At 42.2% G+C, this 57671-nt stretch carries 46 protein-coding genes and 1 pseudogene (2 of these 47 cut by a window edge); 29 read left to right on the top strand and 18 right to left on the bottom strand.

Annotation, left to right across the window (positions count from 1 at the left end; translation table 11 throughout):
* Together RMZ42_RS19360 and RMZ42_RS19355 are read left to right on the top strand one after the other, a co-directional pair.
* Positions 1–2300: the 3' portion of an efflux RND transporter permease subunit gene (locus RMZ42_RS19360; RefSeq protein ID WP_322672917.1), read on the top strand. It extends 844 nt beyond the left edge of the window; the window shows 2300 of its 3144 coding nt (coding positions 845–3144); its start codon lies off the left edge, out of view; its stop codon occupies positions 2298–2300.
* Positions 2301–2907: 607 nt separating this feature from the next.
* Positions 2908–4281 (top strand): alpha-amylase family glycosyl hydrolase, encoded by a 1374-nt coding sequence (locus tag RMZ42_RS19355; protein WP_322672916.1) that lies wholly within the window; start codon positions 2908–2910, stop codon positions 4279–4281.
* Positions 4282–4411: 130 nt separating this feature from the next.
* Here RMZ42_RS19355 and hisD read toward each other — a convergent pair whose 3' ends face one another.
* A complete protein-coding gene (gene hisD / locus RMZ42_RS19350) occupies positions 4412–5692 on the bottom strand; it encodes a histidinol dehydrogenase (protein ID WP_322672915.1) in 1281 nt (426 codons plus the stop codon).
* Between the two features lie 140 nt (positions 5693–5832).
* On the opposite strand from hisD, the gene RMZ42_RS19345 reads away from it, so the two are divergent.
* Together RMZ42_RS19345 and RMZ42_RS19340 are read left to right on the top strand one after the other, a co-directional pair.
* A complete protein-coding gene (locus tag RMZ42_RS19345) occupies positions 5833–6645 on the top strand; it encodes a tryptophan-rich sensory protein (protein ID WP_322672914.1) in 813 nt (270 codons plus the stop codon).
* A gap of 163 nt (positions 6646–6808) precedes the next feature.
* The gene (locus RMZ42_RS19340; protein ID WP_322672913.1) at positions 6809–7504 is read left to right on the top strand and encodes a pentapeptide repeat-containing protein; all 696 of its coding nucleotides are present in this window, start codon (positions 6809–6811) and stop codon (positions 7502–7504) included.
* Positions 7505–7905: 401 nt separating this feature from the next.
* Here the strand turns inward: RMZ42_RS19340 and RMZ42_RS19335 are convergent, their stop codons facing one another.
* Complete coding sequence (locus RMZ42_RS19335) at positions 7906–8424, bottom strand: hypothetical protein (RefSeq protein WP_322672912.1); 519 nt, start codon at positions 8422–8424, stop codon at positions 7906–7908.
* 452 nt (positions 8425–8876) lie between these two features.
* Between RMZ42_RS19335 and RMZ42_RS19330 the strand changes: the two genes are divergently transcribed.
* Both RMZ42_RS19330 and RMZ42_RS19325 read left to right on the top strand, forming a co-directional pair.
* A complete protein-coding gene (locus tag RMZ42_RS19330; protein WP_322672911.1) occupies positions 8877–10520 on the top strand; it encodes a calcium-binding protein in 1644 nt (547 codons plus the stop codon).
* Positions 10521–11414: 894 nt separating this feature from the next.
* Positions 11415–13082 (top strand): MBL fold metallo-hydrolase, encoded by a 1668-nt coding sequence (locus RMZ42_RS19325; protein WP_322672910.1) that lies wholly within the window; start codon positions 11415–11417, stop codon positions 13080–13082.
* Between the two features lie 92 nt (positions 13083–13174).
* Here the strand turns inward: RMZ42_RS19325 and RMZ42_RS19320 are convergent, their stop codons facing one another.
* The 5 genes from RMZ42_RS19320 to RMZ42_RS19300 all read right to left on the bottom strand — a co-directional run bounded on the left by RMZ42_RS19320 (position 13175) and on the right by RMZ42_RS19300 (position 16846).
* A complete protein-coding gene (locus tag RMZ42_RS19320) occupies positions 13175–13486 on the bottom strand; it encodes a DUF6679 family protein (protein ID WP_012408115.1) in 312 nt (103 codons plus the stop codon).
* 575 nt (positions 13487–14061) lie between these two features.
* The gene (locus tag RMZ42_RS19315; RefSeq protein WP_322672909.1) at positions 14062–14280 is read right to left on the bottom strand and encodes a hypothetical protein; all 219 of its coding nucleotides are present in this window, start codon (positions 14278–14280) and stop codon (positions 14062–14064) included.
* 271 nt (positions 14281–14551) lie between these two features.
* Complete coding sequence (locus RMZ42_RS19310; RefSeq protein WP_322672908.1) at positions 14552–15340, bottom strand: Nif3-like dinuclear metal center hexameric protein; 789 nt, start codon at positions 15338–15340, stop codon at positions 14552–14554.
* A 32-nt stretch (positions 15341–15372) separates the two neighbouring features.
* The gene (locus RMZ42_RS19305; protein WP_322672907.1) at positions 15373–16122 is read right to left on the bottom strand and encodes a hypothetical protein; all 750 of its coding nucleotides are present in this window, start codon (positions 16120–16122) and stop codon (positions 15373–15375) included.
* Between the two features lie 310 nt (positions 16123–16432).
* Positions 16433–16846, bottom strand: a complete 414-nt coding sequence (locus RMZ42_RS19300) for a secondary thiamine-phosphate synthase enzyme YjbQ (protein WP_322672906.1) — start codon at positions 16844–16846, stop codon at positions 16433–16435.
* Positions 16847–17045: 199 nt separating this feature from the next.
* Here RMZ42_RS19300 and RMZ42_RS19295 point away from each other — a divergent pair, with 199 nt between their 5' ends.
* On the top strand, positions 17046–17792 hold the full coding sequence (locus RMZ42_RS19295) for a class I SAM-dependent methyltransferase (RefSeq protein WP_322665837.1): 747 nt from the start codon (positions 17046–17048) through the stop codon (positions 17790–17792).
* Between the two features lie 368 nt (positions 17793–18160).
* Here RMZ42_RS19295 and RMZ42_RS19290 read toward each other — a convergent pair whose 3' ends face one another.
* Positions 18161–19246: a glycosyl transferase gene (locus RMZ42_RS19290; protein WP_322672905.1), complete on the bottom strand. Its 1086-nt coding sequence runs from the start codon at positions 19244–19246 to the stop codon at positions 18161–18163.
* 83 nt (positions 19247–19329) lie between these two features.
* Positions 19330–20523 carry an aminotransferase class V-fold PLP-dependent enzyme gene (locus RMZ42_RS19285; RefSeq protein ID WP_322672904.1) on the bottom strand — a complete coding sequence of 398 codons (1194 nt, stop codon included), beginning with the start codon at positions 20521–20523 and terminating at the stop codon, positions 19330–19332.
* 23 nt (positions 20524–20546) lie between these two features.
* Here RMZ42_RS19285 and RMZ42_RS19280 point away from each other — a divergent pair, with 23 nt between their 5' ends.
* From RMZ42_RS19280 to RMZ42_RS19270, 3 genes are all read left to right on the top strand, one after another.
* Complete coding sequence (locus RMZ42_RS19280) at positions 20547–20735, top strand: hypothetical protein (RefSeq protein ID WP_322672903.1); 189 nt, start codon at positions 20547–20549, stop codon at positions 20733–20735.
* Between the two features lie 274 nt (positions 20736–21009).
* The gene (locus tag RMZ42_RS19275; protein ID WP_322672902.1) at positions 21010–22374 is read left to right on the top strand and encodes a histidine phosphatase family protein; all 1365 of its coding nucleotides are present in this window, start codon (positions 21010–21012) and stop codon (positions 22372–22374) included.
* Between the two features lie 278 nt (positions 22375–22652).
* Positions 22653–23969 carry a dihydroorotase gene (locus tag RMZ42_RS19270; RefSeq protein ID WP_322672901.1) on the top strand — a complete coding sequence of 439 codons (1317 nt, stop codon included), beginning with the start codon at positions 22653–22655 and terminating at the stop codon, positions 23967–23969.
* Between the two features lie 177 nt (positions 23970–24146).
* Here RMZ42_RS19270 and RMZ42_RS19265 read toward each other — a convergent pair whose 3' ends face one another.
* Positions 24147–24896 carry a HAMP domain-containing sensor histidine kinase gene (locus RMZ42_RS19265; RefSeq protein WP_322672900.1) on the bottom strand — a complete coding sequence of 250 codons (750 nt, stop codon included), beginning with the start codon at positions 24894–24896 and terminating at the stop codon, positions 24147–24149.
* Positions 24897–24919: 23 nt separating this feature from the next.
* Here RMZ42_RS19265 and RMZ42_RS19260 point away from each other — a divergent pair, with 23 nt between their 5' ends.
* From RMZ42_RS19260 to RMZ42_RS19250, 3 genes and pseudogenes are all read left to right on the top strand, one after another.
* Positions 24920–26272 (top strand): GAF domain-containing protein, encoded by a 1353-nt coding sequence (locus RMZ42_RS19260; protein ID WP_322672899.1) that lies wholly within the window; start codon positions 24920–24922, stop codon positions 26270–26272.
* Positions 26273–26281: 9 nt separating this feature from the next.
* On the top strand, positions 26282–30586 hold the full coding sequence (locus tag RMZ42_RS19255) for a PAS domain S-box protein (protein ID WP_416211824.1): 4305 nt from the start codon (positions 26282–26284) through the stop codon (positions 30584–30586).
* Between the two features lie 27 nt (positions 30587–30613).
* Positions 30614–31693: pseudogene (locus tag RMZ42_RS19250) on the top strand (response regulator).
* Between the two features lie 7 nt (positions 31694–31700).
* On the opposite strand, the gene RMZ42_RS19245 reads toward RMZ42_RS19250, so the two are convergent.
* The 3 genes from RMZ42_RS19245 to RMZ42_RS19235 form a co-directional block, all read right to left on the bottom strand.
* Positions 31701–31859: a hypothetical protein gene (locus RMZ42_RS19245; protein WP_322672897.1), complete on the bottom strand. Its 159-nt coding sequence runs from the start codon at positions 31857–31859 to the stop codon at positions 31701–31703.
* A 63-nt stretch (positions 31860–31922) separates the two neighbouring features.
* The gene (locus RMZ42_RS19240; RefSeq protein ID WP_322672896.1) at positions 31923–32972 is read right to left on the bottom strand and encodes a DUF6745 domain-containing protein; all 1050 of its coding nucleotides are present in this window, start codon (positions 32970–32972) and stop codon (positions 31923–31925) included.
* Positions 32959–33252 (bottom strand): hypothetical protein, encoded by a 294-nt coding sequence (locus tag RMZ42_RS19235; protein WP_322672895.1) that lies wholly within the window; start codon positions 33250–33252, stop codon positions 32959–32961. Before RMZ42_RS19235 ends, RMZ42_RS19240 begins: the two co-directional genes overlap by 14 nt.
* Positions 33253–33761: 509 nt before the next feature.
* Between RMZ42_RS19235 and topA the strand changes: the two genes are divergently transcribed.
* The 4 genes from topA (at position 33762) to RMZ42_RS19215 (ending at position 38461) form a co-directional block, all read left to right on the top strand.
* Entirely contained in the window at positions 33762–36413 is a 2652-nt protein-coding gene (topA, locus tag RMZ42_RS19230; protein ID WP_322672894.1) for a type I DNA topoisomerase, read from the top strand.
* Positions 36414–36827: 414 nt separating this feature from the next.
* On the top strand, positions 36828–36968 hold the full coding sequence (locus RMZ42_RS19225; protein WP_012410890.1) for a hypothetical protein: 141 nt from the start codon (positions 36828–36830) through the stop codon (positions 36966–36968).
* 7 nt (positions 36969–36975) lie between these two features.
* A complete protein-coding gene (gene aroQ / locus RMZ42_RS19220) occupies positions 36976–37440 on the top strand; it encodes a type II 3-dehydroquinate dehydratase (RefSeq protein WP_322672893.1) in 465 nt (154 codons plus the stop codon).
* Between the two features lie 79 nt (positions 37441–37519).
* Entirely contained in the window at positions 37520–38461 is a 942-nt protein-coding gene (locus tag RMZ42_RS19215) for an ADP-ribosylglycohydrolase family protein (RefSeq protein WP_322672892.1), read from the top strand.
* Between the two features lie 109 nt (positions 38462–38570).
* Here the strand turns inward: RMZ42_RS19215 and RMZ42_RS19210 are convergent, their stop codons facing one another.
* The gene (locus RMZ42_RS19210) at positions 38571–38735 is read right to left on the bottom strand and encodes a hypothetical protein (protein ID WP_322672928.1); all 165 of its coding nucleotides are present in this window, start codon (positions 38733–38735) and stop codon (positions 38571–38573) included.
* Here RMZ42_RS19210 and RMZ42_RS19205 point away from each other — a divergent pair.
* From RMZ42_RS19205 to RMZ42_RS19195, 3 genes are all read left to right on the top strand, one after another.
* Positions 38688–41381: an HD family phosphohydrolase gene (locus RMZ42_RS19205; RefSeq protein WP_322672891.1), complete on the top strand. Its 2694-nt coding sequence runs from the start codon at positions 38688–38690 to the stop codon at positions 41379–41381. The two genes, RMZ42_RS19210 and RMZ42_RS19205, sit on opposite strands and share 48 nt — an antisense overlap.
* Positions 41382–41894: 513 nt before the next feature.
* Positions 41895–42974, top strand: a complete 1080-nt coding sequence (locus RMZ42_RS19200) for a cytochrome P450 (protein ID WP_322672890.1) — start codon at positions 41895–41897, stop codon at positions 42972–42974.
* Between the two features lie 168 nt (positions 42975–43142).
* On the top strand, positions 43143–43718 hold the full coding sequence (locus tag RMZ42_RS19195; RefSeq protein ID WP_322672889.1) for a Uma2 family endonuclease: 576 nt from the start codon (positions 43143–43145) through the stop codon (positions 43716–43718).
* A 74-nt stretch (positions 43719–43792) separates the two neighbouring features.
* Here RMZ42_RS19195 and RMZ42_RS19190 read toward each other — a convergent pair whose 3' ends face one another.
* The 3 genes from RMZ42_RS19190 to RMZ42_RS19180 form a co-directional block, all read right to left on the bottom strand.
* A complete protein-coding gene (locus tag RMZ42_RS19190; RefSeq protein WP_322672888.1) occupies positions 43793–45028 on the bottom strand; it encodes a DUF445 domain-containing protein in 1236 nt (411 codons plus the stop codon).
* A gap of 145 nt (positions 45029–45173) precedes the next feature.
* On the bottom strand, positions 45174–45878 hold the full coding sequence (ubiE, locus tag RMZ42_RS19185) for a bifunctional demethylmenaquinone methyltransferase/2-methoxy-6-polyprenyl-1,4-benzoquinol methylase UbiE (RefSeq protein ID WP_322672887.1): 705 nt from the start codon (positions 45876–45878) through the stop codon (positions 45174–45176).
* 82 nt (positions 45879–45960) lie between these two features.
* On the bottom strand, positions 45961–46905 hold the full coding sequence (locus tag RMZ42_RS19180; RefSeq protein ID WP_322672886.1) for a response regulator: 945 nt from the start codon (positions 46903–46905) through the stop codon (positions 45961–45963).
* 305 nt (positions 46906–47210) lie between these two features.
* Between RMZ42_RS19180 and RMZ42_RS19175 the strand changes: the two genes are divergently transcribed.
* The 4 genes from RMZ42_RS19175 (at position 47211) to RMZ42_RS19160 (ending at position 53717) form a co-directional block, all read left to right on the top strand.
* The gene (locus RMZ42_RS19175) at positions 47211–48299 is read left to right on the top strand and encodes a RuBisCO accumulation factor 1 (RefSeq protein WP_322672885.1); all 1089 of its coding nucleotides are present in this window, start codon (positions 47211–47213) and stop codon (positions 48297–48299) included.
* A gap of 1058 nt (positions 48300–49357) precedes the next feature.
* Positions 49358–50110 (top strand): aquaporin Z, encoded by a 753-nt coding sequence (aqpZ, locus tag RMZ42_RS19170; protein WP_322672884.1) that lies wholly within the window; start codon positions 49358–49360, stop codon positions 50108–50110.
* A gap of 255 nt (positions 50111–50365) precedes the next feature.
* On the top strand, positions 50366–52786 hold the full coding sequence (locus RMZ42_RS19165) for an ATP-dependent helicase (protein ID WP_322672883.1): 2421 nt from the start codon (positions 50366–50368) through the stop codon (positions 52784–52786).
* Between the two features lie 208 nt (positions 52787–52994).
* Positions 52995–53717 carry a hypothetical protein gene (locus tag RMZ42_RS19160; protein ID WP_322672882.1) on the top strand — a complete coding sequence of 241 codons (723 nt, stop codon included), beginning with the start codon at positions 52995–52997 and terminating at the stop codon, positions 53715–53717.
* A gap of 4 nt (positions 53718–53721) precedes the next feature.
* Here the strand turns inward: RMZ42_RS19160 and RMZ42_RS19155 are convergent, their stop codons facing one another.
* On the bottom strand, positions 53722–54261 hold the full coding sequence (locus RMZ42_RS19155) for a GrpB family protein (RefSeq protein ID WP_322672881.1): 540 nt from the start codon (positions 54259–54261) through the stop codon (positions 53722–53724).
* Between the two features lie 115 nt (positions 54262–54376).
* Here RMZ42_RS19155 and rpmI point away from each other — a divergent pair, with 115 nt between their 5' ends.
* The 5 genes from rpmI to RMZ42_RS19130 form a co-directional block, all read left to right on the top strand.
* Entirely contained in the window at positions 54377–54574 is a 198-nt protein-coding gene (gene rpmI / locus RMZ42_RS19150) for a 50S ribosomal protein L35 (RefSeq protein WP_109007939.1), read from the top strand.
* Positions 54575–54593: 19 nt separating this feature from the next.
* Entirely contained in the window at positions 54594–54950 is a 357-nt protein-coding gene (gene rplT / locus RMZ42_RS19145; RefSeq protein ID WP_322672880.1) for a 50S ribosomal protein L20, read from the top strand.
* Between the two features lie 12 nt (positions 54951–54962).
* Positions 54963–55778: a transporter substrate-binding domain-containing protein gene (locus RMZ42_RS19140; RefSeq protein WP_322672879.1), complete on the top strand. Its 816-nt coding sequence runs from the start codon at positions 54963–54965 to the stop codon at positions 55776–55778.
* Between the two features lie 111 nt (positions 55779–55889).
* Positions 55890–56414, top strand: a complete 525-nt coding sequence (locus RMZ42_RS19135) for a tetratricopeptide repeat protein (RefSeq protein ID WP_322672878.1) — start codon at positions 55890–55892, stop codon at positions 56412–56414.
* A 406-nt stretch (positions 56415–56820) separates the two neighbouring features.
* A protein-coding gene (locus tag RMZ42_RS19130; protein ID WP_322672877.1) for a primary-amine oxidase crosses the window boundary here: on the top strand, positions 56821–57671 show its 5' end (the start). It continues 1132 nt past the right edge of the window; 851 of the gene's 1983 nt are visible here — the first part of the coding sequence; the start codon lies at positions 56821–56823; its stop codon lies off the right edge, out of view.

Raw genomic sequence — 57671 nt, 5'->3', positions numbered from 1 at the left:
TAGCTTTTCAAGTCTTACGTAGTACTGGCAGCGTTCTGGTGACAGTAGAAGAAGGAGTGAAAGCAGCAGTCAAACAACTAGAAAAAACCCTTCCCCCAGATGTCAAACTGGATTTAATTTTTACTAGAGCCGATATTGTCCGTCAATCCTACCAAAGCACCATTGATGAATTGATACAAGCTTCGGTGCTGGCGGTCATGGTTATTTTAGTGTTTTTGCGGAACTGGCGAGCAACATTAATTACGGCTGTTGCCTTACCCTTGTCAATAATTCCCACCTTCGCAGTGCAGCAAGCCCTTGGTTACACCCTCAACAACATGACTTTGTTGGCATTAGCCCTGGCGGTGGGCAACTTGGTAGATGATGCCGTTGTGGAAATTGAAAACATGGAACGCCACATGGCTATGGGCAAGTCAGCTTGGGAAGCTGCTTTTGACTCTTCCGACGAAGTAGGATTAGCGGTAATCGCCAGTTCAGCCACGATTATTGCAGTGTTTCTGCCCGTTGCCTTTATGGGTGGGATTCCGGGGCAATTTTTTCAACCATTTGGCGTTACCGTTGCCGTTTCCACAATTTTCTCAACTCTTGTCGCGCGGATGGTTACGCCGATGATGGGGGCGTATCTTTTAAAGGAGGCAGAGGGGCAAGGGGGCAGGGGGGCAGAGGGGCAGGGGGGAATAATAAAAATTTTTAATTTTAAATTTACACTTCCAGGTGGTGGGAACGGAAGTAGAAAACTTGGAGATGAAAAGCGTCAAGGTTTTCAACCTTATAGATCGCTTTTACAGTGGGCGTTACGCCATAGATTGACAACAATAGCGATCGCTTTCGCTTTTTTTATTGCCAGTCTGACGCTGGTTCCCCTGATTCCCAAAGGTTTCGTTGATGATGGCGATTTCGGAATTTCTAATGTATCTATAGAATTACCTCCTGGTTCCACATTAGAAGACGTTAACAAAGTAGTCACACAAGCGACTGATATTATCCGCCAAAATCCAGTAGTTGAACGCGTACTAGCAACAGAAGAGATCAATTCTGCTAGTCTTGCGATTAATCTTAAACCCAGAGAGAAACGAAATATTTCCCAAAAACAGTTTGAGGAACAAGTGCGTCCTAACTTTGAGCAAATACCAGGAGCTAGAATTAGTTTTCAAAGTCAGTCACCAGGTGACAGTCGCAAAGGTTTATCAATTGTCCTCAGAAGTGAAAATCCCGCAGCATTGAATCAAGCTGCTGATGCCTTAGAAAAGCAGATGCGATCGCTAGCTGGATTGGTAGAAGTGGCATCTACTGCAAGTTTAGTCAAACCAGAGATTTTGGTAATTCCCAACCCGCAACGGGCAGCAGATTTGGGGGTGACAGTGCAAGCGATCGCTCGGACTGCTTCCCTTGCCACCATCGGCGATAATGAGGCGAACTTGGCGAAATTTAATTTAAGCGATCGTCAAATCCCCATTCGCGTCCAAATCGATCCGCAAGCGCGAGCTGATATCAACACAATCACAAATCTACAAGTCCCCAGTCAAAATGGCAGATTAGTTCCCCTGATAGCAGTGGCAGATATCCGCTTTGGTAGCGGCCCTGCTACCATCAATCGTTACGATCGCGCCCGTCAAGTAGCTGTAGAAGCGAATTTGCAAGGGCTTTCTTTAGGAGAGGCAGTCCAGACAATCAATAAACTACCTGCAATGCAAAACTTACCACCAGGAGTAGTACAGCAACCATCAGGTAGTGCCAAAATTATGCAAGACATTTTTGGTCGCTTTGGCGGTGCATTGGGGCTGGCATTAATGTGTATCTATGCAATTCTGGTGCTGCTGTATAACAACTTTCTCCATCCATTATCGATTATGGCAGCCTTACCCTTTTGTTTAGGCGGGGCATTGGTAGCGTTGATGGTTGCTCAAAAACCCTTAGGAATATATGCCCTGATTGGTATCGTGTTGCTGTTGGGGATTGTCACTAAAAACTCGATTCTGTTAGTTGACTATACCATCATCAACATGCAAGAAGGCAAAACCCAACGTCAGGCGCTCGTTGAATCAGGCGTATCACGTCTGCGTCCAATTTTAATGACTTCTTTCGCAACGATCGCCGGGATTCTGCCCTTAGCATTGGGAATCGGCGTGGGTTCTGAAGTTCGCCAACCAATGGGAATTGCCATTATGGGCGGTTTTACAACTTCCACTCTGTTGACACTGGTAGTAGTACCAGTGATATTTAGCTACATTGACAACTTCCAAACTTGGATTATGGATACAATGCGCTATGGCTTTGGTAAGAAACCATCGCGTCAATAATGCCCAATCAATTTTGGATTTGTAATTTTAGATTTTATAGTGTTTCTCGGCTGAGTCCAATACAGACCTAACAAGAACAGCCCCAACCCATTTAGGTTTAAGCGTAAGTTTTACCCCTGTCTAACCCTCCCCGTATGTATTGGGGAGGGAACTAAATTTTATGTTTCCCCCTTTTTAAGGCTACGGTGTATACACAAGTCTGAAATAGCTGAAAAACCCAAGGTTTTACCCCACTCTAACCCTCCCCTTAGAAAGGGGAGGGAACTAGATTTTCCAGTTTCCCCCCAATACATCGGGGGGATTAAGGGGGGTAATACGACTTGTGTGTACACCGTAGTTCCTTGCCAAGGGGAGGGGTTCTTGAGGTTTAATAAGTAACTAAGCGGACATGATATTACTCAATAAAAAATCAATTTTCTTTGGCAAACTAATAGTAAAACACAATCTGGTTTAGGAGTAATATCATGTCCGCCAAATTACCCATAATAAAAGAACCCCACCCCCAACCCCTCCCCGCCTGCGGGGAGGGGAGACAAAGCACAGCTTTGGCGGGGTGGGGTTCTTCGGGTTTAATAAGCAATCAAGCGGACATGATATAATATCTTTGATGAAAAATATCTTCATCTGTGCAGTTGTCATCTGCGCAACTTGTATTTACCCAATTCAGACATTAGCAGGAGAAAGACCTTCTGCGATTTTTCATGCATTTGACCAGCAGTATACTGATATTGAAAAGTTTGTCTGTGAAATAGGGAAGCAAGGATACTCTCACATTCAAATTTCTCCAGCCCAAAAATCTAATCCTGCTCCAGAATGGTGGGCCCGCTATCAACCTGTAGATTACAGCGTTATCGAAGGTAGAGGTTCACTCTTAAATTTAAAAAAGCTTATTAATCAAGCCCACAATTGTCAGGTCAAAGTGATTGCTGATGTTGTTTTCAATCACATGGCTAATTTAGATGGCAATGATGATTTTGAAGATTTAACTAAATTTTCAGGTCTTTCTATAAATGACTTTAATTGGGATTTAAATCGTCCAGGGAAAAAATCTTGTAGCATTAATTATAGTGATGGCAATAGAGATTCAGAAATTAATTGTTGGTTAGGTGGACTTCCTGAATTGAGATTTACCAATAATGTTAAAAAAATTCAAAAAGCTCATTTAAAAAAACTGCTAGATTTAGGAATTGATGGATTTCGGTTTGATGCTGCCAAGCATATGCCAGCAGATGTTCTTAAAGAGTACATCAGCTATGTGGATCGACAAAGTCAAGGCAAAGCATGGAATTATCTTGAGGTAATCACAGATAGCGACACCAGTGCAGAAAATTATAACTGGATTACTGCTGTCACAGATTTTGTTCTCTACAATTCAATGAAAAATGCCTTCAGCTTTGGTGGAGATTTGCGTTCTCTGCGAGTTCCGACAGCCATAAACGATCCGCGTAGCGTCACTTTTGGCAGAAACCACGATACGATCCGCGATATTAATTCTAATGCCATTAACCCCTATAGCGATCCTTCTGATTCTTTCCTCGCAACAGCATATATCTTGGCGAGAGAAAGTGGCACTCCTTTAATACTCAATTGGGATAATAGAGATGCTGCTTTTATCAAACATGGTGTCAAATTCCGCCAAATTATGCATCAACGAGGAACTCAGGGAAAAAATACCAAAGAAAATGTTTTAGCAGCAATTGATAGTCCGACTGTATTACTAATGGAGCGGGGCAGTGAAGGATTTTTTGTTGTCAATAAAGGGGAGAATAAATTTAATATCTCAGCACTGGATTTGACCTTAACGAATTTAGATGGATGTTATCGGGAACTCCGTAATAATTTTACTGTTGCGATTGAACGTCGCCAAGATGGAAAAAAATTTATCACTCGTTGGGGAAGCTGGAATAGAGGCGGTATGGAAGTTCAAAAACGCGATGCACTCTATTTTATTCGAGAACCTTTTAATCAATGTCAAGTTTAGACACTCCCTCCTGCTCTTAGCTCAACTCTCAATACTGTTTGATTAAGGCAGGAGACGCGATGAATCGCCGTCTCTACAAGAATTAGTTTTTTGTCTTGACGGCAATTTATCGCATCTTGGTGATGATTTATTATTGCAAGCGTACAGATACACTACCTGCATGAGCTGGCAAACCTTCTGCCTCTGCTAAGGTGACAGCTGCTTTGCCTATTGTCTGTAATGATTGTTTGTTACATTCTAAAAAAGTAATTCGTTTGAGGAAGTCGTAGACACTTAAACCAGAGGCAAAGCGGGCAGAACGAGCAGTTGGCAGTACATGGTTAGGGCCTCCTAAATAATCGCCAATCGCTTCTGGAGTATAGCGTCCTAAAAACACGCTGCCGGCACACTTAATTTGATTGGCAAGGAGTTGCGGATTATCCACACACAATTCCACATGTTCTGGAGCTAGTTGATTTAGCAGTGGTATACTCTCGGCTAAATCGCTAACTAGAATCACAGCTGCATAATTTTGCCAACTTGCACTGGCAACTTCTCTGGTAGGTAAATCGGCGAGAATTTTCTCAACAGCCTTTATTACTTGTTGCGCGAAGATTTCGGAATCAGTAATTAAGATTGACTGGGCACTAGGATCGTGTTCTGCTTGCGATAGTAAATCCCAGGCAATCCAATCTGGGTTGTTCTGGCTGTCGGCTACCACTAAAATTTCTGAAGGGCCAGCGATGCTATCAATGCCAACAGTGCCAAAGACTTGACGCTTGGCTTCCGCAACATAAGCATTACCAGGGCCAACAATTTTATCTACTGCGGCAATGCTTTCTGTACCATAAGCTAATGCTGCGATCGCTTGCGCCCCACCAATGCCATATATTTCTGTAACACCAGCAACTTGAGCAGCAGCCAATACGACAGGATTAATCTCACCACCAGGCATCGGTACTGTCATGACAATTCTTTCAACACCAGCAATTTTGGCTGGTAAGGCATTCATCAACAAAGAACTTGGATAGCTAGCCCGTCCCCCTGGTACATAAATTCCCACTTGCGACAACGCTACCCAATTCAATCCCAGTTTTACCCCGACTGCATCGCTGTAGACAATATCTTGTGGTAATTGTTTTTCATGGAAAGCCACAATCCTCTCAGCAGCAAATTCCAGCGCCGCCAAGACATCAGCAGGACATTGTGCTGCGTGTTCGGCAATAAAAGTTTCGCTTAAATGCAAAGACTGGAGATGGTTGCGATCGAAGCGGCTAGTATAATCCTTAACTGCGGCATCACCACGCACTTTGACATCAGCTAGAATCTCGCGTACTGTCCCACTAACATCAACTGTAACTTCCCGGCGATCGCTTACAAGAGTTTTGAATTTGACAGAAAAATCTTTGTCGGTAGTTTGAAGTAGCTGCATGGACAGTAGCTTAAAAGCAGTGAGGTCAATAATTAGTTTAACTCCTGATTAACTTGCTCGATATGGCTGTGGCTTATATGCATCACTCTTTTCAGATGTAAGCTGAAAGAAAGCCACAAAAGATTATGAGTTAACATCCTATGCAGCAGTCCACAAGAGGCAATTACCGGGATCTTTGGCGGCAGCTTGTTACTTTGGCTGCAATCTTTGGTGCTTTTGTTATCAACGTAGTATCGAACATTTTTCCGCTCAATGGACTTAGCATCGGGGAAATTTCCAATACTTTGTTTAAAAATGTCTTGATTATCCCTGCTAATTACGCCTTTGCGATCTGGGGGCTGATTTACCTGGGGTTGTTTGCTTTTGGCGTATACCAAGCTCTACCTAATCAACGATATGAGTCTGATTTACGTAAGACAGGTTATCTGTTAGCGATCGCCTGTGTTGCTCAAAGTATTTGGGTATATCTGTTTCTGTCTCGGCTTTTTGCTTTTTCTGTAATTGCAATGCTCTTGATTCTGTTGCCCCTGATTGCTGTCTATGTGCAGTTAGAAATTGGCAAATCGCGTGTGCCTCGGCTGAAAAAATGGTGTATTCACTTTCCGATTAGCATTTATCTGGGTTGGATTAGCGTCGCGACTATTGTCAATGTAGCGTGTGCCTTGGATTTTCACGGGTGGAACGGTTGGGGGATTTCTCCTGTAATCTGGACTCTCATCATGGTATTGATAGCAACAGCAGTTGCAGCAGTTATGGTTATCCAGCGTCGAGACATCGCTTATGCAGGAGTAATAGTCTGGGCATTAGTGGCGATGGCTGCGCCAACGTCTGCGACGAACGCACTCAAGCATTTTGATAACTCAATGCTTAGAAATACCGTATTGGTTTTGGCCATTTTCCTAGTTTTAATCGCTACGATTAACAGCTTACGCACCCAACAAGAACATATTTAAGTGTAATAACATACCCACCCAGCGTCTCTCAAGAGAAAACTTTTAGAAACGTTCGTTAAGCACGCACAATAAGGGTCGGTTGTTACACACACCAGTCTGATTGTCATTAGCCAAAATAGATAGTTAAAGCCGGAATCGTCTAAAAAATTCAAAATTTATAGAAATGAAAAATATTATCTCAATTGGTTGGAATAACTGGTTAGAAAGGCATAAAGAATCTGTTTTACTATTTGACTCAATTACTGCCGCTAATGAGATTGCTCTAATGCTTAACGGTCAATGGGATGGCTGCAATGGTGTAATTATAACTTCTAGTGATGAAATAGCTGTTAACACTGCTGCCAAACTATTACAAGCTACATGGTGTTATCAAGGCACATCAAAAGCTATTTTGAACAGAGTAACAACTGATAAAATTTTACGCCGTTATGCAATCGGAGAAAGAAATTTTGTTAATGCTAATTTGAGGTGTGCAGTACTTGCGACCATGAAGCTGAGTGAAATTAACCTAAGTTATGCCTCATTGAGTTGGGCAAACTTAAGTCAAGCTAATCTCAGTAAAGCTGATTTAACAGCAGCAGACCTCAGTCAAGCGAATTTAAGTGGAGCCGATTTAAGTAAAGCATACCTGATGAGGGCTAACCTAAGCGAGGCAAACTTGCAAAAAGCTTCACTTCAGGGGGCTAACCTCAGTGGTGCTAACTTAATTGAAGTCAACCTCACTGGTGCAGATTTAACAGGAGCTAATCTGTCACTAGCAGACCTAAGAGGGGCAAATTTTCACTTGTGCAATTTGAGTGGGGCTAACCTAACAAATGCCAAGTTAATTGAAAGTGACTTGGCTTTTGCTCAACAATAGACCTCTTGCATAAGTCAAATAGACCCCCCTTAATCCCCCCGATATATTGGGGGGAAATAAAAAATTTTGTTCCCTCCCCTTTATAAGGGGAGGGTTAGGGTGGGGTAAAACCTTGGTTACTCAGCTATTTCAGACTTGTGTATACACAAGTCGAGTTGGCAATCAAATCAACAAAAAACAACAGAAAATTTTTTTTAAAATCTTTGATTTTCCGTTAGGACTCTATCAATAAGCTGACACTATTGATAATCAGTTCGCTTAACTCAAAACCTTGCCTACCAAGGCTTGTATCTTACCAGGCAATGATTTTAGGACTTGTGTATACACCGTAGTCACAAGGGGAGGGGTAATTCAAAGATTTTTGCAAGAGGTCTAACGATCGCCAAACTCCAGTATTACCTCTAGTCAGTTCCACCCCAAGTCCAGGCAGGATTGCCATTCTTTAAACTATTTTTTAGCACTACTAGGGGATAATCATTAGGATCGGAGCCACCAGCCAAATCCAAGATGAAATAAACTTTACCTTTAACAAAGTGCATCCGTAAATAATTAATCTTTCCAGAGTAGTCTTGCCCATCAACCTTAGTCATTCCAGCAGAAGCAATGCATCTAGCATATTTTGGTTTGAGTGTCCCAACCCATGTAACGCTAAAGTTATTACTGGCTTGAACAGAAATATTAGTAGCATAGGTACTGAGGTTAATAGAGCCATCTGTTGCAAAACTACCTTCTTGATAAGGACGGGGTTTTTCAGTGACAATCACTTTGCTTGGACAGCTTTGTTTTTGCTCGTTTTCACTATAAATTTTTAGCTCAATGTTTTGTGATTGATTTTGTGCTTGGACGCACCAGTTGGACAACAAAGGCAGTAAACCAATACTTGTGCCTATAATCAAAATCAATGGTCTAAATGAAATCATACTCATATCCAAACCAATACTAAATTGAATAAACTGATTGGCTAAGTAAAAAGCTGTTGATAGAACAATACGCTTGGGTTAGCGCCAAAAACCATATACTACGTAGGTTGGGTTGAGGAACGAAGCCCAACATTTTCATAGCTTTGTTAGGTTGCGCTTTGCTTCACCCAACCTACAATTCTTCTACAATGCACCAGGATAAAAACTGACTTCTACCTTGGACTGTACAGCACTAGGATAGACAGAATTAGGGTTAATTGACACCCGCATTATTAAGTATAAATTGATTTATTTATCACAAATATATTGAATGGCTTTATGTAAATTCTTGGAGGTTGCCCGAATTCAATTAACCACTGCCCAAATTCAATCAACCACTGCTCGAAAACAGCGCTAAATTCAAGATTGAGAACTGAAATTACTAAAAAAATGGAATCAGGTAGGTAAAAATTATGGCAAATATCATTGGAACCAGCGGCTACGACTTACTACAGGGTGGTACTGCGAATGATACTCTCATTGGTGGTGTGGGAGGTGATTTTCTCACAGGTGGCGGTGGCAACGATAAATTTGTTTACGACTTGGGCGACGGCACTGATACAATCACTGATTTTGGTGGCATCGGTAAAGGAACTAACCCGACAGCAGCAGTTATTGCTGAAGTGGACACGATCAAATTTCAGGGTGCAGGATTAACTGCTCAAAATTTACTGCTGCTTCAGAATGGCAACGATCTAGAAATCACTTTTGAGGGGAATACTGATACCGTAGTTATTCTACAAAATTTCAAACTAGAAAATTTAGAGAATCTGAAAGCTTCTGGAGGCAAACCAGCAATTGGTAATATCCTGTTTGACGGGCAAAATAGCATCATTGACAGCTTTAATGTCCTCGATTCCAACTCTACTGATACTAGCCTGGGCATCAAGAACACAGTAACTTTCCTCAATGACCTCAACAATAACATTACGGGGTTAGAGGACTCAAATGATGTCGTTAATGGTCAAGGCGGTAATGATAAAATCGATGGCTTGAGTGGAAACGATTTGCTCAGAGGTGGTGCGGGTGATGATACCCTCATTGGTGGTGCGGGAAATGATACCCTCATTGGTGGTACGGGGACTGACTCCCTTGTTGGCAATAATCTGCTTTCTGGGGGCTATGGCAATGATTATCTCTCCATTTCTGGCTACGAAAGCTTTAGCTACCCAGACTACGACTACAACTCTCGCTCGTCTGGTAAGAACACTCTCAACGGTGGCGTAGGTGACGATAACTTGAGTGCTAGCGGTTCAACAGGCAATAATTTGCTCTCTGGGGACGATGGCAATGATAATCTCTCCATCTCTGGCTACTACGACGGAGGTAACTACGCAGACTACGACTCTCGCTCGTCTGGTAAAAACACCCTCAACGGCGGTGCAGGTAAGGATACCTTGAGTGCTGGCGGTTCAACAGGCGATAATTTGCTCTCTGGGGGTGATGGCAATGATTATCTCTCCATCTCTGGCTACTTCAATTACACTCCTAGCGACCCCTACTCACCCCGCGACGTCTCCATCACATACGACTCTCGCTCGTCTGGAAAAAACACTCTTAATGGTGGCACTGGGGACGACAACTTGAATGCTACTAATTCAAAGGGTGATAACTTACTCGATGGTGGCGCTGGCAATGATTATATCTCTGCCTCTAGCGCCTCTGGTAAAAACACAATCTATGGTGGTAGTGGGAATGATACCCTTATAGGTGGCTTTGGTAATGATACCCTCTATGGAGGAACTGGTACTGATACCTTTGTTTTCAATAATTACAATAAAGGTATTGACAGTATTTATGACTTAAACGCTACTAATGAACTGATTCAGGTATCGGCTGCTGGCTTTGGTGGCGGATTATCACCAGGTTCACTTAAGACAAGTCAGTTTACCCTCGGAACGTCTGCAACGACAAGCAATCAACGATTTATCTATAACAGTGCTACAGGTGGACTGTTCTTTGACCTTGATGGCAGTGCGTCTGGGTTTACTCAGGTAAAATTTGCACAATTATCTACTGGATTGTCACTCAGCGAAAACAATTTTGTGGTTGTTTAATCGAAATTAGGGACTTCCAAATAAAAAATATCCCAAAACTGACGCAAAGATTCTCTCTGTGTTCTCTGCGCCTGGAGTGGTAGTTTGCGGCCTACGTTCGCGCAGCGTGTCGCAGACAGACGCTTTGCGTAGCTTGCTTCCCCGTAGGGGTATGCGTCTACGTTTATTCGAATAATTTATTTCTTGGAAATCCTTTAGCACTCTTTAATTGCCAAGCGGTACGGTTCGGGAGATGCTATTTTTAGATGAAGATTTTTACGGGCTGTAGAAAATTGCTCCTGCTGTCATATTGCTTTACATCTAGATGGATAGACAGCTTGACCGAAAGGTTCTACAATTTGACTGATTGTGGTAAATTTACCTATTGCCCAATCCATATAAGCATAGTAAAGATTTTCTAGTGATTCCGTTTGATTGCGGAAGCACTAAATTAATATAGGAAAGTCTTTGAGTAAAGGGCAGCAGACAAATGGATGTAAAGCTGATTCTAGCTGGATTAACAGTTATATTTACACTTTCGTGCTTATTTTTTGGCACGAAGAATGGATTCTATGATTCAGATAATTATCATGGCAATGGCTCCGCACATTGAGATAAATCTGTAGACGCTCGCTCGACTTCCCGGAGGGTGAGTTGGCTAAGAGCGTTCAAAACTTGTAAAGGGAAAAGAAACCAGAGGCAAACTGCTGTAGCTCCTAGTTTGATAGCTTCTGGTTAGCCCACCTTTTTGAACCAGTGCGGGTTCGGTGCAGGCGTCCTCCCCAATCAAAAATCTGTATTCTCAGGGTGTAGGGGCGCATGATAAAACTTACCCCTAAGTCACAAAACCAAAATTTGTGTAACTTTTGGCTTTTGGGATATGTCCATGACGATGAGGTTTGAGGGGAGGAGAGCATGAGGGATAATCTATCGGCATCCTCTCGCGTAGATGCTGCGGAAACGGGTAGTGAATTAGAATGTTTGCCCTATAGCGTCCAGCATGACAATGAGGGCGTGTGTTTGTTGGTGAAAATGGGCCCGCACCGCATCCTATTAGACTGTGGTTTTGAGGATATTTCATCGCTGGTTAAGGGGCTTACTAAATCGGGACGTGGAACTAGTTCGCCCCTACCAGCAGATTTAGTTTTGATTAGTCACGCTCACCCAGATCACGCCAAAGGCTTACTGGCGCTGCATACAGCTTTTCCCAAGTTACCGATTTATGGTAGTGAGGTAACTAGCAAGTTACTACCACTGAATTGGGTAGATGAAGACCCTAAGAAAATTTCCCAATTTTGTCATGCCTTGCCATTGCGATCGCCTGTGGAATTCCAAGATGGTTTGGTGGCAGAATTATTTCCTGCAGGACATTTACCAGGAGCAGTAGCAATTCTCCTGACTTATACCACCCAGCAGCGTACTTACAAGCTACTGTATACAGGGGACTTTTTCTTATCGAACTCCCGACTAGTAGAAGGTTTGCGTTTAGAGGAACTGCGGGGTTTAGATTTGGATGTGCTAATTATTGAAGGTAGTTATGGCACATCCCGTCATCCTCACCGCCGCAACCAAGAAAATCAACTAGCCGAGCGAATTAATCGAGCGATCGCTGACCATTGTTCTGTAATCCTTCCTACCCCGGCTTTAGGATTAGGTCAAGAATTATTAATGCTCTTGCGATCGCATCACCACTTCACCGGACGAGATTTAGATATCTGGGTAGATGGTGCTGTCGCCACTGGATGCGATGCATATCTTGAACTGCTGCCCCATCTCCCCCCATCGGTACAGAACTTCGCCCGCCATCAACCTTTGTTTTGGGATGAACGGGTACGTCCCCGCGTGCGTCGTCTACAACCAGAACATCGTTCCAGTGTAGGTAAGTCACCTTGTATTGTCCTCACCGACTCGACATCTGATTTAGGCGAACACTGCCAACTAGACACCGGGCCTTGGCTGATTCTCCTACCAGAAAAAATTGATATAAAAGTTAACAAAGAATATTTAGCGCCCACCACTCTTGAAACTTATCTCTTAGCTCAACATAGCGATGGCCCTGGTACTACGCAGCTAATTCATAATTTGCGACCCCAGCACGTGGTTTTTGTCCACGGTTCTCCTGCTTACTTGGCAGACCTGACTAGCTTAGAGGAGTTGCAAAACCGCTACCACGTACATTCTCCGGCGGCTGATACCTTAGTAGAACTACCCATCGGCGACACATTTTTACAACCAGCAGCACCTGAGACTAACTACGAAGGCGAACTGACAGAGTTAGGAACAGTAATCACAATCACCCTACCCAATGTGATTACTGCCGATCAGCGTTGGCGGCAATTTGCCGATACTGGTTTAATCGAAGCTCGTTGGCAAGGGGAAGAATTAGTATTAAGGGGATTGTCTCAACGAGAACTGCTCAACCAAAACAGCGATCGCTATACCTGGACAGATGTAGACTGTTGTGGTACTTGCCGACATCAAAGGGGGCAGCGGTGTTGGAATCCAGCTTCCCCGTTGTATAACTTTAAAGTAACTCTCGAAGGTTACTGTCCTGCTTTTGAAGGCTTGAATGATAGCCAATAGTCATTAGCTGTTTTGTCCTTTGTCCTTTGTCCTTTGTCATTTTTGACCAATGACCAATGACTAATGACTAATGACTAATGACTAATGACTATTTATTCTGGATTCGAGTCAGTGTAACGGTTGTGGATGCGCTCTGCTTCGGGACAATCTTCAGTCATCAGAGGTTCTACATTACCGCGCGGTACTGAAGCCAATTTTTGCGTTACAGCACCAATGCTCTCGAGGCGAACCATTTCTTCCCAAGAACAAACTTCGTCCTCTTCTTCTGTTTCATAGCGTAGGGTCACTAAATCTCCCTCTATGTCTATGATGCGGGCGCGTTCAATCCAGCGTTGCTGGTCCCGCAAGAAAACACATACCTCGCGCCCATCGCAACACAGTTGATAAATCTTGCGGTGTAGCATGTACTGTTTCTGCCTTTTTAAACAACGTAGTTAAACCTGTCAAAATCTGGGTTCTACCCCATTACATTACACCTTTAAGAGGTTTATTTCACCGTTTAGAACAAGTGCGCTTCATAACCCAATCCCAAGATTTGCTTCTATTTGTCAAAATATCAGGATAATGTTGGGTCATAAATCAATGGTTGCTCCAACAATGAACTCAATCTCCCTCCAGCTTATTCTAGGGAATGTCTGCTTCTATAAAAGTCAAACAATTCGGTACCTGTCCTAACCAGGTTCATATTTGCTGCTGAGTCATTCTTACCATTATGTAATAAAGAATACTCCAAAACAATTGTTGATTGCGGTTGTTTAATTTGCCTACTTTTAATCATTGGCATTACTGGGAAGTCCGGGGACTTGGCTTTACTTTTACCCACTTGTATCTGATCTTAACTCATTCTCTTGCTGACCTTGATGCTTTTCAACAACAACACCCAAATAGTTTTGAGTTTTTCAGGCAAAAACCTGAAAAAAGGCAACAGCGTCAGGGAAGAGTAAAGGAAAAGACCATGAGAAAATTCTACTCTAGAAGTTTAGGAGGATTTATGTGGTAAAGGAAATTCTATAAGCACGTTTGACGAGGATGCTTCTCGTTTAATTTTTCCGACGCGAACTGCATCGTATAGGGTTGCGAGTTCTGGCAAATCCTCTGGCTGATAGCATTTAGTGGCTAGCACCTGCTGGAGTAAACCCTCAGATTCAACACTCAGATATCCAGTTTGGAAAGCAGATGCGATAATTGTGCGAATCATCTTGATTAGGGCAGAATGAGCAAATTATTAGGTCTAGTGTGGAACATTTTCCTCTTTTACTAATTGATATGAAACATTAATACTGTGTGATTACTATTACGCTCAATCAGTGATTGATATCACAATATGAGTTTTGGATACTTTAATATTACACAGATAAAAGGGCACAGGAATTTTCAGCATCAATGTTGAAAAGCCGAATATTTTAACAGAATAAAAATACAACAACTTTTTCAAAAAGCATTGATAAAATATAATGAGACATCAGCAATCAAGCAAAAAACTGGCGGAAATCTTCATCTTTTTGACTTAATTGCACCCAGTCTAAGTTTAAAGATTGGAATTTTTGCACTAAGCGATCGCAAGCGGGACGTTCGGTAGCGTAATGTCCGGCATCGATTAAAATGAGATTGCGGTCGCGGCTTTCTTGAAACTGATGGAATTTACAGTCAGAAGTTAGATAAGCTTGAGCACCTGTTTTGACAACGGCTGAAATGTAACTAGCCCCCGAACCACCCAAAACAGCAACTCGTGAAATTGTTTGCTGTAAATTAGCTGTTGGGGAAAAAATCAAATTCGGGGGAGAAAGTCGGGTTTGAATGGTTGCGAGTAATTCCTGTAATGTCAGAAATGGTTCTAGCAAACCAATACGACCATATCCTAATCCTGCTTGTGTAAGTTCTATGGGAGTAACTTCTTTGAGTTCTAAAATCTGAGCTAAAACGTCAGCAGTCCCATCTTGCACTTGGTCAAAATTCGTGTGAGCAGTATAAATACCAATATTATGCTTAAATGCTAACCGTACCATTTCAGCGATCGCTTCACCAGTACGTAAAGATTTGAGAGGATTAAAAATCAAAGGGTGATGGGCAAATATCAGATTAGCATTTTCTGCGATCGCTTCTTGCATTACCGCCAAAGTCGGTGTCAAGCATACCAAAACCCGTGTTTCTTCCTGCAAAACTCCTGGTTCAATTTGCCAGCCACAATTATCCCAACTTTCACACCAAGCAGGATTCGCCCATGCTTCAAACCAAGTAATTAAATCAGCAATTTTCATAATTATTTTCTTCAGCAATTTTTAATTACTAATCAGCGTCTCTGTGGTTGAATATTTAATTTTAATGCTAATTGTTGCCGCATTTCCTGAAAAGGTTTATTCCATACAGGGCTAGCATTCCAGTTCCATACTGCTACTGGAATAAGTTGTTCTTCAGCAAGATAAGTTAGCAGACGGTATTCATCTTCTGGTTCGCGAGAAAAGGTGAAAGGGTTGCGGTAGCCCGTCTCACACAGTTTATAAGATACGACCTGACCATGCTTAATACGTTGTAAAAGTTCCTTACCTTTGATGAGTAAATAATCTAAAAATAACAGACTAAAAGGTTCTATATGTGCGCGTTTTTGTGGCTCTTTTTGTACCCATCTTGCCCACTCAAACCCATATATAAAATCATGAACATAACGAAAGCGGATTTCTGTTTTATTGCCGAACATCTCTGTTAGACAAACCATCTTTTCACCAAAAGTTTTTAAGAATGCAATAGCGCCCTCCTCTGCATTTAAAGCTTGCCTAAGCATACTGCTTACCAGAAAATCGAAATCCCAAAAGATGTTTTCTGGGAAGTTTTGCAATTGAGTACGGACTATGCTTTCGAGAGTTTTTTGAATACTTGTGATAATTTCAATGTCACTATTTTGTTCCACAATCAAATTTTCTAATTCTGCAAAGCTGGTAATTAATATTTTTTTAGGACTCAGTGACAATAATTTAACAGACTGCTGGGCAAGGATTTCATCAATAATCTGAAAAGTATTAGTTGGTGTTAGTTCTTGCTTCATAGTAATAGTAATAGCCCAAGCAGGTTACATAACTATTATTTTATATTAGAGTAAACAAGTTATTAAAATTATATAAATAAACTTAACTTTTAAGTTTACAAACTGACATGAAATACTCAGTGTATGTCTAGTTAATTATCAATAAAGGAATTTTCCAATCCCAAAAGTGTAAAAATACTTAGTATAGTCTCCCAAAAGTTAAGGTTTTGGAATCATTGATTATTGACTTTGGACAAGCTGCACAAAATAATAGGACACTTGCGTAAGTCCTAATAGAATTTAACTACGATTTCTAAATTTAAGAAATTTGCTATGCAGAAATGTGCACAACTAGTTCTCTAGAATGACTGCGTTGACGATGTTCCCAAATATAAATTCCCTGCCAAGTTCCTAGTACTAAGTGGCCGCGATTAATAGGTATATGTTCAGAAGTATGGGTAAGTGCAGTACGAATATGTGCCGGCATATCATCGGAACCTTCGGCATCATGAATGTATTTACCTGATTCTGGCACAAGTTTTGCCATAAAGTTAGCTAAATCTACAAGTACATCAGGATCGGCATTTTCTTGGATTACTAAACTAGCTGAAGTATGGCGCAAAAATAAAGTACAAAGACCAGTTTCAACACCCGATTCGGCAACTATAGCTGCAATTTTCGTGGTGATGTTTTGAAAAGATTTGCCACTAGTAGATATTTTGAGTAACTTTTGATAGTGAGTCATGTGGAATACTAAGATTGAGGTTATATAAGCATATTAAACAACTTGTTCTTGCGATCGCCACACGACTCAACTATTATTAAAATTGGCATCTAATCAAAATATCGTGTCCACGCTCAAAATTAATAGTCTAAAGTCCAGTATAATTAATATCTACCTATAAGATTTTTTTGCTTCAAGCGCCGACTTTGACGAGGGTTTTATGAATATATTTGCCGACAATCCAGCAAACTATTATGATTTATTATTTCAATATATTTACACTGAGTACCACGATGAGGTTGTTAGAGCTCTGTTTCCTATAATTAGAGACTCTAATAATATCCTAGAGATAGGAGTAGGTACAGGTCTAGTAGCAGAAAGAGTCTTAAAACTAAAACCGAATTGTAACTTAACAGGAATTGATATTTCTAAACAAATGTTAGATGTAGCAAAAAAACGACTGGGAAATAAAATTAAATTAGTCGAATCTGATGTTCTTAATATGCAACTAGAAGAGAGTTTTGATCTAGCTTATTCAAATAGTGGCGTTTGGTTTTTTTTAGATACAAATACCGACAATGAATACTTACTATGTAGTAGTATTAATAGTATTGAAAATAATGTAATAGCATTAAGGCGTGTCGCTGAACATCTCAAAATGAATGGTCTATTGGTTCTGAGCGCTCAAGGTATGCATATAGATAGGGTAGAGAAATTACCAGGAGATATAATCCATCAGGTCAAAGTTTCAAAAACAGATACAGGTGTTAAGAAGCAGTATCTCTGGATCAGAGAAAACAATGGTGAAATAATCAGCGATACAACTGCTGATTTGTTAATTCTTGATAGCAATAAAACAAAAGAATTGATGGAGCAGTCTGGATTTGAACAGATTGGCATAGAAGGGAATAAAAAACTTATGAAAAACTTTTTACTGTCAAAGTTTCATATTTACCAGAAACGTTAACAAATAATTGTTTTGTCCAAAACTTACAAACACAGCAATTTGTGAAATTTGTTCAGCGCTCAGAGCAAACTCACTTAAATAATGACGAATGGCTACGCATTAGTCATATTTTTTTTAATAAAAGAGTGAAAATGTATAAAGTAGATATAGCAGTAGTTTTAGTAATTGAAGTCAAGAATTGAGAAGTAGGTAATTTGGGTAAAAGCCAGGGCCGAATGCATTTAAATATAGATTATAGCAACTTTTAGGATTATTTATATTCTTTTGAAATCTTTTTTAGTTTTTATTAGTAAAGAAGATGCGTTTGCCCTGGGGATAAGTTTTGTTAGTAATTAGCCAATCTCATCTATTCTGAGGAATATTATCTACTATCTTTTAATCTGGCAATAATTGATAACAGCTTGAGCTATAGTTTCATTACCATCCTTAGCAATTAGTTGAGATTGCCTTGAAGGTTGGGGTAACTCATAGAGAAAATTCCAAGTTCCTTGAAAAAAATCAGATGGGGTGATAATTTGATGGTGATTATAATTAGCTATGCCTTCTACTATAAAAGTTGCTTCGGCAAAGTCTTCACGCGGTATAGTGACAATTGGTACTCCTAGTATTGCGGCTTCCGAAAAAGTACTATAACCAGGTTTAGAGACGACTCGGCCACAAATAGGCATAAAATCTACAGGGCGGTATTTGCGGTCATTAATTTTCACTAAATTAGGTAAATCAGGGGCAGATTGATCGAATACTATAAATTGCCAATCTGGAAATCGCTCTAGGTTATCATAAGGAATTTGCTGTAAACCCAACCCACCAAAGGTTAACAAAATGGTTTTTTCGACTGGTGCAGTTATTCCCCAAAGAGAACGTAAATCATCAGCAGAGTGACGGGGGGAACCGCCTGTTAAGCCGACATCTGTGATATTATTAAAGGCTGGCATTGGTTCGTGGAAAGGAAGACGAAACAGGCGATCGCACTTTGAATACCAATCACTGATCCAATCTGCAACTGCGGTAAATTCGCCTCCCCAATCTCGGTAGATAAAGTCCCAACCAAAGTTACTCATCATCCAGCAAGGAATATTTGCAGCTTTGGCAAACCCAGGAGCGAGGAAGGGAATATCTGCCAAAATAAGATCGACGCGATTTTGGCGGATAAAATTCACTTCTGAAGCAATCAGCGAATTTTGATGCTTCTGAATATCGAGCAACTTTTCTAAAGTCGCGACTTTATCCATTGTCAAACTATCTGTTTGCACCACACCCAAATCAAATGCACGAGGACGATAGATAAAATCGCCTTCTATATAGCACTCTAACAGCCAGCGTGGGGCAGTACTCACCACAATTAGCAGAATTTCTGGACATAACTTTTGAATTGTTGCAGCTACAGAAGCCGTGCGGGTAGCATGACCAAAGCCGTGGTTAGTTATGGCTAAGTATAAGATTGGGCGTTCCATTTTCTTTTATAGTTAGGAGTTAAGAGTTATGAGTTAGGAGTTGAAATCATAATTTCTACACGCTAACTTACAACTCATAACTTTTAATTAATTTTGCAAAAATTTTGAATCGCCCCAATCAATTGGTCGATTTCCGATTCTAAAGTAAAGTAATGGACGCTAGCACGTATACAGCTAGGATCGGCAATTGTCCGAGTTAATATTTTTTGTGAGTCCAAAAATTGCACCAACTTCAAATGAGCTTGAGGCTGATTATTTGCAAGTTGAAAAGAGACTATACCACTTTCAGGTGGGGAAGTTCGCAAACATTTAATATCAGGTAACGCCGTCAATTGTCGCCAGAGGTACTCACTGTTATGACAAATTTGCTCATAACGTTCCTGTGACGTTCCCCATTGCTGATGAATTGCGATCGCTTCCTTTAACCCAAGATACAACGGATAAGCTAATGTAGACACTTCGTATCGTCGCCCATCGGGAAGCCAATCTACAGGCTGAGATTGACTATCTACAACAACACCATTCAAGCCAATAAACGTAGGTTTTAGGCTTTCTCGTGCTTCTGGCCGGACATACAAGCCGCCAGCACCCGCAGGGCCACATAACCATTTATGACCAGTGAAAGCATAAAAATCTACTCCCAATTCAGTCAAGTTTAAAGGCAATAAACCAGCAGATTGGGCAGCATCTATTAATAGTGCAGAATGATTATTTCTGCATACTTCGGCAATTTTGTCCAGAGGTAAAACTTGACCGGTATTCCAGAAAACATGACTCAATATTACTAGGCGGGTATTGGGGCGCAAGTGCTGGGCAATGATGGTTACAGCGTCGCCCTCATTTAAAGTCGCTTTTAGGGGACAAGTGGTAACTTCTACAGAGAATCTCCGCGAGATTTCTCGTGCTGTAGCAATTACACCTGGATGTTCGCAGTCTGAGAGCAGTAGATGATCGCCAGCCCGCCATTCAATGCCCCACATGGCGATATTACAGCCAACAGTGACATTTTGAGTGAGAGTAATTGTTTCAGATGGTGCATTTAACTCCGAAGCGATCGCAACTCTAGCAGCTTGAGTTTGAGGTGCTATCCAGCTAAACGCCTCATTGCCAAAGGGGCCTATTTGCTGAACGTAAGCTTGAGTTTGGGCGATCGCATCCATTGCCCTTTGGGGCATGGGCCCTTGTCCTCCATAGTTAAAATAAGCCTTATTCCCTAAAGCGGGAAATTGCTCTCGATGACGATGCAGCTTGATTGGTGATGCAGAAATACTAGTCATAATTTACAAGGGATATCTGCTGTTTGCAGGCTATTGATATTCAAAAGTATTTTGACCGTTTCTCATGCCGACGTTACGGTATCCGCCCGACTGGCAATGCTGGATACAAGACTTCATGGATTACATCTTCGATCGTATTTCCGGCGATCGCACCCAATCTATTATCAATAGTGAGTGATAATGACTCTCACGATATCCCTATTCATGTCTAGAATTGCCTCCAGTCTACCATCTAGAGTCAAAGGATGGAACTATTAACAGATAAGAATGAATGCCCTGATGACAAAGATGGCTAGAATGCTTGTACTGTAAGGAGTCATTTTAACTCAGAGTATTACTTGGAGTAATTAGGAAGTAAGATAAATCTGAGCATATATTGAGCATTGATAATAAGTATAAATATATACTTTTAATGTGCAACTATGCACTTAATTAATTAATTTGAGCATTAATTGAGTATTTTTTGTAAAAATAAGGCTGAAGCTTTTGAAAAATAAAACTTTAAAGGTCATCATTGTGCGCCACGGTCAAAGCGGTTATAACACCGAGCGGCGCATCCAAGGACGCACTGATGCGTCAACATTAACCGAAAAAGGTCGTAAGGATGCAAGTCTAGTAGGCAAAGCCCTCAGCAATATCTTATTTAATACGATTTACAGTAGTCCTTTACAACGAGCGAAACACACAGCAGATATTATCCATAGTGAGTTAGCTACTCATGCTAAAAAATCTGCTGTAGTTCAAGTTTCTGATTTGCTATTAGAAATCGACCTACCTTTATGGGAAGGATTGCTGACTGCCCAAGTCAAGCAGAAATTTGCTGAAGACTACCGCACTTGGCATCAACACCCCGACGAACTGCGGATGCTGCTTAATGATGCAGAAGGAACAAGAGAACATTTTCCCGTTCTTGCTTTATACGAACAAGCACGGCAGTTTTGGCAAGAAATTTTGTCTCAACATCAAGGCGAAACTATTCTCATAGTGGGACATAACGGAATCAATCGCGCTTTGATTAGCACAGCGTTAGGAATCCCTCCCAGTCGCTACCACTCAATACAGCAATCTAACTGTGGTATCACCGTATTAAATTTTGCTGGCGGATTGGGCGAACCAGTCCAGCTAGAATCCTTAAATCAGACGCAACACACCGGAGAAACTCTACCTTCATTGCGACCGGATCATCAAGGAGTACGATTGTTACTAGTGCGTCACGGTGAAACCGACTGGAATCGCCAAACCAGGTTTCAAGGACAAATTGATGTCCCCCTCAACGACAACGGTAGACAACAGTCACAAAAAGCCAGCGAATTTCTTCAAGATGTAGAGATTGATAATGCTTACAGTAGCACAATGCTGCGCCCTAAAGAAACAGCAGAGATTATCTTAAAACAACATCCGAATGTAAAATTAGAATTGCAAGATGGTTTAAGAGAAATCAGTCATGGTCTCTGGGAAGGAAAATTAGAAACAGAGATAGAGCAAGAGTTTCCAGGAGAATTGCAGCGATGGCGGCTGATACCAACGCAAGTGCAAATGCCTGAAGGGGAAAATTTACAACAGGTGTGGGAGCGCAGCGTTGTAGCTTGGCAATCAATTCTGCAAGCAGCATCAAATAATCAATTCAAAACTGTATTAGTAGTAGCTCATGACGCTACTAACAAAACCTTGCTTTGTCACATTCTGGGTTTATCGCTGGAAAACTTCTGGAGTTTTCGTCAGGGTAATGGTGCAGTCAGTGTTATCGACTACCCTGCTGGAATCGATGGTTTACCAGTACTGCAAGCAATGAATATCACTTATCACTTTGGTGGAGGTGTACTAGATAAAACAGCAGCAGGAGCGTTGTGAGTGCTGTTAGCGTCAGCGGGGCGTTTAGCCCGTGCTGAGTTCTGAGTAAGAAGGAGTTAGAAAAAGTGAGGAGTGAGGAGTGAGGAATAAAGTTAGAAGCAATGACTAAAAAACAAATAACTATAAGTAGCTAGACGTAAATAAATTAAAGTTTGTAGTAAGGACTTTAGTCCTATAATCCTTTCTTTGAGCGATGAATCGCTCACTACGAACTAAGATTTTACTTTATGTTTAATTATGCCTACCTACTTAACTCCTAACTCATAACTAAAACTTTTATGACTGAACTGCTGCAAAAAGTACGAGTAATTGATCCTGTTTCTGAAATCGACGAACTCTTTGATGTACTGATTGCTGATGGTTATATCCGAGAAGTGGCTTCGCACATTTCTGACATCAGTGCCGATACTCAAATCAGAGATTGTCAGGGATTAGTTCTCGGCCCTGGGTTAGTCGATTTGTACAGCCACTCTGGCGAACCTGGCTTTGAAGAACGGGAAACCCTTTCGTCTTTCTTACAAGCTGCTGCTGCTGGCGGCTTTACTAGAGTTAGCATTTTACCCGATACATCCCCAGTTATTGATAACCCTGCGCTTGTGGCACAGTTGCAGAAGAAAAGAGGGGGGACAAGGGGACAAGGGGGACAAGGGGGCAATTTTTCTCCCTTGTCTTCCCCCTCTTCCTTGTCTTCTCCTCTCCCCCTGCTCCATCTCTGGGGTGCGATTACTGTAGATATTGCTGGGAAACAGATGACGGAATTGGCAGATTTAGCGTCTGCTGGAGTTGTGGGTTTTACTGATGGTAAACCTTTAGAAAATTTGGCGCTGGTGCGAAGAGTGTTAGAGTATCTCCAGCCGTTGGGTAAACCAGTAGCATTTTGGCCTAGCGATCGCCAGTTAACAGCCAATGGTGTAATGAGAGAAGGGACAAATGCTCTCCGTTTTGGTTTACCCCCAATACCCACCAGCGCTGAAACAACTGCGATCGCAGCTATGCTTGAATTGGTTGCAACCATCGGCACACCAGTTCATATCATGCGTGTTTCCACAGCTCGCAGCGTGGAATTAATTGCTTCAGCGAAAGCGGCTGGTTTACCCATCACCGCCAGCACCACCTGGATGCACCTTTTACTTGATACAAAAGCAGTTAAGAGTTATCACAGCAGCTTGCATTTAGATCCGCCTTTAGGTAATCCCAGTGATATGGCGGCGTTACGTACAGGGGTACGTGCGGGTGTAATCGATGCGATCGCGATCGATCACACACCCTACAGCTACGAAGAAAAAGTCCAAGCCTTTGCCGAAGCGCCTCCAGGAGCAATTGGTTTAGAATTAGCACTACCTCTTTTATGGCAATATCTCGTTGAAACTGAGGAATTTACAGCTTTAGAATTATGGCGGGCATTGAGTACCAATCCAGCAGAGTGTTTGGGGGAAAAAGTAAGTGCGATCGTACCTCATCAACTAGCGGAACTTACTTTATTTGATCCCCAGCAAACTTGGAAAGTCGAACGGAAAAGTCTTTATACACTTTCACAAAATACACCTTGGTTAGGACAACAGTTGAAAGGTCATGTTGTGCAAATCTGGTGTTAAAAAAACGCACTTCAAACCACTGAATAATAACTTGGCTATTTTATTGTGATTATATTGGCAAGTACACCCTAGTACTGCAAGGCGGAATTCAAAATTCAAAATTCACGCATTCAAAATTAATACAGCGTAAGCATTTACATTGGTTTTGAATGGGTGGTTTATTTACGCCGTACTGTACTAGCAAGGCAAACTAACACTTACAATAGTTCCTTTCTCAGGAATGCTATCGATTGTAAATTCACCACCATATAATTTAACTATATGCTGAACAATAGCCAGTCCTAAGCCAGAGCCTTGTTGCTCCCATAACTTTCGATTAAATTGTACAAAAGCTCCAATTTTACTAATCTCTTCAATTTTCATTCCTTTGCCATTGTCAATTACATATAAATTAAATTTGCTACCTTCTATCTTACTTAGAATTTGAATTTTGCTGCTTGGTAAAGAAAATTTGAAAGAGTTATCCAGTAATTCTTCAATCAGAATACTCAAATTTTCTTCTGACAATTGTACTGTAGATTCTTGGATCTCTAATTTTAAATCTTTTGATCTACAGTTTTCTTTAGCTTTTTTAAAAGCTATTTCAATAATAATCTTTTCAGCCAAACATCTATCTTTTTTTTCTTTGAATTGACGAGTTTTTTCGAGACTTTTAGTGATTAATTCCAGATTACTATATAATAAAAATCTTTGAACTAGTGCATTCAAGCGATTCGCGGATTTGTAAATTAATTCAGCAATTTCAACCTCTTCAGAGTCAGGCATGAACTCACAATTTTGTATTAACAAGTGTGACATACCGAGAATACCATTTAAAGGCGTATTCAGTTCGTGAGATAATGAGTGAGCAATATTCATTCTCAGGTCGTCTAGCTTTGCTTGAGTTTGGCGCTCAACCAAAGCGTGTTTATCAAGACGAGAAGCCAACGCATTGAGTATATCGTCGCTTTTTGAAGCAAGACAGCCTGTATACTTACCACTTTTTAGAGTTTGAGACGGGAACGCCAGCACTCAAATGGTGTCAACAGGAGATACCAGATATCATTTTGCTGGATTTTGCGTTGCCTGATGGTGATGGGCTGAAGTTTATTCAGCAGTTTCGGGAATGCCATAGCAATACTCAAACTGCTGTGATTATGCTGACAGGACAAGGGGATGAAATTACTGCTGTCCGGGCGATGAAAAGTGGTGTGCAAGATTATCTGGTTAAAAAGAAACTCACATCTGAAGTTCTTCAAGGTGCAATTCATCATGCCCTTGAACGGATGGATTTGACTCGACAGTTAGAACAAAGTCAGGAACAACAACAACTGATTGCTGCGATCGCCTTACGGATTCGTCAGTCTCTAAAGTTAGAAGAGATTCTGCATACCACAGCCACAGAAGTGCGGCAGTTTCTCAAAGTAGATAGAGTAGTTATCTATCAATTTCAGCCGGATATGAGCGGCACAATTATGGCAGAGTCAGTGCTTCCTGGTTGGACAGTGGCTCTGGGAAAAGAAATTTTGGATACCTGCTTTCAACAAGGAGCCGAAAGTGACTATCATCAAGGGAAAAAACGAGCAATCGACGATATTTATCAGGCTGGCTTAACCAATTGTCATTTGCAGCTTCTAGAACAATTTGAAGTTAAAGCCAATCTAGTAGTACCTATTTTGGTCAAAGAGCAATTATGGGGATTATTAATTGCTCACCAATGTAGTGCGTCTCGTCATTGGCAATCAGTAGAACTAGATTTGTTAGATCGACTAGCGGTGCAAATAGCGATCGCCATTCAACAGGGAAGTGCGTATCAGCAACTACAGGCAGAACTAGCAGAACGCCAACGGACAGAAGCAGCCCTCAAAGCCAGTGAAGAGAAACTCAAGCTGACCCTGAGTTTTGCTGGTATTGGCTATTGGGAATGGAACCCAATCACCGATCAAATATTGGCTAGTGAGAATGCAATTCGCTGTTTTGGTTCCGATCTGAGTGATGTGAACTGGACTTATGAAAAGTGGCGGGGTCAAGTCTATCCAGAGGATCGAGAATGGGTTGAACCGCAACTGAGGCAGGCGATCGCCACACAAACCGATTATGCTGTGGAATATCGAATTGTCTGGCAAGATGGCAGCATTCATTGGGTATCGGTAAAAGGACGCGGAGTTTACGAAGCAACCGGAAAACTGTTGCGGATGCTGGGCGTGCTGATAGATATTACAGAACGCAAGTTCTCAGAGGAAGAGCGGCGGCGGGCCCAAATGCTGCGAATTGAATTACGTCTTCTGGAGCAAATTCTCGAAGTCGGCCTAGCAGGTTACTAGGATTGGGATATTCCGGGCAATCAGGAGTACTTGAGCTTAACCTTCAAGCAGATGTTCGGCTATGAAGATCGTGAATTGCCAAATACACCAGAGAGTTGGCAACGCCTGATTTTTCCAGAGGATTTACCAGGTGTTCTGGAACTTTTTGAGCAACACGTCCAAAGTCGCGGACAAATCCCCTTTTATAATGAGGTGAGATATAGACATAAAAATGGTTCTACCGTTTGGGTCATTTGTTCCGGTCGCGTTATTGCGTGGGATCGAGACGGCAATCCCCTGCGGATGATTGGTTGCCATATTAACATTACACAACGCAAACAGGCAGAAGCTCAATTGTTAGCGATCGCTAATTTGCAACAAGCTATTTTAGATGGTACTGACTATGCCATTATTTCTAATAACTCAAATGGCATTCAAACCTTCAACGCAGCTGCTCAGAAAATGTTGGGCTACACAGCAGATGAAGTTGTTCGGCAAATAAATCCAACTACATTTCACGACCCAGATGAACTCAAACAACGAGCAGCAGAACTCTCGTTGAAATTGGGTAGGGAAATTGCACCTGGTAGGGAATTTTTTACTATCGTCACTCAAGACGGAAATACCTATGAAAACGAATGGACTTACATTCGTAAAGATGGCTCTCGGTTCCCTGTATTTCTGTCAGTAAAAATTCTCCAGGATCTAGAAGGAAACAATATCGGCTTTCTGGGTATTGCCAAAGATATTACCCAGCAAAAACAAATAGAGACAGCCCTGCGAGACAGCGAACTCCGTTATGCAAATTTGGCAGAAGCTGCTCCTGTAGCTATTTTCCGACTGGATGCCTTTGGTAACTGCATCTATGCTAACGATCGCTCGAGTGAGATGACTGGTAGACCAACACAGGCAGCATTGGGGATAGGTTGGCTACAGGCTTTGCACCCAGAAGACGCCGAGCGTTTGGGCAGGGAATGGTCTCTAAAATTTGAGCAAGAACATGTTAATCCAAGGGAATTCTATCAGAGTGAGGGCAGACATCTACGCCCAGATGGCAGCATCAACTGGTTCTATGTCCAAGTGTTACCTGAAATCAACACCAACGACACCATTATTGGCTACATCGGCACGCTGACAGATATCAGCGAACAGCAAGCTGCGCTGCGCGAACGCAAACAAGCAGAAGAACAGTTGCATCACCTCTCCGAACGGCTAACCATAGCTATCAGTTCTGGAGGATTTGGTATTTGGGAATATGATTTCGTCCAAGCAAAGCAGATTTGGGACGATCGGATGTACGAACTGTATGGAGTGAGCAACACTGATTTTGACGGTTCTTTTGATGCTTGGTTAAACTGCCTGCACCCAGACGATCGCCCTTATATGTTGGAAACTATAGAGCAAGTTTTGCTAGGAAAGCAAGAATATAATGTCGAGTTCCGCATCGTTCAACCAAGTGGAGAAATTCGTTATCTTAAAGGCTACAGCATTCTCAAGCGTGCCCAACAGGGTGAACCTGTACAGATGATTGGGGTTAACTATGATATCAGCGAACGCAAACAAGCCGAAGAGGAACTCATCCACAATCGGGATTTGCGAGAAGCAATTTTTAACGAATCTGCCGATGCCATTTTTCTAGTCGATCCGCAAACCCTGCTCACCCTAGATTGCAATCGGCGGGCAGTAGAAATGTTTGAGGCGGTTGACAACGCTGAATTGATCGATATCAATGGGCAGACACTCCAGTTGCGGCCATTCACTACCAACGAAACGGATGCGATCGTCAGAGATATGCAGTCAAAAGGTTTCTGGAGCCTAGAGATTGAATATATTACTCTTCAGGGTAAGATTTTCTGGGGAAACATTGCAGCCAAGCCGATTACTGTAGCCGGACGCACCATGAATCTAGTTCGGATCGCTGATATCAGCGAACGAAAAGAGGCACAAGAGGCATTGGCGAAATATGCCCATGAGGTCGAAGATTTATATAATAATGCTCCCTGTGGCTATCATTCCCTCGATAGCGAAGGCCGATTGCTCAAGGTCAACGAGACTGAACTGCAATGGTTGGGTTATACGCATGAGGAAATGATTGGTCAACCCCTGCTGAATTTTTTCACCCCAGCCAGTCGCTTGTCCTTCGCACAAAACTATCCTCACTTCAAAAAGCAGGGTTCGTTGAAGGATGTGGAATTTGACATGATTTGTAAAGATGGCACAGTTTTCCCAGTGCTGGTAAGCGCTACTGTTGTCAAGGATGCAGAGGGTAACTATCTATACAGCCGCACCACCCTGTTTGATATCCGCGAACGCAAACAGACCGCGCAAGAACTGGAAGAATCACGTAAAATGCTGCAAACTGTACTAGATACATTTCCGCAACGTGTTTTCTGGAAAGACCGCCAATCACGCTTTCTCGGCTGTAATCCAGCATTTATCGACCATTCTCAACTGACAGCCGATGAAATTATCGGCAAGACCGATTTTGAATTACCTTGGGCAAAGTTGGCACACCTTTACTGTGCAGACGATGAGATGGTGATGAATACTCGAACACCTAAGCTAGGCTATGAGGAGCCATTTGAAGGGGCTAATGGCGAACAACTCTGGCTACGAACTAATAAAATTCCCCTGACCAATAGCGCCAAAGAGGTGATTGGCGTAGTGGTATCTCACGAAGATATCACAGAACGCAAACAAGCCGAAGCACAATTGCGGCAAACGAATGAGCAGCTTGCTAACGCCAATATGGAACTTGCCCGCGCCACTCGCCTCAAAGACGAATTTCTCGCAAACATGAGCCATGAATTGCGAACACCTCTTAATGCGATTTTGGGTATGTCAGAGGGCTTACAAGAAAGTGTATTCGGCTCCATTAATGAAAGACAAGCAAAAGCGATCGCTACTATTGAGTGCAGTGGCAGACATTTACTAGAACTAATCAACGACATTCTAGATTTGTCTAAAATCGAATCTGGCAAACTGGAACTGCAATTGAGTGATGTTTCTGTTAGGAGCCTCTGTGATGCCAGCCTCGCCTTTGTCAAACAGATGGCTTTGAAAAAAAGTATTCGTCTTAGTATTCATATTTCTGACAATATTGACAGCATCCAAGTAGACGATCGCCGCCTGCATCAAGTACTGATCAACCTGTTAAGTAACGCTGTCAAGTTTACGCCAGAATGGGGATCTGTAACGCTAGAAGTCAGGCTGGAGGGGGCAGAGGGGCAGGGGAGCAGGGGAGAAGGGGAAGTAAATTCTTCCTTGTTTTCCTCATCTTTCCCAAATCTCTGCTTCTATATCACTGACACCGGCATCGGTATCGCCCCTGAAGAAATTGGCAAGCTGTTTCAGCCTTTTATCCAGCTTGACAGCAGCCTTAACCGCCAGTACAGTGGCACTGGTCTAGGTTTGGCACTGGTACAAAAGATTATTACCCTACATGGAGGAAGAGTCTTAGTTAGCAGTGAAGTTGGAAAGGGAAGTTGTTTTACCGTTCGCATTCCCTATCGTACCAGCGATAATCTTCTCAGGACGCAGGTAACTACTTCATTACCTAGCTATCCCTTAATTGCTGAAAATGCTCAAGTTGTGATTATTGAAGATTCTGTGGCGGCGGCCGATCAGATTACTCGTTATTTCAACGAAATGGGAATGCAATCTATCATCTATCCCCAAGGTGAAGGAGCCGTAGAAGAGGTGGTGCGAGTTCAACCTGCTCTAATCATTCTCGATCTACAACTACCGAATCTATCGGGTTGGGAGGTGCTAAATCAACTCAAGACCAACCCAAAAACCAAAGATATTCCAACGATCATCATTTCAGTTGTGGATGAACATAGCAAAGGACTAGCTCAGGGAGCGTTTGAATATCTGGTCAAACCCATTACCCGCGCTCAACTTCAGGTAACTATAGAGAAATTACAACATCCTGCCCGTTCTAACTCGCCAAATTTAATTGTATTGCCAGAAGTCTTTTTGGAAACTCCTTTGATTTTGTTGGCAGAAGATAATCAAGCAAATATTGATACGATGTCTGGCTATCTTGAAAGTCGAGGGTATCATCTCATTTTGGCAAACAATGGACAACAAGCTATCGATCTTGTCAGAGTTCAACGCCCTGACTTAATTGTGATGGACATTCAAATGCCGGGAATGGATGGGTTGGAAGCCATCCGCCACATTCGTAAAGAATCACAATTTGTGCATATTCCCATAATTGCACTAACGGCGTTAGCTATGCCCGGCGATCGCGAAACAAGTTTTGCAGCTGGAGCTAACGAATATTTGACCAAACCCGTAAAACTTAAACAGCTTGTAACCACAATTCAATAACTTTTAGGAAGGTAACGGAAATTCTCGATGGATAATCAACTCTCTATTTTAGTAATCGATGATGAACCCGATAACTTTGATGTAATTGAAACCTTGCTGGATGGTGAAAACTACCAGCTATACTACGCTCCTAGTGGTCAACAAGCTCTAAACCGCCTCAACAGTTTTCAGCCCGATCTGATTTTATTAGATGTGATGATGCCCGATCTTGATGGGATGGAAGTCTGCCGACGCATCAAAGCCAATCCACAATGGCAAGCAGTGCCGATTATTATGGTGACAGCATTAACCGATAAAGAGGATTTGGCTCGATGTCTGGCGACGGGTGCAGATGACTTTATTAGTAAACCCGTCAATGGTGTGGAATTACGAGCTAGAGTTCATTCCATGTTGCGGATTAAACAGCAATACGACAACATGCAAGTATTGCTAAAACTGCGAGAAGACATGGTAAATATGATTGTACACGATTTGCGAAATCCACTTACCAGTATTGTTTTAGGCGCAGAGATTCTACGGTTGCAAGGTTTGTCATTTGAATAGCATCAAGGAAAAGTCAATCAAATTTTAGTTGCTGGACAACAACTACAATCGTTAATCGATAGCTTGCTGATTATGGCAAAGCTGGAATCTGGGAAAATGGTTCTCAATTACACAGAAGTAGACCTTTGTACGCTGTGTATGTCAGCATTAGCAGGTATTGAGGCGATCGCAAATCAAAAGAACCTGACTCTGATACGCGAACTACCCGAACCTGGTGGCATTGTTGCAATAGATGCAGTTATCTTTCGTCGAGTGCTGGATAATTTGCTCTCCAATGCCATTAAGTTCTCCCCGTCCAAGTCTCAAGTTACCCTACGGGGAGAGTATTTAGCAGCAGGCGGTGTAAAAGTGCAAGTCGCTGATTCTGGTTCGGGAGTAAGTCTGGAGTTACGACAAATCATTTTCGAGAAGTATGAAATTGGAACTTCGATACCAGAAGTTTCGCAAATTGGTTTAGGATTGGCTTTCTGCAAAATGGCGATCGAGGCACATTCTGGTACAATTACCATCGAAGATAATTATCCAAATGGTAGTATCTTCACTGTACTACTCAAAAATAAATAATTAACTCTCAAGTTACTGCATTTAAGAATTTATAGTATGTCCTTTCTGCTAATGTGACATCTAGCATGAATGGATTGTCATTACCTTGAAATTTAGCGATCGCTCTCCACTTCTCCCGATAAATTGGAATCAAAGCCTCTTGCTCAGGTGTTAGCGTGTGAATCATTTTTACTAATCAAAAACTTTCATCTACTTGAACAATTTCTAAATGGGGAAGTACTTTAAGTAATTATGTTTGCACACCAAATTCTTCTGGATCTACACCCCAATTTACCCAGCTAATTGCTTCACGCGCTGAGTTCATATTTGGTGGAACTCGCAAGGCGTGAATAAACCCTGTACTAGGGCAAGTCATTTTTAATAAATAAATCGGCTCGATATCCACATTGTTATCAATTCCTAATAGTGTATATTCATGCCAATTATCTAATTCAATAGCTTGCAATTCTTCGCAAATTCTAGCGTAACCGATACCCTGAATTAGTACTCGCCGTAGCTCTGCGTTTTCCTCTGATAAAAGCCATTGAGATTGCCATTGTTCAGGGTGGACCTTACCATATTTTTCAGGTAAGGTTACATCGTGATAGAAGTAAAGGCTAAATCCATCGGCATACTCTATTGCGGGTTCGCCTTCCGCGTGGAGGCGATTTTGATTGTCGAAGCGCAGGTGAAGGGGGCGATCGCATACTATACAAATTTTTTCAAATGTAAAAATCCAACCACAATCCTTAATTATCGCCTGAAATAAATTCCATTTTCTTGAGTTATGAGTACAATTTAACACTGAAATACAAAAATCCTTATCAATTCCATTAAGAAGGATTTTTGTAGGGGAAATACAGCAATCTACTAATGATGCTACATCTTGCTCTGTATCATCTAATTCATTTATTAAAGGTATACCTAAATACAATGAATCTTGCCTTAATAAAATATAAGCATCGCTAGAAAATTCTGCACTTAATTTATTAATAATTTCTATATGTAGGTGTTGATATATCTCACGCAAACCAAAAATTAACTTCCATAATCCTTGATATAACTTATATTCCAATTTGCTCTTCAAGCCACCATTAATAGCAGCCCAAGCAGCATAGGGACTATCAAAAAATAAAATCTCAGGCTTAGATAATCCCACAAATACATAAGCAGCTTTTACCACCTTGGCCGCTTTTTCACGATCAATCCGCTCAGTTGAAAGCGCGATCGCTCTCCACTTCTCCCGATAAACTGGAATCAAAGCCTCTTGCTCAGGCGTTAACTTTTCAATCAGCGACATATCGCCAACCTTCAGGCTCGTATTCCCGTTGAATTTTCACTATCCAATCACCTTGGGGAATAGAAATAGCTTTATGCTCCTCATGGGCAAGCAATGCCGACTCTGAAAACACACGTAAATAAAGTGTGCTATCTTTCTCGTATAATTCGGCGTTTCCCTCAGTAATGCGATGCTTATGCCCCGTAACTTCGCCTTCTGCCAAAGTTAAGTGAGGTATTTTTTGTCCTTCAACCTGTTGCACAGGTAGTAAAATAACATCACCCTGACGAATTGGTTGCATAGTTTTGCTTTCCTGATATAGGTATAAATGCTACTTCGCTTTTCCTCTCAAGTTTGGTTTAATTTTGGCACAAGCTTTATTAAAGTGGGGCATTGGGCATGGGGCATGGGTCATTGGGCATTGTGAAGAGGAAGGATAAGGAGAAAGACTTGTTATAAGTACTCACTCAAGTCACCTTGTCTCCCTGTTCCTTGCTTTCTCATCTTCCATGCCCAATGCCCCATGCCCCATGCCCAATTTCCCAATTAAAGAATATTTTGAAAACTGTAGTCGCCAATTATGCGTTAGATAAGTTAAAGATTGAAATAGCTGGAAATTCAGACCCAGCGTATCCTCATTTATCCTCTGGGACAGACTGGGCATTAAGTTCAGCGGATTTTCTCCCAAACAGGCAGTTTATGTGAGGATTAAATCACCGCCCTAAGCGTGACCATTTATCTTGACAATTTGTAAAAGTTACCTCAATTTGACTGTTTAGCTTAGTAGCTCTTCTTTTTATTGAAATTTCCATGTCAACTCTCGTCATCGTCGAATCTCCAACCAAAGCTCGTACCATTCGCAACTACCTGCCAGCAGGCTATCGGGTGGAGGCGTCTATGGGTCATGTGCGTGACCTACCCCAGTCGGCTAGTGAAATTCCCGCTGCCGTCAAAGGGGAATCATGGGCACAGCTAGGGGTAAATGTGGACGCCGACTTTGAACCGGTATATGTTGTCCCGAAAGACAAAAAGAAAATTGTTACCCAGCTCAAAGATGCCCTCAAGGATGTAGATGAACTGATTCTGGCAACAGACGAAGACCGGGAAGGTGAAAGCATTAGTTGGCATTTATACCAACTACTGAAGCCGAAAGTTCCGACTAAGCGGATGGTGTTTCACGAAATTACCCAAGAGGCGATCAAAAAAGCTCTGAAAGACTGCCGCAATATTGATGAGCAGTTGGTTCGCGCCCAAGAAACGCGGCGGATTTTAGATCGGCTTGTCGGCTATACCCTGTCTCCCCTGCTATGGAAAAAAATCGCCTGGGGATTATCTGCTGGGCGGGTACAATCTGTAGCTGTGAGGCTTTTAGTTACTAGGGAACGCCAACGCCGCGCTTTCCATGAGGGTACATACTGGGATTTGAAAGCTAGTTTGTCAAAGGAAAAAACCCCCTTTGCTGCCCAGTTGGTAACACTGGGAGGAACCAAAATTGCTAACGGCAGCGATTTTGATGCCGCAACCGGACAAATTACCGCAGGTCGTAATGTCTTGTTGCTAAACGTTGAACAAGCGGTAGCCCTCAAGGAACGCCTAACTGGGAAAACCTGGAATGTTAACGACATCGAAGAACGCCCAGTCACGCGCAAACCGTCGCCACCGTTCACCACTTCGACGTTGCAACAAGAATCTAACCGGAAACTGCGTCTCTCAGCCCGTGACACAATGCGGGTTGCCCAGAATTTGTACGAGCAAGGGTATATTACCTATATGCGGACAGATTCGGTGCATTTGTCAGACCAAGCGATCGCAGCTGCTCGCAGTTGTGTAGAAAAGCTCTACGGTCAACAATACCTCAGTCCCCAACCCCGGCAATACACCACCAAATCCAAAGGCGCACAAGAGGCGCACGAAGCAATTCGTCCAGCGGGTAGCACCTTCCGCACCCCCCAAGAAACTGGTTTGGGCGGTCGAGAACTTGCCGTTTACGATTTGATTTGGAAGCGGACTGTTGCTTGTCAAATGGCTGATTCCCGGCAAACTCAAATTACCGTGCAATTGCAAGTCGAGGATGCTGGATTCCGTTCTTCTGGCAAACGGATTGAATTTCCCGGATACTTACGTGCCTACGTTGAAGGTTCAGACGACCCAGAAGCAGCACTGGAAGACCAGGAAGTTATTTTACCAAATCTGAAAGTGGGCGATCGCCCCGATTGTACAGAACTGGAAGCAGTTGGACACGAAACCCAACCGCCAGCTAGATACACCGAAGCAACTTTAGTGAAAACCTTAGAAAGCGAAGGTATCGGTCGTCCCAGTACTTACGCCAGCATCATTGGCACCATCATCGACAAAGGTTATGCCCATTTAGTAAGTAACGCTCTTATTCCTACCTTCACCGCTTTTGCAGTCACCGACTTGCTGGAAAAACATTTCCCGGATGTTGTCGATCCCAGTTTTACCTCGAAGATGGAGCAAACTCTCGATGATATTGCCACAGGTGAAGCGAAATGGCTACCCTACTTGCAGCAATTCTATCTGGGAGACAAAGGACTGGAAACGCTGGTAAAAGAGCAGGAAAGTCAGATTGATGCCACCAAAGCTAGGACTGTAGAACTTGAAAATTTAGATGCCAAAGTCCGCATTGGAAAATATGGCCCATACATTGAAGTCGAAAACGGTGAGGGGGTGATCACCGCCTCAATTCCCAAAGACTTGACACCAGCCGACCTCGACCCCAAACAGGTAGAAGTATTGCTGCGGCAAAAAATCACAGGCCCTGACCAGGTAGGCCGCCATCCCGAAACTGGCGAACCGATTTATGTGAAAATTGGTGCTTACGGGCCTTATGTGCAATTGGGTGACAAAACCGACGAAAACCCCAAACCGAAACAAGCCTCCCTACCCAAAGGTGTTACCCCAGAAACCGTTACCCTAGAAATGGCTGTTGGTCTATTGGCACTACCTCGGACATTAGGAGTTCATCCAGTTACTGGCGGCAAAATTCAAGCAAGTTTGGGACGCTTTGGCCCTTATGTGGTTCATGACCAGGGTAAGGAGGGGAAAGACTACCGCTCTCTGAAAGCTGCTGATAACGTATTGACAATTAACCTAGAACGTGCATTGGAACTATTATCCGAACCCAAAAAGGGGCGCAGTTCCACCAACAGCAAGTCAAAGGCAGCCTTACGCGAATTAGGTACGCATCCAGAAGATGGAGAAACAATTAACATCTACGATGGTCCCTATGGCCCTTACATCAAGCATGGCAAAACTAATGTCAGTATCCCAGAAGGTCAAACGGTAGAAGATGTAACCCTGGCGGCGGCGCTGAACTTGTTGGCAGCTAAGACATCGACCGGAAAATCGACTCGCAAAACGAGTAAATCAACGACTTCCAAATCTAAGTCAACTGCGAAATCATCAACAACCGCTGCAAAGAAAAAAAGTACAGAAGGCTAGTGCTAAGTCAAACAATTTTGGATTTTAGATTTACGCTAGCGTAGCGTTAGCGACAAAGGCGTGTCTTTGAGATTTATTTCGCCCATAACGGGCAAGGCATGAATCTCAAAATTCTCTTAATCCAAAATCTAAAATCTAAAATTCCTACTCAATAGTCTATCTAAAGTCCGATTTTTAACTCTTGACCCTTGATATCCATCCTTGATAGGATACAGTTCATTAGGTTCAAGTGTGATACTCTAAAAAGTAAGGGAAAACACAACGCTAAATTTTAGAAGTGGCTTATGTCCCAAATGCGGGCCCAAATGCAAGATTGTGTATCAGCCCGATTGGAAGCCAGAGGTGCGAAAGTATGTTTTTTTCTGCGTACCTGTTAATCAAAAATTGAGGTAGTATCTCAGGAGCGATCGGTTCATGGACTATATAGAAAAGGTGCTGGAAAAGCTTAAGGAATTAGCTCGTAGGTTAATTGAAAGCCTATTAGGGCCAGAGGCTGAACCGGAACCGGAACTGATTCCGATTCCTGTGAACGATCGCTCGCGCCGTCGCCACTAACCCCACAGTGGTAAACTCGGCGTTACAACCCTTAAGTATTCTGGCACTGCACGGGCCAAACTTAAATTTGCTAGGACAGCGAGAACCAGGAATTTATGGTTCGTTGACACTAGCTGAAATTAACCGCCTGTTAGAAGAAGAAGCATTCAAATTACAGGCGAAAGTTTTTCCTTTGCAGTCAAATCATGAAGGAATTTTGGTAGATAGTATTCATGGCGCGTTAGGGCAACATCAGGGAATTCTGATTAATGCAGGAGCGTACACCCATACAAGTGTGGCCTTGCGAGATGCGATCGCTGCTGTTAACTTGCCCACAGTGGAAGTACATCTGAGTAATATTTACCGCCGGGAAGAATTTCGCCATCATTCTTATATCGCCCCAGTTGCGATCGGGCAAATAAGTGGTTTTGGCGTTCAAAGTTACTTATTGGGCTTACAAGCTTTGATAGAACATTTAAGAGTTAGGAGTTAGGAGTTAGGAGTTAGGAGTTGGTAGTAAAGTTAGGAATTAGTAATATTTCATTAACTCCTCACTTTTAACTACATAATTTATGCGTTACTCTCCTATAAGTCGGTTTAAAGGAACTTTACTTGGGGCATTCCTGGGAGGAAGTTTAGCTCCTAGTGGTAAAGTACAGTTTGAGAGTTACCCAGATTTAGGCAGAGTAGCAATTCTGGGTATCCAGAGTTTGATTGCCTTGGGTAGATTAGATTTAGATGATTGGATAGAGCGTCAGCAAGAAGAATCTCCTCATTTAGTCCCAACTGATGACATCTCGATAAAAATAATTATTGCCACATTACCAGTAGCACTTTTTTTTCACGAAAATCCGATTAAGCTCCGACAAAACTTGCTGCGTGTGCTGAAAATCTGGGAGGATGACCCAGTAATCAGGGATGGAACACTAGCAGTAGGATATGCGATCGCTCTTGCCCTAACTGAAAAACTTGACCCTCTAACTCTTATCCCACAAACAATTTCTTTTATCGGAGAAACACCGACATCAATACCAAAAAAATTATTAAGAGTCCAGACTTTATTAGAGCAAGGGGCTGGATTATCAACAGCCCAAGCCGAGTTTGCTAAGGAAGAAAAACTCAGTAACAGTATTGCTATGGCATTTTACTGCTTTTTGAGTACCTTAGAAGACTTTCGCCTAACAGTTTTACAGGCTACTCACAATCACAATTATCAACTGCAAGGTGCTACGCTTCTAAATTCACAGGCTACAGGTGCAATTACTGGTGCTTTGTCGGGAGCATATAACGGGATAGGTGGAATTCCCGTAAATTGGCAATTGCTCTTGCAGAGGAATTCTCCAGTATGGGGATTAACTAGCTTTTCCCAAGTGTTAGAATTGACCGATGCATTTGTGGGGGTGTGGTCAGGAGTGTATAATCTTACCTTAAACCCAAAAGAGTTAACAGAGGAGGGATGTGAGGTGGCTTTGCTTTCAGTTTACGCAGCTCCTCGCGTTATTCGGTCGCGTTAATCTTAAATTAACCAGATAAGGGGTTAAAAGTAGGTAAACTTCCGCCACCGTGTATTAATCTCATATACTAGAATTTTTCAGTAAACCCTCGGACTGATTTTGTAGCTAGCTATTGTGGTAAATCAGCAATAAAAAAGCCCCCGCTACCAAGTTGCAGCCGCAGATCGAACTTTCCTGATGATTGTCTTTTTTGAGCTATCAAAGTCGGCAATTGCAGGTAGAGATAATGAAAATGCATCAATTTTTGCAGTTCTTGAACCAGCAATTGACTCACTGGCGGCGACAGTACAAAACACTACGCCGTAAAGGAAAGTTAATAAGAAGTCCCAAAGGTAAAACCCATAGAAGGGAACTTCTAAGGACTATGCTCAAGAATGTATTCCTATTTTTATCAAAAACCAATGAGAAAAGCGAACGCCGAAAACAAGAAAGAGCGCTAAGGTCAAAGGCAAAATCTGTCAAGATTAAGAGTAGTATTTGTACAGTCGGTTTAGATTGGGCATATAAACAGCGTTACTCGGTGATTTTGGCGATCGCTGTAGTGTCCCTTACAGGGATTATTGGTCATAAATTATACAATCAGACTCAACTCCAAGTAGGACATCCCGCGCCCCAAACGATTACAGCGCCTTACACAGCTAGCATCGAAGATCGGAAAAAAACTGAAGCCGAGCGCAAAGCCGTCAGCACAAGCTCCTTACAGGTGTTGATGCTTGATGCGCGAATCAACGAAAAAATTAACGAAAATTTGCAACAACTTCTAGATGATGGCAACGAAATTCGCGCTGTTGCTGGAGCTTTTCCTTTTTTCGATCCTGTAGTTTTATCCATTTCTAGCCAACGTTACCTCCGCTCTTGTCCTGACTTGGAATGGCAAGCACTGCTATCGGCTGTAGAAAATAGTAACAATCAGCAGAAGAAGGGAATCGAACAAACTACCGCTTCATCCAATCAGAAACGCCAGCCGCGCATCACATCCAAATCTGATTCCCAGAGTTCAAAAAAGACAGAGCCAGTAGATTTTTCTCAAAACACTGATTTTACTCAAGGAGTAGCAGAACTAGAATCTTACCGTCTCACAACTTCTGAGAAAAACTTGTCTTTACTAATTGGCAAAATTTCTCAAACACGCCAAAGATATACCCAAGCCACTGCCAAACTTCTACAGTTAGAGACTGTTGGTGCAGAAGCAGTATACGAGGAATCTCTACTTTTAGATTTGTCAGATGTGGAATGGGAAAAAACACAATGGGGAATCCATCAGAGTACAGAACGGATTCTCACCCAAGGGATTCCACAGGGACTACCAAAAAATATCTTACAGGATGCGGTGAGTTTACAATTACAGACCTTTGTACCAGAATCTGCTGAAACTTTGGCAAAGAATCTGTTGTTAGCTGTACTCAAGCCGAATCTGCAAAAAGATGAAGAACAAACTAGACAAAATGCTCAAAAGGCTGCGGCTGTTGTGCCACCTGTGATGGTGAAGGTACGGCATGGTGAGGTGATTGTCAAAAGAGGAGCGCAGATTACTGCATGGGACTTTGAGGTGCTGGAGCATTATCGCCTGATTCGCCGGGAGGTAAAGTGGCAGGAGTTGGTGAAGTTAGGAGGCATTATTGCGATCGCTATTGGTATTTTTGTCTGGGTAGAACGCCATATTGATTACGAATTGCGACAACGCGATCGCCTGTTAGTATTACTGCTAACTCTGAGTGTGCCTGGAGTAATCGTCATCGGATTGCCCTATACCACCTGGAGCGCCCTTGGTTTATTGTTAGGAAGCTTTTACGGCCCCACCTTGGGGTTGACAGTTGTCGGCCTGCTGTGGCCGATATTAGGCATTAGTTTGGATATGAGCAAGGCTGCGCTTTTAGCTGGTGTCGGAGGAGGAATATTAGGTAGTTATATTGCCCAACGATTGCGATCGCGTGAAGAATTGGCATTATTAGGCGTTGCGATCGCCTTAACTCAAGGTGGCATTTACCTGTTTGTTAAAATCTTAATTGGTCAAGTATTTGGTTCAACTTGGTATATTGTCTTCCAAGAAGCGGGATTATTTGCTTTATCCGGCTTAGGCTGGAGTGTTATCGCCTTGGGTTTGAGTCCTTATCTAGAAAAAGTTTTTGATTTAGTTACCCCAATTCGCCTAGCAGAACTGGCGAACCCTAACCGCCCTTTATTAAAACGACTTGCTACTGAAACTCCCGGAACTTTTCAACATACACTGCTTGTAGCCACTCTTGCTGAAGCTGCTGCCAAAGAATTAGGATGCAATGTTGAACTAGTCAGGGCTGGAACATTATATCACGATATTGGCAAAATGCACGACCCTCTTGGCTTTATTGAAAATCAAATGGGGGGGCCGAATAAACACGATACAGAGATTAAAGATCCTTGGAAGAGTGCAGAAATTATCAAAAAGCACGTAAGTGAAGGGTTGGTAATGGCGCGTAAACACCTTTTACCTACGGCGATTCAAGCTTTTATTCCAGAGCATCAGGGAACGATGCTGATTGCTTATTTCCATCACCAAGCCCAGCAAATGGCTCAGTCAGATCCAAGTTTAACTGTAGACGACGCAGATTTTCGTTACGATGGGCCAATTCCCCAATCACGGGAAACCGGAATTGTCATGTTAGCAGATTCTTGTGAGGCGGCGCTGCGATCGCTGCAAGTATCGGCTAAATCTGTGGGAGAAAAGCGATCGGTTAAAGATGTCTCCACAGAACAAGCTTTAGCAATGCTAAATAATATCCTGCGTGCCAAGTGGCAAGACAATCAACTTGTAGATTCAGGACTAACGCGAGAAGAAATGTCACAAATTGCCCAGATATTTGTGGATGTTTGGGAGCAATTTCATCACAAACGGATTGCTTATCCGAAGTTGAAGGCTAGTAGCACTGGGCGGAATTCGTAAATGAAAGGTTTCCAAAATGTTGAATTGTTATTCCCTAACTTATCAATTTTAAAAACCGAATAATTTATTAGGAATTAGACAAAAATAGCTACTTTAACTATTCGTTTACCAGAGAAAAAACACAATAGATTAAAATAACTTGATCAAGCCAAAGGCATAAGTCTAAATCAACTGATTGAAGAACTTTCCACCATAGCTTCAAGGTAAGGCAGAATTACTATCCTTAACAAAAAACTTACCAAGACATTTATTTTTATGTATGCCAAAGTCGTCAATCTTTAATAAAATTCCTGTTTAAAAACTCAGTTTTACAAGCAGTATCTACAGTTATTGAACGGGGTACAGGTACAGTTGAAAGTTTGTATCCTCGGCAAAAACCAAAAATAAGATTGCCAAATGAAGAGATTATGTTCTACGCAGAAAAACTCTACCACAATTGGTAGTTTAGATTTGCAAAGTCTAACTGCGCTTTACAATTAAATTGTAGCTAATTACTGCTGGAGGTACTCAAATATGCGGCAACTAAAATCCGTCGAGGAAATGCCTGGTAGTTATGGCTTGCCTATCTTGGGGGAGACTTTAGAAATATTTCGGGATTTAGAACTGTATCTATGGCGAAGATTCCAGCAGCATGGTTCAGTTTTTAAAACGAGCGTTATGGGGCGTAAACGTGCTTATTTAATTGGCCCTGATGCTAATCGCCTGGTGCTGGTGGAACAGGCGGAAAATATGTCGTCGCGGATTGGGTGGTATTTCTTAGAATCAACATTTGGCAATAATATCTTATTACAAGATGGGGAAGAACATCGCCTAACTCGTCGTTTAATGTATCCAGCATTTCACGGCAAAGCGATCGCTACATATTTCGACACCATCCAAAACATCGTGCAAGACTTCCTCAAAGATTGGGGACGGGGAACGATTTCCTTAAATTCTAGTTTCCGTCAGCTTACCCTAATGGTTGCGACTCGCCTGTTTTTGGGAAGTCAGAACAAGAGCGAAGTTGAGCAAACTAGTCAGTGGTTTACACAACTGCTAGAGAGCAGTATGGCGATATTCAAATTGAATGTCCCTTTTACTTTATATGGTCGCGGTCAAAATGCTAGGGGTAAGTTAGTAGCTTTCTTGCGTCAAGAAATCGCACAGCGTATCGAGCAAGGTAACTTAGAAGAATCAAAAGATGTTTTAGGATTGCTGCTAGTAGCTGTTGATGAAGACGGCAATAAGTTGAGCGAAGCACAGATAATCAACGAGGCACTATTATTACTATTTGCTGGACATGAGACGACAGCCTCTTTGCTGAGTTGGGTAATTTTTGAATTAGGTAATCATCCAGAATGGCGAGAGCAACTGCGTAAAGAACAATTAGCAGTTGTGGGAAATAATCCCCTTAACCTGTCCCATCTCAAACAACTTCCAGATTTAACCAACGTCCTCAAAGAAGCAGAAAGGCTGTATCCGCCAGTGTATGCCTATAATCGTGGCGTCCTTAAAGATATTGAGTATGCAGGTTATTGCATCCCTGCTGGTTGGTTTGTGACCATCTCACCGATGCTGACTCACCGTTTACCAGAACTGTACACCGAACCCTGAAGAAGATGAACTATCTGCACACCTTGCGGTGATTGATAAAAATTGATTTTACTCTTTTATAAAATTTATTCCAATTTATATACTGAGCTAAAACCTCATCTCGATAAATAGATAACCTAGTATGTCAACCAAGTGCTACGCTACAGTTAGCAAGATTAAGAGGCAATTATGACTGCCCTGATTCTGAACCTTAGCCCCACCATTGAACTAACAGATGAGCAGTTCTTCCAACTGTGTCAGAATAATCGAGATTTGCGACTTGAGCGCACAGCAGAGGGAGAATTAATTATCATGCCACCAACTGGATGGGAAAGTGGAAATCGAAATAGTAGATTGACACAGCGCTTAGGTAATTGGGCTGACGCTGATGGCACAGGTTTAACTTTTGACTCTTCAACGGGTTTTAAACTCCCCAATGGTGCAAATCGCTCTCCAGATGCATCTTGGGTCAGCCGAGAGCGATTAGAAGCCCTGAATCCAGACCCCGACAAATTCCTACCACTCGCTCCAGATTTGGCGGTAGAATTACGCTCTGCTTCAGACAGCTTAAAGACAGTGCAAGAAAAAATGCAGGAATACATTGACAACGGTGTGCGTTTAGGATGGCTGATCGATCCGCAAAACCAACAGGTAGAAATTTACCGTCCAGGACAGGATATTGAGGTTTTGCAATCGCCTACTAGCTTATCAGGAGAGGATGTATTGCCTGGATTTGTGCTGGATTTGACGCAGATTTTGAGTTAAGCGATCGCTCAATTTCACTCATTTCAAAATCGGCAGAACTTGCAACTCTAATGTAATACAAATTTACAGACAAATTAATATTGACTTAAAACTAAAAACGCTGTTTGGAATAACCCAACAACAAAACCTAAAACACCACCTAAAGTTACAATCGCCTGCAATTCATTTTTGACAATTCCCTCAATTGCAGCTTCTAAATCAGCAGGTGAAGTTGATTTGACACGATCGACTATCACTTGATCTATTGACAAAATCGGAATTGCTTGCGACACAATTGCTTCTAAATCTTTTTCCAAATACTTCTCTAAAATTAGAGCTAATTCTTGACTCATGACTTCTAAAGAAGTACTGACAACTGGTGAAGTACTAACACGATTCAGCAAGACTACAGCAATATTTTCCCAATCAACAGAATCAGTTAATCCTTGTAAAAAATCGCTGCCACTATTTTGCAGGTAATGGCGGACACTTTCGCGGGTGGTTTTTCGGAGTTGACGAACCGTACCCATTGGCAAGTTTTGTAATGATAAATTTTGCAGTAATTTCCGAATGCGATCGCGCATTTGCAAATCTTGAGTCAATTCCTGCAAGCGAGTATTAGCAACCTCTTTTTCATCCAAACAAAAAGTTCGTAGCCGTGTAAGAGTATTACGTAAGCCAAACAAATTTGCGACTACCCAATAAGTTCCACTGGTTTTTTCGCGGAAGCCTTCATCGATAATTTGAATCGTGCGATCTGTCAAAAAATCAACTATCGTTTGGCGTAAAAGATCCGGCGGTAAAACTACTTGCAACAACCAATCAGCAAGCCGTGTAGCTTGTTCTTCACTAAGTTGAAATTCTAGCAATATCTGGTCAAAAATTTGATTGATCTGCGCTTCTAAAAAATCTTCACGCCGCGCTAAAACCTTAAGCAATCGTGGCAAAGATTCTCCTAGTAAATCCCGCAAAATTCCCGCTACAATTTTGGCACTTTTCTCGTTTTTATCTGTTTTTATTTGTTCAATTGCTAACCGCAACAACCAAAGAATTGCTGATTGCACGCGTTCTGTTTGCAACAAACGCCGCGCCAGATTTTGCAATTCTTGCGGTGTCAAAAGTGACCCCATGATTGTCTTAGAAATGTTCAAAGCCAGACGTTCCTGGTTGCGGGGAATCAATCCAGGGGTGAAGGGTACTCTTCGTCCACCGATATAAATTGCTCGGTAAGGACGGAACAACATTTTGATGGCTATATCATTTGTGAAATAGCCAATAATTCCACCCAGTACCGGGGGAGACACATAAAGCCAAAGATGAGACCAGTCCAAGGGAAGAATTAAAAAAGTTAGGAATTTAAAGTTAGGAGTTAGGAGTTAACAGTACAGACGCGATTAATCGCGTCTGTACAAGAGTTAAGAGTTAGGAATGATAAATCTTAAATGAGAATTTATCACTACTCATAATTCATAACTTTTAACTAATAACTCCTAACTTACTAAGCACTAGCACTCCCATCATACCGTTCGCAATGGGGTAGTGTGTGGCAACTGCAAAACCAACTTGATGAGCTAACTCTATTTGCTCTTTACCGATGGGAAAGCGATCTAAGCTGGGACTGATGTAAGCATATTCTTCTTTTAAGCCTAAATAATTGGCAACTGGTACCACAAAACCGTCTAGATACCACTGTTGAAAGGCGCGTAGCTGAGGATTACTCGGTCGATGAAAGTCTAAAATTGCGGCTTTAGCTCCCGGCTTCAAAACCCGGTATAACTCTTGGAGACTGCGGGGAATATCTTTAACATTTCTTAAACCATAGCCCATTGTTGCGGCATCAAATTGGTTGTCGTCAAAGGGTAAATTGAGGACATCAGCTTCTACCCAGCTGATAGCAGGTTGCGGGTACTGCGAATGTGAGCGTTCTTTAGCCTTTTCTAGCAGGTTTGGGGAAAAATCCACTCCATACACCTGTCCTGTTGCTCCGATACGCCGTGCCAAACGTAAAGCTAAATCACCACTACCGCAACACAAATCTAATGCAGTATCTCCTGGTTTAGCTGCACTCCATTTTACTGCCATTTCCTTCCAGATTCGATGCTGTCCCAGACTCAACCAATCGTTCAACTGGTCATAAACTGGAGCAATACGGTTAAAAATGGACTGAATTTCGTTAGTCATTGGTCAATAAGTCATTGGTCACTAGTCATTCGTCATTTGCCAAGGATAAAGGACAAATGACTAATGACAACTACACAATACCTTAATGAGAGTGACTACTAGTCAGAGCGATCGCCACCAGTTGCGCTGATAAATTAATTAGCACTAATTCATCTTCTCGCAAAGTGCAAGGTTGTTTCCACTGTAGCGACAATACACCTAAAAGTTGATTGCGGTAGCTAATTGGGATGACTAAGTGTGCTTGCACGCCGGTATTTTGGTAGTGAATCGCATCAACTAATTTAGTGTCTTTAAGTACATTTAAGGAAACTTGCATTTGTCCCGTGGCGATCGCTTCCCTGGTTAGTGGGTCAAGGGATAGCCAATTTTCTATTGTACCTGTATAGCTGTAAGTTCCTTGAGTTGCAATTAGAGTATTTCCATCTGTAAGTTGTAAAATACAGCCGTCTGCCCCAAAAGTTTCACTCACAGCCCTAGCAATGGGAGCGAGAGTTTCTTCTAAGCTAGAAGCGGCTTGAGTTACCTGTACCAAAACACTCAGCAACGCCATTTGAGCATGAGCGCGGCGTAATTCTTCTGTACGTTGCTTGAGCAAGTCGTAGGTTTCGGCTGCTCTTTGCACCACTGCCTTCAGTTCCCCTGGGTCCCAAGGCTTGGTGATATATTTGTAAACTTGTCCGGCATTAATTGCTTCTACCAAGTCTTCTATATCAGTAAATCCAGTGAGAATTATTCTTACTGTATCGGGAAACTGAGGTACAGTTTTGCTGAGAAATTCAGTCCCTTTCATTTCTGGCATCCGTTGATCGGAGATAATCACTGCTACCTCCCCTTCTGCTGCCAAAACTTGTAGAGCGTTCACCCCACTATCAGCTTTCAGAACATTAAAGTCACGTCGAAATGTGCGATAAAGTAAATCGAGATTATCTGGCTCATCGTCAACTACCAGTATTTTCAGCTTTTTTGGTCGTTCGAGAGTCATAACTTGAGATTGGACTTTATCAATTTCGAGATTGGGTTTATCCATAAGATTTTCCTTTAAATATTCACTCTCTTGTTATATTCCATACCAAGTTTAGTTGAGAATAGCCGAAAATCGCCAAGGGTTTATACGGAGTTATTTTGCATATTTGAGAACGCTAATAGTGAACGCTACAGAGGAAATTTATCTGCCCAAATATCTGAAAAAATGTTCCACTAGAAAAACTAACTAAATCAGCAAAACTATGGCAGTTTTGATCGTGGATGAGGTGTAGGTCTGGGTATAGATTAGAATAATACTTGCTCATGAGGTGTTAATTAACCTCTCAAGTTGAAGCTTGCACTCCGATTATGACTGATCTACCACCCAACACTCAGAATCCCGAAGATAATGCTACAAACGATGTAGCACAAGAGTTACTCCGAAAGCTGAGGCAAAAACAAGGCAACTGGGTGGAATGGGGAGCCGCGATCGCCTCGTTGCTAAAAATCGGTTACAACCCCCAAGAAATTTTTGAGGCGACTGGATTTGAGCCGATTCAACAAAACCAGGTGGTTGTTGGTTCTCAAGTTTACAATTCTTTGGAAAAGTTTGGAGTATCGCAAGAAACGCGATCGCACTATACTACACGTGGCAGCGATGTTTTATACGAGTTACGTTTACTTACTCAAGAAGAACGCGCCGCTGCTGCCGAACTGATCTTTGTCCATAATGTTGATGCTGATGAGGCACGGGATATAGCAAAAGCAATTAAAGAGTTCTCCTATTTCCGCACTTTGCCAGAAGGGTTTTCTGCTCATCCTGGAGATGCGGTTGCTCACCAAGTTTGGAAACTGGCACGCCAAAATGCAGATTTACAACAGCGATCGCGCCTAATTGCCAAAGGTTTGCGTTTTGCTCACACGCCAGGTGCAAGGCAAAAAATCGAACAACTACTGACTGATTTTACTACCGTTCCCCAGCGTCCAGCGCCAATTTTACCGTTTTACCGCCTGGAATTTGAAGAACAGTTACCCCGAATCTTGCCTGTAGTAGGAGAGTTGCCATTATCACGCCAAGATTTGCAAGCTGTGCCCATACTGACAGAAATTGAACCTTTTCGGATGGTAAAGTTTTCTGGAGAGCAAGCTTGGGTTCCCTTACCAGGTTGGCAAGTACTATTGGCGGCAGAAGATCCAGTGGTGATTTTAGCGAATAGCGATCGCTTCCCCATCCAAACCCAAAGCCAAACAGGGCCAGTCTTAGTTGTGATAGATCGTGCCCAACGAGAATGGGATGTCTCTAGCTACTTTGTCGTTGAAAATGGTGGTGAATTAGATTTTCAGTGGTTTGAAAATGAGCCAGAAATTCCTCTACTAGGACAAATTATTATCATTGTGCGTCCTAAGAAAATTCTGGATGAAGAATTAACTAAGGATTCCTGGCAGATTGACGAATAAATTTAATTTTAGACAGAACTAACTGCGTGATGTGAACTTGTTTTGACTGTCCAAACAGCGGATAGCAAATGGCGGCATTGGTTCAATTTTTTGTTTAGTCAATGCCCCATCTGCTTTAACTCTCTTAACATGAACTTGGCACTGGCTTGGCAATGCTTTGCCTAAACCCTTGATTTTTCGCTGACTTGTGTAATTCTATATCTTGAGTGATGATGACATCCCCTGAACAGTCACAAAGTAACGACTGTAACAGGAAAAACCCAAATTTTTTAAGCTGAAAGTGTATAAAGCACAAAAATTATTTGAATTTCGTAATAACTTTTAATAGAACGCACTGGATCAAGAATCTCAACAGATATATACCAATACGATTTGATTTTTGAAAAAATTTAAGTAATGTAGGGTAGCCATTTCTGTGGGCGGGTTTCCTACGCCAGTCCGCACAACGGGGGAAACCCCCGCAAGCGGCTGGCTCGACTTGAGCGGACTGGCATTGTGTTATCGCATAACGTAACGCAACGCTTACGAGCGTCGAAAACCTCCCTTCTGGTAACGCTACGCACAGTCGCTACCGCTACGCTAGTCGCCTACGGCGGGAACTGACTTTTCACGGTATCTGGAAAACCTCTCTTCTATTTCTCTCTCCTAAAAGGAGAGAGACTTTGAATTTTCCCCCTTCCCGTGTTGGGAAGGGGGTTAGGGGGTTAGGTTTTTCGTGGCTTTTCCACATAACGTGAAAAGTAAGACGGCGGGAAACCCGCCTACAGCGCTGGATTCACCGCAATGCACTGGCTCCCCTACGGATATTTAAAAAATCAAATATGAGTTTTATATTATGAGAGCAAAATGCTTAATAAATTAAGCATTATTTTGGGATTTTAGCTTTTCCAGTATCTTCATATTTTATGACCACAATTATTGAGGAAAAAAAATTACTATTTTTTCGATTTAGTTTCATAACCAAACAAACGGAATGGATTTCCTGTTGACAGGAATGACTCAAGCATTATTCAACATAGCTATTACTCGTTTGTAGCTGAACAAGGAGTTTTCTGAAAATGTCTCTTACGAAACGTTGTTTGGCCGAATTTATCGGCACATTCTGGCTTGTTTTAGGTGGCTGTGGTAGTGCTGTTCTAGCCGCCGCCTACACAGAAGATGCTGCAAAAATCAGCGAGAATACTTCTTTTCCATTGGGTATTGGATTAGTAGGTGTATCCCTGGCATTTGGGCTTACTGTCCTCACAGGGGCTTATGCTTTTGGTCATATTTCTGGTGGTCATTTCAACCCAGCTGTTTCGTTTGGACTATGGGCAGGTAAGCGCTTTCCGGGGTCTGACTTACTACCTTACATCCTCTCTCAAGTGATCGGCGCAATTGTTGCTGGGGGGATTATTTACCTGATTGCTAGCGGCAAAACTGGATTTACGCTGACTGGCTTCAACCCACTGGCTACCAACGGCTATGGTACTCATTCTCCAGGTGGTTACACGCTGTTTGCTTGCCTGATTACTGAAGTTGTGATGACTTTCATGTTTCTGCTGATTATTCTGGGTGTGACTGATAGCCGTGCTTCTAAAGGATTTGCACCACTGGCAATTGGTTTTGGACTCACTTTAATTCACCTGATTAGTATTCCTGTAACCAATACTTCGGTTAATCCTGCCCGTAGTACTGGAGTTGCTCTATTTGCAGGTGTAGAACTCTTTTCGCAAATCTGGCTGTTCTGGATAGCTCCTATCTTGGGAGCTATTTTAGCAGGATGGTTGTACGTAGCTATCTTTAGTGAATCAACTGTGGAAGAACGGTAAACTCAAAGAACTAGTTTAACTTTCTTAACAATCCCCTAACTAAACAAATTAACTAAGTGTTATATGTTTAGTCAGGGGGTTGACATAATATTTAAGTATATATACACGCATTTGATCTAGATCGTTTACTAGAACAGTTAAAACAAGAACGGTGGAGTATTTTGTTAGTAATTTGGGATTAAGAATCACCGAAGATTATTCATATCTGCGGCTTGGGAATTAAATTCAATATCTATTTAAAATATATAATTTAAGATGTCCGACTCTAAATTTACTGCTCCTATTATTCAAGAATTACTCGACTCAGAATTGTCTGAGCGATCGCTCATTCCTTCTTTGGAAGAAAAGATTCTCACAATCCGCAACAGTCTCCGCCCTGGACAGCAGCAAATGGCTGATTGGCAATCTGGGCCTTTGGCGATTTCAGCCGTTCCTGGTGCAGGCAAATCTACCGGAATGGCGGCGGCGGCGGCGATCGCGATCGCCCGTCAATATGAGCGTTCATCTTCCCGCCGTCAGTTGGTAGTCGTTACTTTTACTCGCTCTGCTGCTGCCAATATTAAAGCGAAGATTCGTAAATTTTTAAGAGATGATTTATCTCTACCTCAGACAGGATTTTTTGTCTATACTTTACACGGTCTAGCGTTGAACATTGCCAACCGCCATTCTGATTTGTCGGGTTTGCAGTTAGAAAATGTCATATTAATTACACCAACCCAAAGTCACCGCTTTATCAGAACTGCTGTAGAACAATGGATTGTAAATAATCCAGATGCATATTTGCGGTTATTGGAAGGTCATCAATTTGATGGAGAAGAGACAGAAAGGTTGCGTCGTCAATCGGTGCTGCGAACAGAAGTATTACCAGAATTGGCTAATACAGTCATTCATGAAGCAAAAAGTTCTGGGATATCGCCAGAATTGTTGCGGGAGTGGAGTAAGCAAACCACAGATGAATATGCAATTTTGAGCGTAGCAGCGGGATTGTACGAGCAATATCAAAACTTGATGCGATCGCGTGATTTTATTGATTACGACGATATGATTTTAGCCGCACTGCGCGTTTTAGAAAACGACAGTGCCCGTCACATCGAGCAAAACCAAATATTCGCCGTCTTTGAAGACGAAGCCCAAGATTCTAGCCCTCTACAGACGCAGTTGTTAGAAATTTTGGCGAGTAATCGAGAATATGAGGGGATGAATACAGACGCGATTCATCGCGTCTCTACGTACTCCCCACTCAATTTAGTCAGAGTTGGCGACCCTAACCAGGCGATTAACTCTACCTTTACTCCAGCCGATCCGATTTATTTCCGACAATTTTGCGAAGAGTGCGATCGCATCCAACGATTGGCAACGATGGATCGAGCTGGTCGCAGTACTAGAATTATCATTGAAGCCGCTAACTTTGCTCTCAAATGGATCAATAATCAGTGGTTAGCAACAACCAAAACCAACAACAAACAACAGATTCCTGACAACCGACAAGTACCATTTCGCTTACAGACAATTCGCCCTGTGGAAGTTGGCGATCCGCAAGCTAACGCCAACCCCGCACCCGTAGGACGAGGATTAGAGCTTTATACACCGCGCGATATTCATCACACCGTTGAATTGTTATCTCAAAGAGTAATTGAGTTATTTGGTGAAGATCCAACAAAAAATAGTGCTGCGATTTTAGTCCGAGAAAATCGTCAAGGACGATGGTTAGCAGAAGCTTTGACACCTCTGTGCAAAGAGCATAAAATTACACTTTACGATGTGGGAGAACGCGATCGCCGTTCCCATGTCCCCCAAGAGATTTTGGCATTATTGCAATTTTGCGATCGCCCCCACTCCCCCGATTACCTCAAAGCTGCCCTAGAAGCATTAGTACAGCGCCAATTAATTCCTACCCAAGACCTCAACGCCCTTGCTAGTCTGCCAGAAGAGTTTTTGTATCCTGGCCCCCTAGCACCACCCCAGCCAGAAACAGTACAAAAAGCTGCTCGCATGTGTCGCAGCTTACTCCGCGCTCGTTTAGAATTGCCTCTTTACCAGCTAATTTCCTTTCTCGCCCTGACTTTAAATTATGACCAAGCAGAATTGGCAACTGCTGATAAACTTGCAGAACGGGTAAACCAGCAGATAGCTGGCAATAGTTCGATGGGAGGAATGCTGTCAGCTTTAAGTGAAATTGTTAGTTCCGAACGGTTTGAACCAGTGGAAACTGAGGATTCGGAAGAACGTTATACCCGTCGCGGTCAACTGACAATTATCACTATGCATAAAGCTAAAGGGCTAGATTGGGACTATGTATTTCTTCCCTTTCTCCACGAAAACTTGATTCCTGGCAGATTTTGGGTTCCTCCCCAAAGCCAATTTTTAGGCGATTTTACCTTATCAGAAGTAGCTCGCGCCCAAATTCGCGCTACTCTCCACGAAGAATCTATCATACCGGATGTTAGTCAAGCATGGGAGGTGGCAAAGAATTTGAAAACATCTGAAGAGTATCGTTTACTCTATGTTGCCATGACACGAGCAAAGCTTCTGCTATGGATGTCTGCGGCGCAGAAAGCCCCCTTTACTTGGAGTAAACCAGACAATTTACAAGAACAAGCGCCTTGTCCGGTGTTTCCAGCATTAAAACGCCAATTTCCTGAATGTATGGTGAATTTAGCGGTAATGAGTAAATAAGTATAAAGGATGGGGCATGGGGCATGGGGCATTGGGCATTGGGCATTGGTTATTAATTATTCTCCCCTGCTTCCCTGCTCCTCTGCTCCTCTGCTTCCCTGCTCCCCCACTCCTTATAAAGAAACTGAATTAAGAGTGCAACGTCAAACAAATTATGATTGCAATTGCAATATTATCTGTTCAATTTTTAACAATCAATACATAATATATGAAATCCATCATCCAAGCATCTGCCGTAATTAAAAGTACCTTCCAGTCACCCAGAGGAATTTTCTTGACGCTGGTGTTGACAAGCTTGCTATCTTGTGGATTTGGACTGATTGAAAACACTTCTGCTGGTGCTATTCCTTACCAAGACAACACTCAAGTATCCCAATCCCAAGCAAACGAGTTGCCGAAAACGATCGCTAATAAAATTTTAAAAGATGCATCCTTCCGTTCCGGTGTACGTAAACGCGAATTAGAGATTACCCAAGTCACATCGAAAACCTTTGGTAATCCCTGTGAGTTCAAATTTGGAGAAGTTTGTACTAGGGAATACAACCCCATTGAAGGCTGGGAAGTAGTTGTCAAAGTCCGCCAAGATTCGTGGACTTACCATGTAGATAAATCTGGAAAGCAAAGAATTTTAGATCCGAAAGTGAGTACTTCACAAACATTGCCCAAGGCGATCGCAGATGCAATTTTGAGCGATGCCTCAAACCGTTCGGGGATGGAAATTACTGATTTAAAAATTACTCAAACTACACCAAAAACCTTTGGAAATCTCTGTCAATTCAACTTTGGCGAAGTCTGCACCCAGCAGTACGACCCCGTAGAAGGTTGGGAAGTGATTGTCAAGGTTAAAGAGCAATCTTGGATTTACCATGTGAATAAATCCACTTCGCAAATAATTTTAGATCCCAAAGCCAACGCCACTGAAAAAAGTTAAATAATCAATGGTTTTGGTTTTTTCCCATATCCTCATTCCGTGCTTTGACCATCACAGCACGGATATAGTCATTTTTACCATTCGTATAAGCTTCGCGATCGCTCCGAAAACTTGCCGCCAAGTCGCGTTTTAGAACTTCGTAGCGTTTCGCCTCTTCAGGATGCTTTCTCAAATAGTCGCAAAATAGCTTGCGCTCCCAAAATTCGCTGTCAATCTCGACTATGTGAACATGATGAGTACGTTGCTTTCCGTATGGTGGCATTCCTTTAACAAAAAACATCTGTCCAGGACGCGGGTTTTCACGCCAATAAACGTATCCCAAGGATTCTAAAGCCAAAATAGCAGATTTTGCATTTACCAAGGAACGCACTCCCACCATAATGTCAATAACTGGTTTGGCTGCCATTCCTGGTACTGCGGTACTACCAATATGTTCAATTTCTACAACTAAGTCATTGCCTAGTGCCTGCCAAATCCACTCGGCTTCTTCTGTAAACAAAGTCGCCCAACGTGGGTCATATTCAACTATATTGACCTCATCCATAAGTGAAGCTAAGTTTGTCTACAGCGATCGCTGTTGGCTAAATCCTTTATTTAATTGCAGTTATAGCAATTTTAATAGTATATAATAATGGATCGTGTCGAATCAAAGCTAGACCATGCCTAAACTAAAGACTCGTAAAGCTGCGGCAAAGCGATTCCGTGCCACCGGTACCGGCAAAATCGTCCGTCGTAAAGCGTTCAAAAGCCACCTTTTAGAACACAAATCTTCTGATAAAAAGCGTAGTATGCGTCAGAGTGCGCTTGTACACGAACGCGATGAACTTAACGTGCGCTTGATGCTCCCATATTTGTAAGTATTTTAGGAAATAAATTATGACTCGGGTAAAACGCGGTAATGTAGCTCGCAAACGCCGCAATAAAATTCTCAAACTAGCTAAAGGTTTTCGCGGTTCCCATTCAACTCTGTTTAGAACTGCCAACCAACAAGTGATGAAGGCGCTACGGAGTGCCTACCGCGATCGCAAAAAGAAAAAGCGCGATTTTCGTCGCCTTTGGATCACCCGCATCAATGCTGCTTCCAGGCAACACGGCTTGAGTTACAGCCAGTTTATTGGTAACTTGAAAAAAGCTGATATCCAACTAAATCGCAAGATGTTGGCGCAATTGGCAGTCCTCGATCCAGCTAGTTTCGGCAAAGTTGCTGAATTGGCACTTCAAGCTAAAGGATAAAGGTGGTGAGGGATGTATAACAGATGTAACAGACGGCAAACAATTACTCGGTTACATCTGGTATTATCCGCCACTATATTTTGGATTTTTTGCTTTTCTTTAGTAGGGACGGGATTAACTGCATCTGCTGCCCAAATGTCAGAAATTCAGCAACGGGGCTATTTAAATGTTGCCGTGAAAGATAACTTGCGTCCCTTGGGATTTAAAGATGACAACGGGAATTTGCAAGGTTTAGAAATTGACTTGGCCAAGCGTTTGGCAGTTGACTTGGTTGGTAAAGCCGAAGCTGTAAAATTTCAAGCTGTAGCGAATCGCGATCGCCTTTCTGTAGTCTTAGACAAGAAAGTTGATTTTGCGATCGCTAGAGTCACAGCAACCGAGTCACGCGCCCGCATAGTTAGTTTCAGTGTTCCCTACTATTTGGATGGCACTCTATTAATTACAAAAGATGCATCTGTGCAGCAGTTGAGCGATCTATCAAAACAAAAAATTGCCGTACTCAATAACTCCAGTACCATTGCTAAAGTGCGCTACTATCTACCAAACGCCGAGTTAGTAGGAGTGGATTCTTATAAAGAAGCGCGAGAGGAAATAGAAAATAATGCCGCAATAGCCTTTGCCGCAGATGCTAGTGTTCTAAGCGGTTGGGTACAACAATATCCTCAATATCGGTTACTGCCAACTAAGTTATCAACTGAACCCTTATCTATAGTCATGCCCAAGGGATTGCAGTACGATGAGTTTAGACGAAATGTGAATCAAGCGATCGCTCGTTATTTAGAAAAAGGTTGGCTCCAGCAACGGTCTCAATATTGGGGTTTACCGTAAATTGGTCATTTGTCATTGGTCATTGGTCATTAGTCATAAACGAATAATAAATGACAAAGGACAAATGACAAATGACAAATAACAAACTTTATAATATTTGTATTTGCAGTAATGGATAACAGTCTAGCCGTTGTTTATCTCTCAATTTTGGTGGTGATACTCACAATTGCAGCCGTGAGTGTTTTTCGCCAGATTTTCAAAACTCGCAAGGTTGAAGGCTCTTTTGCCAGGTTGCGAAAGAAGTTAGAGAAAGAAAAGGGTACGACTCAAGAATATTATGAGTTAGCCAGTATTTATTCAGAAAAAAAAATGTATTCTCCAGCGATCGCGCTATTTCAAAAAGCTCTCAAAGCAGCTGAAGAAGACGGAGAAGAAAATATCGCCCCCATCTACAACGGGCTGGGCTATGTTTATTTTACCCAAGAGCAATATGACTTAGCAATTCGTCAGTACAAAGAAGCTCTCAAGTCTAAACCAGACTACGTAACAGGATTCAATAATCTCGGTCACGCTTATGAGAAGAAAAAATTAACTACTCAGGCGTTACAAGCTTACGAAGAAGCACTCAAATTAGCTCCAAATAACTCTATTGCTAAACGTCGTGCTGAATCTTTACGCCGTTTAGTTTCGGCGTAAGATAATGTTCAGGTAATTAAGCATAATACCCAAAACCCCACCCTGCCAAACCTGTGCTTTAGCTCCCCTCCCCACAAGCCTACGGTGTACACATAAGTCTGAAATAGCTGAAAAACCCAAGGTTTTACCCCACCCTAACCCTCCCCTTATAAAGGGGAGCCACTGCGTTGGGCGGGCAATGCCCGACTTGAAGCACGTGGCGTGAGGGAACTAGATTTCTTTCTTGTTTCCCCCCTTTATAAGGGGGGATTAAGGGGGGTAATTCGATTTGTGTGTACACTGTAGCCCCACTTGCAGAGTGGAGTTATTTTATTATAATTAATTTCGCTTTAGCCTCTTAATTTATCGGTTTTCAATCTTAGGTTTGGAAATAGATAACTATAAGTCTTTTGTAAAAATGTAAAAGATGATTAAGCGGCTAAAGCGTTTTTTATGGCTAGCTATTGCCATCATTGTTGTCATTTCTTTCTCAATCGGATTAATGGAAACATTAACGGCTCAACAACCTTCGATTTCCCATCCTCTCACTTCACTAACTGAGGTAGAAATTAGCACAGCTGTTTCTGTCATCCAAAGAGAAAAAAATTTGAGCGAAATGGCAGCTTTTCCTCTTATTGCTTTACAAGAACCAGATAAAGAAGAAGTTCTAAATTTTACACCTGGTAAAGTCTTTGGGCGAAAAGCTTTTTTGGTAATCTATGAACGTTCAGAAAACAAAACCTTTGAAGGAATTGTCGATCTCAAAAGCAAAACCTTAAGTTCTTGGAAAGAAATACCGTCTGTTCAACCTGCGATCGCTAATTCAGAATATGAACTAGCAACTCAGGTAGTTAAAGCCGATCCCCGATGGCAAAAAGCAATGCAAAAGCGGGGAATTACCGATTTCGATCGAGTTAAAATCAGTTGGTGGGCACCAGGAATTCTCAGCGAACAGGAAGAAGCAACAGGTAATCGTCTTTGTCGCGGCTTATCTTACTACAAAGGTAAAGGCTGGAACTATTATGGTAGTCCGATTGAAGGAGTTTTAGCAACAGTCAATTTAAATACGGGTAAAATTGCTAGTTTTGTTGATAGAGGAAACGTACCTTTCTCTCAAGAAAACTGGAATTATGATGTCAAATCTTTGGGTAAATTACTGTCACCACTTAAAGCATTAAAAATACTCCAACCTAATGGTAGAAGTTTCCAGATCGAAGACAATGAAATTAGTTGGCAAGGTTGGAAGTTTCGCTATTCAATGCATCCTCGTAATGGATT

The sequence above is a fragment of the Nostoc sp. DedQUE05 genome, assembly GCF_034530955.1.
GTDB lineage: Bacteria > Cyanobacteriota > Cyanobacteriia > Cyanobacteriales > Nostocaceae > Nostoc.
This window is presented reverse-complemented; position numbering and strand designations above follow the sequence as displayed.

Coding starts and splice junctions, on each gene's coding strand:
- RMZ42_RS19225 (WP_012410890.1), top strand. CDS start 36,828: ATGGACTATATAGAAAAGGTGCTGGAAAAGCTTAAGGAATTAGCTCGT.
- RMZ42_RS19135 (WP_322672878.1), top strand. CDS start 55,890: ATGGATAACAGTCTAGCCGTTGTTTATCTCTCAATTTTGGTGGTGATA.
- RMZ42_RS19160 (WP_322672882.1), top strand. CDS start 52,995: ATGAAATCCATCATCCAAGCATCTGCCGTAATTAAAAGTACCTTCCAG.
- RMZ42_RS19330 (WP_322672911.1), top strand. CDS start 8,877: ATGGCAAATATCATTGGAACCAGCGGCTACGACTTACTACAGGGTGGT.
- RMZ42_RS19215 (WP_322672892.1), top strand. CDS start 37,520: ATGCGTTACTCTCCTATAAGTCGGTTTAAAGGAACTTTACTTGGGGCA.
- RMZ42_RS19245 (WP_322672897.1), bottom strand. CDS start 31,859: ATGATTCACACGCTAACACCTGAGCAAGAGGCTTTGATTCCAATTTAT.
- RMZ42_RS19195 (WP_322672889.1), top strand. CDS start 43,143: ATGACTGCCCTGATTCTGAACCTTAGCCCCACCATTGAACTAACAGAT.
- RMZ42_RS19200 (WP_322672890.1), top strand. CDS start 41,895: ATGCGGCAACTAAAATCCGTCGAGGAAATGCCTGGTAGTTATGGCTTG.
- RMZ42_RS19205 (WP_322672891.1), top strand. CDS start 38,688: ATGAAAATGCATCAATTTTTGCAGTTCTTGAACCAGCAATTGACTCAC.
- topA (WP_322672894.1), top strand. CDS start 33,762: ATGTCAACTCTCGTCATCGTCGAATCTCCAACCAAAGCTCGTACCATT.
- RMZ42_RS19285 (WP_322672904.1), bottom strand. CDS start 20,523: ATGACTAGTATTTCTGCATCACCAATCAAGCTGCATCGTCATCGAGAG.
- RMZ42_RS19340 (WP_322672913.1), top strand. CDS start 6,809: ATGAAAAATATTATCTCAATTGGTTGGAATAACTGGTTAGAAAGGCAT.
- RMZ42_RS19240 (WP_322672896.1), bottom strand. CDS start 32,972: ATGTCGCTGATTGAAAAGTTAACGCCTGAGCAAGAGGCTTTGATTCCA.
- RMZ42_RS19155 (WP_322672881.1), bottom strand. CDS start 54,261: ATGGATGAGGTCAATATAGTTGAATATGACCCACGTTGGGCGACTTTG.
- ubiE (WP_322672887.1), bottom strand. CDS start 45,878: ATGACTAACGAAATTCAGTCCATTTTTAACCGTATTGCTCCAGTTTAT.
- RMZ42_RS19320 (WP_012408115.1), bottom strand. CDS start 13,486: ATGCTACACCGCAAGATTTATCAACTGTGTTGCGATGGGCGCGAGGTA.
- RMZ42_RS19270 (WP_322672901.1), top strand. CDS start 22,653: ATGACTGAACTGCTGCAAAAAGTACGAGTAATTGATCCTGTTTCTGAA.
- RMZ42_RS19325 (WP_322672910.1), top strand. CDS start 11,415: ATGAGGGATAATCTATCGGCATCCTCTCGCGTAGATGCTGCGGAAACG.
- aqpZ (WP_322672884.1), top strand. CDS start 49,358: ATGTCTCTTACGAAACGTTGTTTGGCCGAATTTATCGGCACATTCTGG.
- RMZ42_RS19310 (WP_322672908.1), bottom strand. CDS start 15,340: ATGAAAATTGCTGATTTAATTACTTGGTTTGAAGCATGGGCGAATCCT.
- rpmI (WP_109007939.1), top strand. CDS start 54,377: ATGCCTAAACTAAAGACTCGTAAAGCTGCGGCAAAGCGATTCCGTGCC.
- rplT (WP_322672880.1), top strand. CDS start 54,594: ATGACTCGGGTAAAACGCGGTAATGTAGCTCGCAAACGCCGCAATAAA.
- RMZ42_RS19355 (WP_322672916.1), top strand. CDS start 2,908: ATGAAAAATATCTTCATCTGTGCAGTTGTCATCTGCGCAACTTGTATT.
- RMZ42_RS19140 (WP_322672879.1), top strand. CDS start 54,963: ATGTATAACAGATGTAACAGACGGCAAACAATTACTCGGTTACATCTG.
- RMZ42_RS19345 (WP_322672914.1), top strand. CDS start 5,833: ATGCAGCAGTCCACAAGAGGCAATTACCGGGATCTTTGGCGGCAGCTT.
- RMZ42_RS19180 (WP_322672886.1), bottom strand. CDS start 46,905: ATGGATAAACCCAATCTCGAAATTGATAAAGTCCAATCTCAAGTTATG.
- RMZ42_RS19290 (WP_322672905.1), bottom strand. CDS start 19,246: ATGGAACGCCCAATCTTATACTTAGCCATAACTAACCACGGCTTTGGT.
- RMZ42_RS19295 (WP_322665837.1), top strand. CDS start 17,046: ATGAATATATTTGCCGACAATCCAGCAAACTATTATGATTTATTATTT.
- RMZ42_RS19235 (WP_322672895.1), bottom strand. CDS start 33,252: ATGCAACCAATTCGTCAGGGTGATGTTATTTTACTACCTGTGCAACAG.
- RMZ42_RS19305 (WP_322672907.1), bottom strand. CDS start 16,122: ATGAAGCAAGAACTAACACCAACTAATACTTTTCAGATTATTGATGAA.
- RMZ42_RS19300 (WP_322672906.1), bottom strand. CDS start 16,846: ATGACTCACTATCAAAAGTTACTCAAAATATCTACTAGTGGCAAATCT.
- RMZ42_RS19315 (WP_322672909.1), bottom strand. CDS start 14,280: ATGATTCGCACAATTATCGCATCTGCTTTCCAAACTGGATATCTGAGT.
- hisD (WP_322672915.1), bottom strand. CDS start 5,692: ATGCAGCTACTTCAAACTACCGACAAAGATTTTTCTGTCAAATTCAAA.
- RMZ42_RS19335 (WP_322672912.1), bottom strand. CDS start 8,424: ATGATTTCATTTAGACCATTGATTTTGATTATAGGCACAAGTATTGGT.
- RMZ42_RS19175 (WP_322672885.1), top strand. CDS start 47,211: ATGACTGATCTACCACCCAACACTCAGAATCCCGAAGATAATGCTACA.
- RMZ42_RS19165 (WP_322672883.1), top strand. CDS start 50,366: ATGTCCGACTCTAAATTTACTGCTCCTATTATTCAAGAATTACTCGAC.